The organism is Sinomonas atrocyanea, from assembly GCF_001577305.1.
Lineage (GTDB): Bacteria > Actinomycetota > Actinomycetes > Actinomycetales > Micrococcaceae > Sinomonas > Sinomonas atrocyanea.
On record NZ_CP014518.1, the window covers coordinates 2,436,507 to 2,491,472 of the forward strand.

55 protein-coding genes and 2 pseudogenes (2 of these 57 running past the window's edge) are annotated in these 54,966 nt (G+C 70.9%); 20 read left to right on the forward strand and 37 right to left on the reverse strand.

The annotated features are described in order from the left end of the window. A protein-coding gene (locus SA2016_RS11185) for an NAD-dependent succinate-semialdehyde dehydrogenase (protein WP_084249461.1) crosses the window boundary here: on the forward strand, positions 1-828 show its 3' portion. The gene continues 612 nt to the left of window position 1, outside the view; only the last 828 of its 1,440 coding nucleotides appear in the window; its start codon lies beyond the left edge, outside the window; the stop codon is at positions 826-828. Positions 829-1,574: 746 nt separating this feature from the next. Here SA2016_RS11185 and SA2016_RS20920 read toward each other — a convergent pair. The 5 genes from SA2016_RS20920 to SA2016_RS11205 are packed head-to-tail and all read right to left on the reverse strand — an operon-like array spanning position 1,575 to position 4,006. Beyond that, positions 1,575-2,381 (reverse strand): chromate transporter, encoded by an 807-nt coding sequence (locus tag SA2016_RS20920; RefSeq protein WP_229711006.1) that lies wholly within the window; start codon positions 2,379-2,381, stop codon positions 1,575-1,577. Beyond that, entirely contained in the window at positions 2,267-2,632 is a 366-nt protein-coding gene (locus SA2016_RS22245; RefSeq protein ID WP_229711005.1) for a chromate transporter, read from the reverse strand. Before SA2016_RS22245 ends, SA2016_RS20920 begins: the two co-directional genes overlap by 115 nt. Further along, positions 2,629-3,306 carry a YncE family protein gene (locus SA2016_RS11195; protein WP_066498069.1) on the reverse strand — a complete coding sequence of 226 codons (678 nt, stop codon included), beginning with the start codon at positions 3,304-3,306 and terminating at the stop codon, positions 2,629-2,631. The genes SA2016_RS22245 and SA2016_RS11195 overlap by 4 nt, the downstream gene beginning before the upstream one ends. Beyond that, entirely contained in the window at positions 3,297-3,656 is a 360-nt protein-coding gene (locus SA2016_RS11200) for a YncE family protein (protein ID WP_066498072.1), read from the reverse strand. Before SA2016_RS11200 ends, SA2016_RS11195 begins: the two co-directional genes overlap by 10 nt. Positions 3,657-3,673: 17 nt before the next feature. Beyond that, positions 3,674-4,006 (reverse strand): hypothetical protein, encoded by a 333-nt coding sequence (locus SA2016_RS11205; RefSeq protein WP_066498074.1) that lies wholly within the window; start codon positions 4,004-4,006, stop codon positions 3,674-3,676. A gap of 94 nt (positions 4,007-4,100) precedes the next feature. Here SA2016_RS11205 and SA2016_RS11210 point away from each other — a divergent pair, with 94 nt between their 5' ends. Together SA2016_RS11210 and SA2016_RS22650 are read left to right on the forward strand one after the other, a co-directional pair. Next, the gene (locus SA2016_RS11210; RefSeq protein WP_218030642.1) at positions 4,101-4,616 is read left to right on the forward strand and encodes a Chromate resistance protein ChrB; all 516 of its coding nucleotides are present in this window, start codon (positions 4,101-4,103) and stop codon (positions 4,614-4,616) included. Positions 4,617-4,636: 20 nt separating this feature from the next. Next, positions 4,637-4,848, forward strand: a pseudogene (locus SA2016_RS22650) (chromate resistance protein ChrB domain-containing protein); the annotation flags it as partial. Positions 4,849-5,092: 244 nt separating this feature from the next. Here the strand turns inward: SA2016_RS22650 and SA2016_RS11215 are convergent. The 10 genes and pseudogenes from SA2016_RS11215 to SA2016_RS22490 form a co-directional block, all read right to left on the reverse strand. Then, positions 5,093-6,091 carry an aldo/keto reductase family protein gene (locus tag SA2016_RS11215; RefSeq protein ID WP_066498075.1) on the reverse strand — a complete coding sequence of 333 codons (999 nt, stop codon included), beginning with the start codon at positions 6,089-6,091 and terminating at the stop codon, positions 5,093-5,095. Between the two features lie 32 nt (positions 6,092-6,123). Beyond that, positions 6,124-7,149 (reverse strand): LacI family DNA-binding transcriptional regulator, encoded by a 1,026-nt coding sequence (locus tag SA2016_RS11220; protein ID WP_084249463.1) that lies wholly within the window; start codon positions 7,147-7,149, stop codon positions 6,124-6,126. After that, on the reverse strand, positions 7,053-7,886 hold the full coding sequence (locus tag SA2016_RS22250; RefSeq protein WP_306505431.1) for a Rieske 2Fe-2S domain-containing protein: 834 nt from the start codon (positions 7,884-7,886) through the stop codon (positions 7,053-7,055). The genes SA2016_RS11220 and SA2016_RS22250 overlap by 97 nt, the downstream gene beginning before the upstream one ends. After that, positions 7,802-8,866, reverse strand: a pseudogene (locus SA2016_RS22255) (NAD(P)/FAD-dependent oxidoreductase); the annotation flags it as partial. The pseudogene SA2016_RS22255 and the gene SA2016_RS22250, both read right to left, overlap by 85 nt. Before the next feature lie 46 nt (positions 8,867-8,912). Next, positions 8,913-9,491, reverse strand: coding sequence for a COG4315 family predicted lipoprotein (locus SA2016_RS21785; RefSeq protein WP_084249464.1), 579 nt, complete (start codon positions 9,489-9,491; stop codon positions 8,913-8,915). Between the two features lie 451 nt (positions 9,492-9,942). After that, a complete protein-coding gene (locus tag SA2016_RS11235) occupies positions 9,943-10,263 on the reverse strand; it encodes a hypothetical protein (RefSeq protein ID WP_141305756.1) in 321 nt (106 codons plus the stop codon). A gap of 93 nt (positions 10,264-10,356) precedes the next feature. Next, positions 10,357-11,244 (reverse strand): diacylglycerol/lipid kinase family protein, encoded by an 888-nt coding sequence (locus SA2016_RS11240; protein ID WP_066498080.1) that lies wholly within the window; start codon positions 11,242-11,244, stop codon positions 10,357-10,359. Beyond that, entirely contained in the window at positions 11,241-11,363 is a 123-nt protein-coding gene (locus SA2016_RS22260; RefSeq protein ID WP_257125752.1) for a hypothetical protein, read from the reverse strand. Before SA2016_RS22260 ends, SA2016_RS11240 begins: the two co-directional genes overlap by 4 nt. 10 nt (positions 11,364-11,373) lie before the next feature. Then, complete coding sequence (locus SA2016_RS11245) at positions 11,374-11,847, reverse strand: hypothetical protein (protein WP_066498082.1); 474 nt, start codon at positions 11,845-11,847, stop codon at positions 11,374-11,376. Positions 11,848-11,887: 40 nt separating this feature from the next. Continuing rightward, positions 11,888-12,130: a LapA family protein gene (locus SA2016_RS22490; RefSeq protein WP_066494095.1), complete on the reverse strand. Its 243-nt coding sequence runs from the start codon at positions 12,128-12,130 to the stop codon at positions 11,888-11,890. A gap of 399 nt (positions 12,131-12,529) precedes the next feature. Here SA2016_RS22490 and SA2016_RS11255 point away from each other — a divergent pair, with 399 nt between their 5' ends. The 4 genes from SA2016_RS11255 (at position 12,530) to SA2016_RS11270 (ending at position 16,007) form a co-directional block, all read left to right on the forward strand. After that, positions 12,530-13,609: a fatty acid desaturase family protein gene (locus SA2016_RS11255; protein ID WP_066498083.1), complete on the forward strand. Its 1,080-nt coding sequence runs from the start codon at positions 12,530-12,532 to the stop codon at positions 13,607-13,609. A 126-nt stretch (positions 13,610-13,735) separates the two neighbouring features. After that, positions 13,736-14,644, forward strand: a complete 909-nt coding sequence (locus tag SA2016_RS11260; RefSeq protein ID WP_141305661.1) for a DMT family transporter — start codon at positions 13,736-13,738, stop codon at positions 14,642-14,644. 495 nt (positions 14,645-15,139) lie between these two features. Further along, positions 15,140-15,619: a hypothetical protein gene (locus SA2016_RS11265; protein WP_066498086.1), complete on the forward strand. Its 480-nt coding sequence runs from the start codon at positions 15,140-15,142 to the stop codon at positions 15,617-15,619. A 157-nt stretch (positions 15,620-15,776) separates the two neighbouring features. Continuing rightward, complete coding sequence (locus tag SA2016_RS11270; RefSeq protein WP_066498088.1) at positions 15,777-16,007, forward strand: hypothetical protein; 231 nt, start codon at positions 15,777-15,779, stop codon at positions 16,005-16,007. A gap of 463 nt (positions 16,008-16,470) precedes the next feature. Here the strand turns inward: SA2016_RS11270 and SA2016_RS11275 are convergent, their stop codons facing one another. Together SA2016_RS11275 and SA2016_RS11280 are read right to left on the reverse strand one after the other, a co-directional pair. Further along, positions 16,471-17,130, reverse strand: a complete 660-nt coding sequence (locus tag SA2016_RS11275) for a DUF1648 domain-containing protein (protein ID WP_141305662.1) — start codon at positions 17,128-17,130, stop codon at positions 16,471-16,473. A gap of 305 nt (positions 17,131-17,435) precedes the next feature. Continuing rightward, positions 17,436-18,296, reverse strand: a complete 861-nt coding sequence (locus SA2016_RS11280) for a GntR family transcriptional regulator (RefSeq protein ID WP_229710938.1) — start codon at positions 18,294-18,296, stop codon at positions 17,436-17,438. A 268-nt stretch (positions 18,297-18,564) separates the two neighbouring features. On the opposite strand from SA2016_RS11280, the gene SA2016_RS11285 reads away from it, so the two are divergent. The 5 genes from SA2016_RS11285 (at position 18,565) to SA2016_RS21450 (ending at position 23,755) form a co-directional block, all read left to right on the forward strand. Continuing rightward, the gene (locus SA2016_RS11285; protein WP_066498091.1) at positions 18,565-19,830 is read left to right on the forward strand and encodes a RuBisCO large subunit C-terminal-like domain-containing protein; all 1,266 of its coding nucleotides are present in this window, start codon (positions 18,565-18,567) and stop codon (positions 19,828-19,830) included. A 1-nt stretch (position 19,831) separates the two neighbouring features. After that, positions 19,832-21,130, forward strand: coding sequence for a four-carbon acid sugar kinase family protein (locus SA2016_RS11290; protein WP_066498094.1), 1,299 nt, complete (start codon positions 19,832-19,834; stop codon positions 21,128-21,130). 47 nt (positions 21,131-21,177) lie between these two features. Then, positions 21,178-22,221: a zinc-dependent alcohol dehydrogenase gene (locus tag SA2016_RS11295; protein ID WP_066498096.1), complete on the forward strand. Its 1,044-nt coding sequence runs from the start codon at positions 21,178-21,180 to the stop codon at positions 22,219-22,221. 99 nt (positions 22,222-22,320) lie between these two features. Continuing rightward, positions 22,321-23,349 (forward strand): 2-keto-3-deoxygluconate permease, encoded by a 1,029-nt coding sequence (locus SA2016_RS11300; protein WP_066498098.1) that lies wholly within the window; start codon positions 22,321-22,323, stop codon positions 23,347-23,349. A gap of 235 nt (positions 23,350-23,584) precedes the next feature. Next, a complete protein-coding gene (locus SA2016_RS21450) occupies positions 23,585-23,755 on the forward strand; it encodes a hypothetical protein (RefSeq protein ID WP_157089127.1) in 171 nt (56 codons plus the stop codon). Positions 23,756-23,937: 182 nt separating this feature from the next. On the opposite strand, the gene SA2016_RS11305 is transcribed toward SA2016_RS21450, so the two are convergent. After that, positions 23,938-25,386 (reverse strand): MFS transporter, encoded by a 1,449-nt coding sequence (locus SA2016_RS11305; protein WP_218918319.1) that lies wholly within the window; start codon positions 25,384-25,386, stop codon positions 23,938-23,940. A 95-nt stretch (positions 25,387-25,481) separates the two neighbouring features. On the opposite strand from SA2016_RS11305, the gene SA2016_RS11310 reads away from it, so the two are divergent. The 3 genes from SA2016_RS11310 (at position 25,482) to SA2016_RS11320 (ending at position 28,322) form a co-directional block, all read left to right on the forward strand. Then, the gene (locus tag SA2016_RS11310) at positions 25,482-25,976 is read left to right on the forward strand and encodes a winged helix-turn-helix transcriptional regulator (protein WP_066498102.1); all 495 of its coding nucleotides are present in this window, start codon (positions 25,482-25,484) and stop codon (positions 25,974-25,976) included. A gap of 514 nt (positions 25,977-26,490) precedes the next feature. Further along, positions 26,491-27,102: a TetR/AcrR family transcriptional regulator gene (locus SA2016_RS11315; RefSeq protein ID WP_084249466.1), complete on the forward strand. Its 612-nt coding sequence runs from the start codon at positions 26,491-26,493 to the stop codon at positions 27,100-27,102. Continuing rightward, positions 27,099-28,322 (forward strand): glycosyltransferase, encoded by a 1,224-nt coding sequence (locus tag SA2016_RS11320; protein WP_218030619.1) that lies wholly within the window; start codon positions 27,099-27,101, stop codon positions 28,320-28,322. Before SA2016_RS11315 ends, SA2016_RS11320 begins: the two co-directional genes overlap by 4 nt. Before the next feature lie 221 nt (positions 28,323-28,543). On the opposite strand, the gene SA2016_RS11325 is transcribed toward SA2016_RS11320, so the two are convergent. The 5 genes from SA2016_RS11325 to nrdH all read right to left on the reverse strand — a co-directional run bounded on the left by SA2016_RS11325 (position 28,544) and on the right by nrdH (position 34,142). Further along, the gene (locus SA2016_RS11325; RefSeq protein WP_066498105.1) at positions 28,544-28,975 is read right to left on the reverse strand and encodes a sortase domain-containing protein; all 432 of its coding nucleotides are present in this window, start codon (positions 28,973-28,975) and stop codon (positions 28,544-28,546) included. Between the two features lie 1,212 nt (positions 28,976-30,187). Next, positions 30,188-31,165: a class 1b ribonucleoside-diphosphate reductase subunit beta gene (gene nrdF, locus SA2016_RS11330; protein ID WP_066498106.1), complete on the reverse strand. Its 978-nt coding sequence runs from the start codon at positions 31,163-31,165 to the stop codon at positions 30,188-30,190. A 43-nt stretch (positions 31,166-31,208) separates the two neighbouring features. Next, positions 31,209-33,329 (reverse strand): class 1b ribonucleoside-diphosphate reductase subunit alpha, encoded by a 2,121-nt coding sequence (gene nrdE / locus SA2016_RS11335; protein WP_066502373.1) that lies wholly within the window; start codon positions 33,327-33,329, stop codon positions 31,209-31,211. 17 nt (positions 33,330-33,346) lie between these two features. After that, on the reverse strand, positions 33,347-33,838 hold the full coding sequence (nrdI, locus tag SA2016_RS11340; RefSeq protein WP_066498108.1) for a class Ib ribonucleoside-diphosphate reductase assembly flavoprotein NrdI: 492 nt from the start codon (positions 33,836-33,838) through the stop codon (positions 33,347-33,349). 55 nt (positions 33,839-33,893) lie between these two features. Then, a complete protein-coding gene (nrdH, locus tag SA2016_RS11345; protein ID WP_066498111.1) occupies positions 33,894-34,142 on the reverse strand; it encodes a glutaredoxin-like protein NrdH in 249 nt (82 codons plus the stop codon). A 367-nt stretch (positions 34,143-34,509) separates the two neighbouring features. On the opposite strand from nrdH, the gene SA2016_RS11350 reads away from it, so the two are divergent. Together SA2016_RS11350 and SA2016_RS11355 are read left to right on the forward strand one after the other, a co-directional pair. Continuing rightward, entirely contained in the window at positions 34,510-35,454 is a 945-nt protein-coding gene (locus SA2016_RS11350; protein WP_066498113.1) for a LysR family transcriptional regulator, read from the forward strand. Positions 35,455-35,464: 10 nt separating this feature from the next. Continuing rightward, on the forward strand, positions 35,465-36,280 hold the full coding sequence (locus SA2016_RS11355; RefSeq protein WP_066502383.1) for a DUF72 domain-containing protein: 816 nt from the start codon (positions 35,465-35,467) through the stop codon (positions 36,278-36,280). Here the strand turns inward: SA2016_RS11355 and SA2016_RS11360 are convergent. Then, positions 36,277-37,272 (reverse strand): IS481 family transposase, encoded by a 996-nt coding sequence (locus SA2016_RS11360; RefSeq protein WP_066498115.1) that lies wholly within the window; start codon positions 37,270-37,272, stop codon positions 36,277-36,279. The two genes, SA2016_RS11355 and SA2016_RS11360, sit on opposite strands and share 4 nt — an antisense overlap. 148 nt (positions 37,273-37,420) lie before the next feature. Here SA2016_RS11360 and SA2016_RS11365 point away from each other — a divergent pair, with 148 nt between their 5' ends. Beyond that, positions 37,421-37,924, forward strand: a complete 504-nt coding sequence (locus tag SA2016_RS11365; RefSeq protein WP_066498117.1) for a DUF2004 domain-containing protein — start codon at positions 37,421-37,423, stop codon at positions 37,922-37,924. A 63-nt stretch (positions 37,925-37,987) separates the two neighbouring features. Here the strand turns inward: SA2016_RS11365 and metE are convergent, their stop codons facing one another. From metE to SA2016_RS11410, 9 genes are all read right to left on the reverse strand, one after another. Beyond that, positions 37,988-40,396 (reverse strand): 5-methyltetrahydropteroyltriglutamate--homocysteine S-methyltransferase, encoded by a 2,409-nt coding sequence (gene metE, locus SA2016_RS11370; RefSeq protein ID WP_066498119.1) that lies wholly within the window; start codon positions 40,394-40,396, stop codon positions 37,988-37,990. A 31-nt stretch (positions 40,397-40,427) separates the two neighbouring features. Then, positions 40,428-41,381: a methylenetetrahydrofolate reductase gene (locus SA2016_RS11375; RefSeq protein ID WP_066498121.1), complete on the reverse strand. Its 954-nt coding sequence runs from the start codon at positions 41,379-41,381 to the stop codon at positions 40,428-40,430. A gap of 305 nt (positions 41,382-41,686) precedes the next feature. Beyond that, positions 41,687-42,517 (reverse strand): hypothetical protein, encoded by an 831-nt coding sequence (locus SA2016_RS11380; RefSeq protein ID WP_066498122.1) that lies wholly within the window; start codon positions 42,515-42,517, stop codon positions 41,687-41,689. Further along, on the reverse strand, positions 42,514-43,509 hold the full coding sequence (locus SA2016_RS11385) for a vWA domain-containing protein (protein WP_066498127.1): 996 nt from the start codon (positions 43,507-43,509) through the stop codon (positions 42,514-42,516). Before SA2016_RS11385 ends, SA2016_RS11380 begins: the two co-directional genes overlap by 4 nt. Then, positions 43,506-44,486, reverse strand: a complete 981-nt coding sequence (locus tag SA2016_RS11390) for a vWA domain-containing protein (RefSeq protein WP_066498128.1) — start codon at positions 44,484-44,486, stop codon at positions 43,506-43,508. The genes SA2016_RS11385 and SA2016_RS11390 overlap by 4 nt, the downstream gene beginning before the upstream one ends. Next, positions 44,477-44,944, reverse strand: a complete 468-nt coding sequence (locus SA2016_RS11395) for a hypothetical protein (RefSeq protein ID WP_066498129.1) — start codon at positions 44,942-44,944, stop codon at positions 44,477-44,479. The genes SA2016_RS11390 and SA2016_RS11395 overlap by 10 nt, the downstream gene beginning before the upstream one ends. Next, positions 44,934-45,818 carry a DUF58 domain-containing protein gene (locus SA2016_RS11400; protein ID WP_229710990.1) on the reverse strand — a complete coding sequence of 295 codons (885 nt, stop codon included), beginning with the start codon at positions 45,816-45,818 and terminating at the stop codon, positions 44,934-44,936. The genes SA2016_RS11395 and SA2016_RS11400 overlap by 11 nt, the downstream gene beginning before the upstream one ends. 7 nt (positions 45,819-45,825) lie before the next feature. Next, on the reverse strand, positions 45,826-46,845 hold the full coding sequence (locus tag SA2016_RS11405; RefSeq protein WP_066498133.1) for an AAA family ATPase: 1,020 nt from the start codon (positions 46,843-46,845) through the stop codon (positions 45,826-45,828). 60 nt (positions 46,846-46,905) lie between these two features. Continuing rightward, positions 46,906-48,114 carry an ROK family transcriptional regulator gene (locus SA2016_RS11410; RefSeq protein ID WP_066498135.1) on the reverse strand — a complete coding sequence of 403 codons (1,209 nt, stop codon included), beginning with the start codon at positions 48,112-48,114 and terminating at the stop codon, positions 46,906-46,908. Between the two features lie 257 nt (positions 48,115-48,371). Between SA2016_RS11410 and SA2016_RS11415 the strand changes: the two genes are divergently transcribed. Next, positions 48,372-49,430: a sodium:calcium antiporter gene (locus SA2016_RS11415; protein ID WP_066498137.1), complete on the forward strand. Its 1,059-nt coding sequence runs from the start codon at positions 48,372-48,374 to the stop codon at positions 49,428-49,430. Between the two features lie 28 nt (positions 49,431-49,458). Here the strand turns inward: SA2016_RS11415 and SA2016_RS11420 are convergent, their stop codons facing one another. Genes SA2016_RS11420 through SA2016_RS11430 form a run of 3 tightly spaced genes read right to left on the reverse strand, consistent with a single transcriptional unit; the run spans position 49,459 to position 52,727 of the window. After that, positions 49,459-50,067, reverse strand: a complete 609-nt coding sequence (locus SA2016_RS11420; protein WP_066498139.1) for an SOUL family heme-binding protein — start codon at positions 50,065-50,067, stop codon at positions 49,459-49,461. Positions 50,068-50,111: 44 nt separating this feature from the next. After that, positions 50,112-51,299 (reverse strand): class I SAM-dependent methyltransferase, encoded by a 1,188-nt coding sequence (locus SA2016_RS11425; RefSeq protein WP_066498140.1) that lies wholly within the window; start codon positions 51,297-51,299, stop codon positions 50,112-50,114. Between the two features lie 9 nt (positions 51,300-51,308). Beyond that, a complete protein-coding gene (locus SA2016_RS11430) occupies positions 51,309-52,727 on the reverse strand; it encodes a phytoene desaturase family protein (protein ID WP_066498141.1) in 1,419 nt (472 codons plus the stop codon). Between the two features lie 106 nt (positions 52,728-52,833). Between SA2016_RS11430 and SA2016_RS11435 the strand changes: the two genes are divergently transcribed. Continuing rightward, complete coding sequence (locus SA2016_RS11435) at positions 52,834-54,558, forward strand: SulP family inorganic anion transporter (RefSeq protein WP_244932803.1); 1,725 nt, start codon at positions 52,834-52,836, stop codon at positions 54,556-54,558. Between the two features lie 7 nt (positions 54,559-54,565). Here SA2016_RS11435 and SA2016_RS11440 read toward each other — a convergent pair whose 3' ends face one another. Continuing rightward, positions 54,566-54,966, reverse strand: the 3' portion of a protein-coding gene (locus SA2016_RS11440) for an alpha/beta hydrolase family protein (protein WP_066498144.1). The gene runs 268 nt beyond the window's last position; only the last 401 of its 669 coding nucleotides appear in the window; its start codon lies off the right edge, out of view; the stop codon is at positions 54,566-54,568.

Here is a 54,966-nt window from a genome sequence, read left to right on the forward strand (position 1 = left end):
TCCCTCACCGGCTCTGAGAAGGCTGGAACCGCCGTTGCCGAGATCGCAGGGCGCCACCTGAAGAAGCACGTCCTCGAACTCGGCGGGGCCGATCCCTTCATCGTCCTTGACGACCGCAATCTGGACCGCACCGTCCGGCTGGCAGTACTCGGCCGCATCAACAACGGCGGACAGGCGTGCGCCGCCTCCAAACGGTTCATCGTCCTGGACGAAGCCTACGAGTCCTTCGTGACCGCCTTCGCCGCCGCTATGGCCGGCATCAAGCCCGGCGACCCCACCGACCCCGACACCCTGCTGGGGCCGCTGTCCTCCGAAGCCGCCGTCGAAGAACTCCTCGACCAGATACGGGACGCGACCGACCAGGGCGCCGTCATCCTCGCCGGCGGACGACGAGCGGACCGGCCCGGAGCCTTCCTCGAAGCCACCGTCCTCACCGACGTCACGCCCCAGATGCGCGCCTACCACGAAGAGCTCTTCGGGCCCGTCGCCGTCGTCCACCGCGCAGCGTCGGTCGACGAGGCAGTCGAGATCGCGAATGACTCCCCCTTCGGCCTCGGAGCGGCCGTCTTCACCGCCGACGAAGCCCTGGGCCATGACGTCGCCGACCGGCTCGAAGCCGGCATGGTCACCGTGAACGGCGTGACCCAGACACAGCCCGACCTTCCCTTCGGCGGAGTCAAAGGCTCAGGAATCGGCCGAGAACTCGGACGCTACGGGCTCGAGGAATTCGTCAACAAGAAGCTCATCCGCGTTCCCCACATGGCCGGCAGGCAAATCGGATCGGCCGAAAACAACCCGAAAGCCCCAGCGGCCGCTCCCCAGTCGTAACGGGAATCTGCAAGAGGCGGGGAATTCTGCTGAACCCCCTTATCACTCCTCGACGTCACGTGCACGCCACAAGCTGAGGACCTAGACCGGAGGCGTCCAACGGCAGGCCATGCCCTCGGCCATCGGACCCCTCCGGTTCCCTCGGCCACACCTCACAAATGCCGTCCCATAAACCGTTCCTTTGACGGGACAGCCGCAAGACCGGCCAAGCGTCCCCAGCGCGCTGGGGACTCCCTTGGGAAGCCAGCGGCTCCTACTGCCACGTTCATCTTTGCAAGGTGTCTCACTCGCTCTTTCCGAGTAATGCAGAGGAAGGAGCTTTGACGGGACAGAGATCGCGGAAGAGTGGCGGCTTGGTGATGGCGCCTACGGCTTCACCTAGCCCGGTAGCATTCCTCCTCACACTGCTTCCCTCGCGGGGACCGGCCATCAGGATGACTCGATCATCGGCACACTCAGTCCTCTCACGACTCGTCGGCGGCGCTGGGAGGTGTGGGCGCCGCCTGGCGCGCAGGGCTCGGGCGTCGATGACGAGGCGGTGGTTGGTGCGCCAGAGCTTGTCGGCGATCTCGGTGCCTCCCAGGCGGGCGCCGTCCGCTCGAGGTCGGCCACCGGGCCGGAGCGCAGTGGAGGCACGGGCCACGCCCCGGGGCGACAGCCCGAGCAGCGAAGACCGGGGCCAGGGCGGCGCTCTGGCCGCCCCTCCGGCCCGGGTCGGTCTCGCGGCCGGAGCCGGGCGGGCGTGGTCAGTGTGGGAGGTGGAGGGCGAGTCCGAGGATGCCGGCGGCGAAGACGATCCAGGGCTCGGCGATCTTGAACCGCCAGAGCAGTCCTAGGCTGACGAGGCCGATGGCGGCGGTGGCCCAGTCTATGACGGCTTCGCGGGTGAGGACGACGACGGCCCCCGAGAGTGCCCCGGCTGCGGCGGCGGTGGCGCCGGCGACGAAGGCCTTCACGCGCCTGTTGTCGCGGTGGCGGACGAACCAGCGGCCCAGGAGCACGACGGCGAGGTAGATCGGGGTGAAGATGCCCACGGTGGCCACGATCGCGCCGGGGAGTCCGGCGGTGAGGTAGCCGATGAACCCGGCGGTGATGACGACGGGGCCCGGGGTGATCAGGCCTATGGCGACGGCGTCGAGGAACTGGGACTGGTCGAGCCAGTGGTGCTGGGTGACGACGCCGTCGCGCAGGAGAGGCACGATCGCCAGACCTGAGCCGAAGACCAGGGCGCCGGTCTGGAGGAAGAACAGGCCAAGGGGCAGCAGGGCGGCGGTGCCGCCGGTCCCGAGGGCTGCACCAGGCGCCGCGAGGAAGGCCGGGACCAGCGCGTGGCCGGGCGCCTTGGGCGGTCGGTGCGGTGCCTTGGGTGCTCGGTTCTTCCGGCGTCGCCGTGTGGGCGGGGCGTCGAGAAAGAGGATGAGGAGCCCGGCGGCGAGGATCAGGGGGATGGGCTCGGAGCCGGTGAGGGCGGTGACGGCGAAGACGGCGGCGCTGATCGCCCAGAGCCGCCAGTCGGTCCGGTCGGTGAGCTTGAGGAGCTTGTAGGCGGCGATGACGATGATGCCATGACGGCGGGGCCGATGCCGTAGAAGAGGGCCTGGACGATGCCGGTGCCGGAATAGGCGGAGTAGAGCGCCCCGGCGGCGACGACCATGAGGAAGGAGGGCCCGATGAACGCTCCTGCGACGGCGATCGCGCCGAGGCGGAGGAAGTAGAGCAGGATCTTCCCGAAGGGGACCTCGTCTGGTCCTTCGGGCGTGGTCCCCGCGCCCGGGGCCGGCCCGTCGGTACCGCCGTGCTTCATTTGGCGGGTTCCATGATGCGCAGGACGGGGTGGCCGCCGATGTCCTGGAGGGGGAAGTAGACCCGGTGGGTGGCCTGGTCGACGGCGACGGTGTGGGCGTGGTCGGCGAGCTTGGCCGAGGCCACCGGGGCCAGGGAGCGGTCCTTCTCGTCGAAGACGCTGACCGTGCCGTCCTCGGCGGCGACGTAGAGGCGGTGCAGGCCCTGGTCGTAGGCGAGCACGTCGGGGGTGGCGCCGGTGTCGAACCGGGCGGTCACCTGCCTGGACTTCAGGTCCAGGACGAGGAGCCTGGCGTTGTCCTCGCAGGCGATGAAGGCCAGCTGCTCGGCCCCGTCGATGTAGAGCCCGTGGTTGCCCTCGCACCCGTCGCCGACCTTGGTCCGGTCCGTGACCGTGTCGGTGACGGGGTCGATGGTGACGAGCTCGCCGTGGCTCTGCTCGTTGACGAAGACCTTCCCTGAGGACGCGTCGTCGACGACGTTGCCGGCCTCCCCGCCGATCTCCACGGGTGCGAGGGCCTTGGAGCCAGCCAGGTCCACCACCGTGACCGTGTGGTCGTGCTCGTTGGAGACGTAGGCCTTGCCCAGGGCGGGGTCGTACGCGATCCCGTCCGGGGTGTCGCCCGACTTCGCCCGGCCGATCTCCTTCAGGGTGGCCGTGTCGATCAGGGCCACCTCGTCCGTCCCCGTGGAGGCGGCCAGGAGCGTGTGCCGGTCGGGGCGACCATTACCCCGTGCACTGACGGGGTGCCTGTCACGGTGCCGGCGACAGCGGGCTTGTCGAGGTCGATCGCCTCGACCGTGCCGTCGCCGAGGTGGGCGATGTAGAGCCGGCGGGCGCCAGGGTCGATGGCTTGGTAGTCCAGCCGCGTCGGCGCGCCTGGCAGTGCCAGGTCCTGCACCTGCCGCAGCGGCAGGGCAGACGCCGGGGCCGCGGCGGACCCCGAGCAGGCGGTCAGGGCGACGGCGGCCGCTCCCGCGAGCACGGCGGCGGCCAGGCGGCGCGGAACTGGACGGAACGGCACGGCAGGCCTCCTGCGTCTCAGAGGACGACGACGTTGACGAGGAAGGCGACGACCGTTCCCGCCGCGACCACCAGGGACGTCCGGGCCAGCGGCCTCATCGCCGCTGCGACGAGAGCGGGGGGAAGCCCTCCGGCGATCAGGCAGATGACATCGCCGACGCTGACGGCAGGCATGAAGTCCTCGTTCAGCAACCACACATTGGCCAGCAGCCGCCACCCCACCACGGCGGCGAACACCCCGGCCGCGGACACCGCCAGGGGTGACGCGGGCCAGCGCGCGAGGAGCGCGGCGACGGCCACCGCCGCTGCCGAGAGCAGCGCGGCGAGCAGGATCAGCACGGGATCGATCATCAGGGGCTCCTCACGGTCGGTTCCATCGGCCTAGATGCGGGTGCGTCGCCTCGACTAGCTTACGCAACCATGGTTACACGCCTACGATGGGCGGGTGAACACCGCGTCCTTCGCCCCTGGCTCGTGGGTGCTGCTGAACTACCGGATGCCCCGGGTGCCCTCCAGCCCGCGGGTCGCCGTCTGGCGGCGGCTGCAGTCCCTCGGGGTGGCCCAGCTCGGCGACGGCCTCGTGGCCCTGCCCGCCGACGCGCGCACCAAGGAGCACCTCGAATGGATCGCGGCCGAGGTCATCGCCAACGCGGGCACCGCCACCGTCTGGACCGGACAGCCGGCGGCCCCTTCCGAGGGACGCAGGATCGCCTCCGCGATGCAGGAGGAGCGCCGGCAGGAGTACCTCGCCCTGACCCTGGAGGCCGCCGACGCCGCTGCGCTCGGCGGCGCGGCCCGGGCCCGGGCCGGAAGGCGGCTCCAGGGCCAGCACCGCAGGATCACGCGCCGGGACTACTTCCCTCCCGCCGAACGCGACATCGCCCGGGCCGCCGTCCGCGCCCTCCTCGCCGACCAGCCCACCGCCCGCCAGACGGCCCTGGCCGAGGAGGCCGGCCGGTGAAATGGGCCACCCGCCCCGGCGTGCACGTCGACCGGGCCGCCTGCGCCTGGCTCATCCGGCGGGCCATCGACCCCGACGCCGAATTCGTCTACACCCACGACCCCGCCGCCCTCCCGCCGACGCGACCCCCTTCGACATGCCCGGGGTCGACCTCGGCCACCACGGCCCCGACTGCTCCTTCGAGACCATCCTGCGCAGGTACGAGATCCACGACCCCGTCCTGAGCGCGATCGCCGAGCTCGTCCACGAGGCCAACATCGAGGACGACCGCTTCGACGCCCCGGCCCGCCCCCAGGCCTGGACGTCATCATCCGCGGCCTCTCCATCACCCTCGACGACGACGCCGTCCTCGCCGCCACCGCCCCGATCTTCGACGGCCTCTACGAGTACTACAAGCGCGGCCTCATCCTCGGCCGGGACCCGGCCTGAGGGCCGGGGGGCCGCTCGGGGGGCGGCCGGCCCGGCTGGTGCGGACCTCAGGGGCGCTCGAGGAAGGATTCGACCTTGGCCGGGTCCCGCTCGACGACATCGCCCAGGACGGCATCGGCCCTGGCGAGGACCTCGGGGGGCAGGACGACCCCCGCTGCGGTCGCGTTGTCCTTGAGCTGCTCGGGGCGGGAGGCGCCGACGATGGCTGCGGAGACGTTCTCGTTCTGCAGGACCCACGCGACCGCGAAGGCGGCCATGGACAGCCCAGCCTCCTCGGCGAGCGGCCTGAGCGCTTGGACACGTTCGAGCACTGCCGGCTGCATGTAGCGGTGGTCCGCCTTCACGGCGCCCTCCGCGGTCGAGAAGCGCGAGGCAGCGGGTGCGCTCCGTCCCGGCAGGTACTTGCCCGTCAGGACGCCCTGGGCGATCGGCGACCACACGACCTGCCCGATCCCCAGCTCCTGGGAGAGCGGCACGATCTCCGGCTCGATCACCCGCCACAGCATGTTGTACTGCGGCTGGTTGGACACGAGCTGGATCCCGAGCTCCCGCGCGAGGTCCGCCGCGGCCCGGATCTCGTCCACGGTCCACTCGGAGACCCCGATGTAGTGCGCCTTGCCCGCGTGCACGATGTCCGCGAACGCCTGCATGGTCTCCTCCAGCGGCGTCTCGTAGTCGTAGCGGTGGGCCTGGTAGAGGTCCACATACTCCATCCGGAGCCGGCGGAGGGAGCCGTCGATCGACTCCATGACGTGCTTGCGCGAGAGGCCGCGGTCGTTCTTGCCTTCCCCGGTGGGGAAGTAGACCTTGGTGAAGACCTCGACGCTCTCGCGCCGCACGCCCTCGAGCGCCTCCCCGAGCGCGCTCTCGGCGCGGGTTCCGGCGTAGGCGTCCGCCGTGTCGAAGGTCGTGATGCCCAGGTCGAGGGCCGCGCGCACGCACGCCGTGGCGGCGTCCTGGTCGATCTGCTCGCCGTGCGTGACCCAGTTGCCGTACGCGATCTCGCTCACGTACATCCCGGAGCTGCCGAGCCTGCGGTATTCCATTTGGGGTTTCCTCACATTGGTCGGGGATATGGTCAGCGGGCGCCCGCGCGCAGCCGGCGGGGCGGGGCCGTCGATCCGCGCACCACGAGCCTGGCCTCGATGCGGCTGGTGCGCGCCGGCTCGCCGGAGAGCGCTCCGATGAGCGCTTCGGCTGCGAGGCGCCCCTGCTCCGCGACGCCATGGTCCATGGTCGTGAGGCCGACGGCGCCGGAGAGTTCGTGGTTGTCGTAGCCGACCACCGAGAAGTCCCGCGGCACCTCGAGGCCGGCGTGCCGGAGGGCGGAGAGCGCCCCGAAGGCGAGCTCGTCCGATGCCGCGAAGACGGCCGTCGGGGGCTGTACCCGGGTGAGCAGGGAAGCCATTCCCGCTGCGCCGTCCTCGACTGTGTTCTCCACCCCGAGCTCGAGCGAGGGATCCGACGGCGCCCCTGCCTCGAGGAGGGCGTCGCGGTAGCCGAGAAGGCGCTCGGCCGGAGGCACCCCGCCCAGGGGCGAGCCGGGCGCCTCCCGGATGCCGAGGAAGGCGATGCGCTCGTGGCCGAGGTTGAGCAGATGCCGCACCGCCGCGCGTCCTCCGTCCCTGTCCTGGACCTGCACCGACGCCGCACCGGGGCGCTCCGAGCCGACCAGGGCCACGGACTGGCCCTGGGACTCCAGGGCGGCGAGCTCCTCGCCCGTGAGCTGGAGGGCCACGACCAGGGCTCCGTCGGAGCGCCCGTGCAGCCGAGGGCTCGCGAAGAACTCGGAGCGGAGCCTGGGCGTGGAGACCTCGGCCAGGAGCACGTCGTAGCCCTCGCCGCTGAGCACCCGCCCGGCCGCCGCGATGACCTCGGCGAAGAACCACTTCGACAGGAGCGGGACGACGACCGCGACCGTGCGCGTGCGCCCGGTCGCAAGCCGGGACGCGCTCGGAGAGGCCGCATAGCCGAGCTCGTCCGCCGCCTTCTGCACGCGCTTGCGGGTCATCTCTGAAATGCCTGGGATGCCGCGGAGTGCCCGCGATACCGTCGAAACCGACACCTCTGCGCGTTCGGCAACCGACTGGACGGAAACGGCCATGGACTGACAGTACCGGGCGCGGGAAGAGGAACGCAAGCGCTTGCGAAGATCCCACCGCTGGGGACCCGCGCGGCGCGCGGCAGCTGGCGCGTCTCCGGGCCGGTCTGGGTGCGGACTGCCACTACGCCTCGGGACGCCTCCCCGCTGCACGCTGCCCGTGGCCTCCCACGGATCTCAGCCCGCCTCGGGGCGGGCCGGGCTTCGGGGAGGGTGCGCTGTCGGAGGGGGGTGGTCGCGGGCCCCCGGATGGGGGATCCTTCGAGGGAGAACCTGGATCCGTGGCAGGGGCAGTCCCAGGTCGCCTGGTCAGGATTGAATTCGACGGTGCAGCCCAGATGTGTGCAGGCCGCGGAGAGCGCGTGGAGGGCCCCGGCCGGGTCTGCGTAGACGGCGGCCGGCTCCCCGTCGAGGTCGAGGACGGCGCCCTGGCCCGGCCCCAGCTGGGGCGCCCCTGCCGCGGAGGGCCCGCGGCCGCGGGGGCCGCCTCCGCCGCGCGGTCCTCTGCCGCACCGTCCTCGCGGCGGGGCACGGGAGGCGCGTCGCGGGTGCTGTCGAAGAGTCCTGCCCAGGGGCTCCTGAGCCCCGAGACGGCGTCGGCGACCACGAGCGCGGCGGCGGTGCCGTTCGTCAGGCCCCATTTCCGCAGCCCGGTGATGACATGGATGTGGCGTGCGCCGGGGGCGATCGGGCCGGCGTAGGGCAGCCCGTCGGAGGGCATGCAGTCCTGGGTGGACCATTGGTAGGCCGGCTCGCCGGCCCCGAGCCGTTCCCGGGCGTACGTGGCCAGGCGCCCGAACCGCTCCCCCGGCGCCCCGCCGCCGGGGACCGGGTGCCCCTCCCCGCCCACGAGGATGTAGTCGGTGCCGTCGATGCGGGTGCCGAGGATGGAGCGCATGGGCTCGTCGGCGCTGATGAAGGTCGCATCGCCGCCCAGCGCTGCCGTGGGGCTGGCGACGACGTAGGAGCGGTGCAGCCGGCAGAGCCGGGCGAACCGGCCGTGGTCGCCGATCGGGAGGTTCGTGGCGACGACGACATCGCGGGCGCGGACCCTCCCGCCCTCCGTCTCCACCAGCACGGGCGCGCCATCCCGGATGGCGCGGACACGGCTCTGCTCGAACACTGCGCCGCCGGCCCCGTCGAGGGCGCGGGCGAGGCCCTGGAGGTACCGGACCGCGTGGACCTGGGCCTGGCGGTCGAAGCGGACCGCGCCCTTGGCCGGGAAGGGCAGGGGGACCTCGGTGGTGTAGGAGGCGGGAAGGCCGAGTTCCTGTGCGAGCTCGGCCTCGGCCCGGACCCGGGCCAGGGCCTCCTCGCCCTCGGCCCAGGTGTAGTTGGCCACCCGGCGGAAGCCGCAGTCGATGCCCTCCGCCTGCACCGTCGCGGCGATGTGCTCGATCGCTGCCTCGTTCGCCTCCCCGTACGCCCGCGCGGCGTCGAGGCCGTGGGCGGCGGCGAGCCCGGTGTACGCCAGACGGTGCAGCGAGGTGACCTTCCCCGTGGTGTTCCCGCTGACCCCGGTCCCGACCCTGGCGGCCTCGAGCAGGACGACCGCCAATCCCCTGCGCCTGAGCTCCAGCGCGGCCGTGAGCCCCGCGATGCCTCCCCCGACCACGGCGACATCGGCCTCCACGTCCCCGGCCAGGGCCGGATACCCCGTCGCGGGGGCGCTCGCCAGCCACAGGGAGGCGGCGGCCTGCGCCTCTTGTGCATGTCCCATTCCAGGGCCTCCCTGCCCGTGGAGCCGAGGCCGCCCGGGTGCCGGTCTAGTACCCGGAGGTACCCGAGCTGGCGGAGGAGCCGGACATGCCCGGGGTGCCCGAGGCAGCTGTGAGCGGGGTCTGGATCATGGACCCGTCGGAGCCCACGACGTACCACACACCCGCTACACCCTGCCCATGTGCCTGTCCGGGACCGGTGTCCTTGGCGTAGTAGTAGATGGGCATCCCGTTGATCGTGACCTGCTGCCTGCCGTCAGCACTGGCGACGGTGCCTGTCTTGCCCGTGACGCCCTGCAGCTTCGGAGCCGTGTCGCTCGTGACAGCCGGCCAGAGCGAAGCGCATCCGCCCGTGCACGCGCTCTTCGTCTCCCCAGGCTTGTCGAGCGTATAGAAGTAGACCGTCACCCCCCTTCCGTCGACGACGATCCTCTGGCCCCCGACAGTCGACGTCTGCAGGCTCAGCGCTCCTGACCCGGACGCGGAGGACGTCGTTGTGGAGGCGCTCGACGCCGTCCCGCCTGCCCCGTAGCCGCTTCCGCTTCCACCGCTGCCCATACAGCCGGCCAGGGCAAGGGCGCAAGCTGCTGAGGCAGTCGCGAAGAGGAGAGCTGCTCGCTTGTTCATGATGTGCCCTTCCGATCCGGGTACGGCTCACCGCCGCTGACCTGAAGACGACGCTGCGCGCCATTCGGTTCAAGCGCGGCTCGGATTGGGGCCAACGTCGCGTGTGGATCGTGGCGGACTACGGCGCGCAGCAGCGGGCCGCGAGCTCGAGCCCGACGGGGTCCGCGAAGCGCAGCCGGCACTTGGGCTCTCTCGTCAAAGGTTCCTTTGACAGGACCGCGCGTCGGGCTTGCCCGATCCCCTGCCCTCCCGAGACTTCCTCGGAAATTGACAGCCGGGGAGTAGACCGGCCACGCCTGCTCCTCTTCGCACAAGAGCAAAGGGAGAAGCGCTGCTGGTTCTCTGAGGCCTGAAGAGCACGTGCTCGCTGGGCCTTCCGGCTTGGTCCCGAGTCCCAGCACGTTCACTGGTCAGCGCGCTGGCCTGCCCCGAGCCGGAGCGTGTCGCCCTGTCAGGCCAGAGCCACAGCGCATGTGAACCCGGCGAGCTCCTCCGGGCGGACGGGGACAGGATCGGCCGGCACGGCGCCGATCCCGGAGAGCCACACGATGAGCTCCTGCCGCTCGTCGAAGGTCAGGTGCGTCCCGTCGATCGTGTCCCCCCTCATGAGGGCCTCGACGTCCTGCGGGCGGCAGATGACCGCCTCCCACCAGCCGTTCTCCGTCCAGCCGCCCAGGCGCAGTACCGTCAGGCGCAGCTCGGCTCCGGGCGGCAGGCCCGAGGCGGCGTCCCGGATCATGTTCCGGTACATACTCCGGTCGTTCTCTTCCATCTCCACCATTTCCTTCGCGTGGTCCCAGGGATCGGCGCCGAGGCCGGCGGCGTCATCCTCTTCAGAGGGGGCGGGTGTGATCCGCGGCATGCGCTAGCCGAGGGTTGCGAGTGTCTGGCGCCGGGACTCGACGAGCACGGGTGTGCCGGCTCCGACTGTCATGACCTCGCCGTCGATCTGGAGCGGGATCGGGTCGGTGCTGGTGAACCTGTAGCTTGGCACGCTGGTCTGGACCCCGAGTCCGACGGTGACGGCCCGCAGGGCCATGAGCGCGATGCGCCACTTGGCCCCGTGGGGCAGGATGACGACTTCGAACATCCCGTCGTCCGGGAAGCCTGCCTCGCTGATGCGGCCGTACTTGGCGATCCGGGTGATGTTGGCCAGGATCAGGCTGTCCAGCACGGCCCGCGCGCCGTCCGCGCGGGTGATCTCCAGGGGTGTGAGGCCGCGCAGGGCGCGGGCCACGGAGAGCAGTTCGGTGAAGCGTCCCTTGACGCCCGCTTCGATGCCGATGGCCATCAGGGGCGTGAGCCCGAACCCCACATAGGAATGGGCGTAGCGGGACCACTGGTCCGGCCCTTCCCCTACGGTGAGTCGGAGGAGGTCGATGCGGCGGACGTCGCCGCGGACGATCGCGTCGATGATGGGCAGCGTGCGGGTGCTTCGCCGGTGGTCGTTGGCGTTGCCGGCACCCATGACAGCGCAGACGGCCTGGCCGCCGGCGTCCATGGCGCCATTGACGACGTCGTTGTACCCGCCGTCGCCGCTGATGGAGACCAGCAGCGGGCGTCCGCCCTCGGCAGCCGCCAGGGCACGTCCATGGCCGGGGAAGGCTGTGGGGCGCAGGCTCAGCGGCGTGTCGGGCAGGCGGGCGCCCAGCTCGGTCCGGAGCTCCTCGGCCAGGAGTGCCGGGGCCCGGCCGGACGGGTTGTAGATCAGGAGGATCCTGTCGAAGGGTGCCCCTTCACCCCGAGCCCTCATCGCGCTCCGAGGTGGCCGCCGTCGTCGTCCCAGACCTCGTTCTCGGCTTCTTCCTCGGCCTCTGCGCTGGGGACCCGAGCGGCCGGCGGGTCGTGGCGGGTCCTGTAGATGTCACTCACTGTGGCCTCCTCACGGGCCGAAGTCGATGGCGGCCGCTGTCTCGGCGACGCGCAGGAAGCGTTCGTGCTCTGCCTCGTCGAGGTCGGCGCGGGCCTGGCGCGCGAGGTCCTTCTGCGCCAGCGCCTTGAGGGTGGCAGTGCGCACGATGGTGCCCACGACCTGCGCGAGGCCGTCCCTCAGCTCTTCGAGGCTGGTGCTGAAGATCAGGAGCCGCCGGTCCGCGATCTGCAGGCCCGCGTGGCCGAAGCCGGCCTCTTCCAGCTTCCTGCGGGTGGATTCCGCGTGGACGGCCTCGATCTCCAGCGGGTCCGGGCGCCGCGAGAGGGATGCTGTGACGGTGTACCGCTGCGGCCCCTCGGACGTGAGGGTCTCGGCGGGCAGCGAGCTGAGGACGATCCCGGTCACCCGGAGGGGATCCTCCGGCCCGGTGAGGTCGCTTGGCCTGGCGAAGAGGTCCTCGGTGCGTTCTGGAGTGCTGTTCATGGCGTCTCCTCGGGCGTGGTTCCGGGCTGCGGCAGGATGATCACGCCCTGGCGCCGGCCTTGCGGGACCTGCGGGCATTGGATCGGAGCTGGACGATGCGCGCAGCGCCTGCGGCCGCGACGAGGATGCCGCCGCCGACTGCCGCGATGAGAAGCGCCATGCCCAGGGTGACGGTGCCTTCCAGCCCGAGGAACAGCACGCTGGCGGGCTGCTGATTCTGCAGGATGAAGACGATCAGCAGCACCAGGGCCAGCAGTGCCACCACGACGGCGGCCCACACCATCCCGACCCTGGTGGTCCTGGGCTTCCTGCCGGTCGCGGAGGGGGCCTGGACAGCCCCGGAATCCGGGCCGTTCCGTCCCGTAGCATCTGGGTGGGGCTCTTCTCGTCCTGCGGGGCTCTGGGGGTTGACCGGTAGAGAGGTCATGGTATTCAGCCCTTCTGAGGGGCCGGGACCCGGGCCGGTCTGCGGCTCCTGGGGTCCCGATCCACTGTCTTTCAGGCTACGCCCGCAGCGCGGCGGCCGGCAGGGTAGAAAGGACCGGGTCCGTCAGGGCTGCATGAGGCCGTGACACGGGTGCTGGGCCCGCCGTACCCTCAGAGGAGGGCAGGTGTCCGGTGCAGCAGGTGTCCGGTGCAGGAGTCTCGATCGGGGCGGTGCCCCCAGCGGATCCGAGGAACCATGGCCCAGAACAGCGAACCAGACGCCCGGGCCATTCGCCCGAACCGCGTGGTCAACAGCTATGTGGCCCTCCAGAGGCAGGTGCGGGACGCGGGCCTGCTCGACCGGAGGCGCGGCTACTACATTGTGCTCTTCGCGATCCTGGCCATCGCCTGGGCCGGCAGCTGGACCGGCTTCGCGCTCATCGGACCCTCGTGGTACCAGCTGCTGATCGCGGCTGGACTCGGGATCCTGATGACCCAGTTCGGATTCCTCGCCCATGAGGCCGCGCACAGCCAGGTCTTCGCCTCCTGGGCGGCCAACGAATGGTCCGCCCGCCTCATCGGCAACGGGCTCACGGGAATCAGCTATGCCATGTGGCAGCAGAAGCACTCGCGTCACCACTCCAACCCGAACGTGATCGGCAAGGATCCGGACATCAAGCCCGGGACCATCGCCTTCCACGACGCGGCTGCCGCCGCGCGGCCCCGCTGGCTCCGATTCGTCACCCGCCACCAGGGCTACCTGCTCTTCCCGCTCCTGCCGTTCCTCGGCTTCGCCCTGCAGGTCGACTCGTTCAGGTTCCTGCTCCGACGGGCCCCCGTGCAGCGCAGGGCGGTAGAGCTGGCGATCCTCACCGGCCGGGTACTGGCGGTGCCTGCCCTGGCATTCTGGCTCCTCCCCCCGGGCATCGCCGCCGCGTTCATCGGAGTGCAGCAGGGCGTCTTCGGCTTCTACATGGGCGCCACCTTCGCCCCCAACCACAAGGGCATGAAGATCTTCTCAGCGTCCGCACAGGCGGACTTCCTCACCCGCCAGGTCATGTCCTCGCGCAACATCCGGGGCGGGCGCATCATGGACGTCCTCATGGGCGGCCTCAACCACCAGATCGAGCACCACCTCTTCCCGACCATGCCCCGGCCGGCCCTGGCCCACGCCGAGAGCCTGATCCGGGCCCAGTGCGCCCAGCAGGGCATCCCCTACACCGCGACGAGCCTCGTGGCCTCCTACGGGATCATCATCAGATACCTCAACGCCGTCGGCCACGGCCTCGGCACCGTCTTCGAATGCCCCCTCGCCACCCAGCACCGCCCCAACTGAGCGCCCCGCGCCAGCTGACCGCCCCGCGCCGGCCGTCGAGACAAACCCGATCCGGCCACGGGCAGGACGCGAGGGAGCCGGGGCTGCCTGCTGGCTCGGCAGAAGCGCCTGGACTATGGTCAGGCAATGGTGGCAGCCGCCGCGGAACGCGCCCTCACGTCGTACCACTGGTTGGGCATCCCGATCGCCCTATTGGGAGCAGTCCTGCTGTCCCTGGGGACGCTCTTCCAGCACCGCGGCGTCGATGACAGCGCCGGGCCTCCCGGCCGGGGCCGCGGCGGCATGGGAGGGGGCCGGCTGCAGCGGCTCGTGCGCCGGCCGGCATGGCTGGCCGGAACCGGGATGCTCGCAGCAGCGGTCGTCCTGCAGCTGACGAGCCTCCGCTTCTCACCCCTGATCGTCGTCCAGCCACTCGGGGCCTTCGCCCTGGTGGTCACCACCCTGGCCACCGCACGGATGACCCGGGCCGTCCCCGGGCGGCGGACCGTGGTCTCGGTCCTGCTGTGCGTGGCCGGCGTCGCCGGGTTTGTGACCGTGGCCGCCCTCTCGGCCCAGGACGCGCCGATCAGCGACCACCACCTGGTGACCATCCTGATCCTGCTCGGGATCGTCCTTGCCCTCCTCGGCGCAGGCTTCGCCCTCTTCCACCGCAGATGGAACGCCATCGCCTACACGGTCGGTGCCGGGGTGCAGTTCGGCTTCGTCGCGGCCCTGGCCAAGACCGTCATCGCCAGAATCCTCCAAGGCGACTTCGAATGGCTCTCCCTGACCTGCCTCGCCGGCCTCGCGGCCGCGGCCGGATTCGGCGCCTACCTCGTCCAGAACGCCCACACGAGGGGGAGCTCCGAACTCGTCGTCGCCGGGCTGACCGTGGTCGACCCACTGGTCGCCGTCACCATCGGCATCACCGTCCTCGGCGAGGCGGACACCGCACCACCGGCGGCATTCGCCGGGTTCATCCTCGCCGGTGCGGTCGCGGTCGCCGGAGTGGCCTCCCTAGCCACCGTGCACGTCAGAGGGGTCCATGGGCGATAGTCGCGAGGATGAACATTATGGCCTCTGCACACGTCGTCCCCGAGAATCCCCACGGGCAGAACCTGAAGGCCCGAACAGCCCCGGGAAACTCTCCCCGCGGGAAGCCCCCGAACGGCCAGGGCCAGCATGGGGCGGGCCACGGCCGTCCTCGGGACGACAGGGTTACCTCGGGCGTGGCGCTGTTCGCTGCGGCTGCCGGCGGGAGGCGTCCAGGGTGTCGCAGCCGGTGCCTCTGCCCCACGGGTCATCCGGCTCAGGACCCATGCCCCGGAGAATCCGGAAGGCCGTCACCGCAGCGTAGCCCCAACGGTACCGCCCGGCGGCGCGCCCCTTTCATCGCCACTCACGAGCCAGGGACGTGGCGGAGCTCTGTGCCCAGCCCAGCGCGGGCCAGTACGCCCGGTTGATCAAGGCGTCCACCAGCAGCGTCGGGGCAGAAACAGGTCTAGTGTGGGGAGGGTCGGCAATCGCCGTCGGTACCCTCCAGGAGGGTTGATGAATTCCATCCAGTCCAGCTCCGAACAATTCGCACAGCACCTCAAGAGCGTCGGCGGATCGGAGGCCGACGTCAGCGGCTCCCCCTACGCGGTCGGCGAGGAGGACACCGTCGAGAATGTGGCGTCCGGCCTTCGGATCGGACAGCAGCAGCGGAGCGAACCAGCGGGCAGGCTCGCTGTCCTCCATGCCGCCGCCGAGGTCCTGATCAGTCGGCGCGACGAACACCGCCGGGACGATCACCCCGGAACCTCCCTGTCGGGGCAGTACCAGCTCGACATCCACCTCAGCGCCAGCCGCATCTTCCGGGTGCCCATCCCCGAGACCGACCTGGAGGCGGCCAAGGCCTGGGCCCTGGGACGGATCGAAGCCGAGGGCTCAGACTTCGGCGCCATCTACTTCCCCTCCGGAGGAGGCGACGCACCCGGCACCGGGGCGCTCGAATGCCGTTACGACCGTGCCGTGGGTTGGTACCGGTAGACCCGGCCACCGCGCAGCCAACCGCCGAGGCCCTACGGCAGGGCACTGCCCACCATGTGCCGCACTCGGCGTCCAGCACGGCTGCGCACTCTACGACAGGGCGGACACCGAGAATTGCCGGGTCTGCCGACCGAGCACACAGGCAGGAGGCACGACCATGAGGACCGCGGACGAACACGGCCCGCAGGCGCCCCGCTACAACGCCGAGCAACGGATGAAGACGCTGGCGGAACAGAAGGGACTCCGTCTGGAGCGGTCCGGGACCGCCGACGGGCAGCCGACATACTGGCTCATCGACCCCCGCACAGACGCGGTAATAGCAGGGGAACCGACCACGCGCTTCGGACTGACCCTCGACGAGGTCGCCCAAGTCCTCCGAGACCGCTAGCAGAGCCCGTCCTCGTCGTCCCGCGCGCACCTGGGCGGCGAAACGTGTCAAAACCCGCATCCGTAGGGTTGGGCAGCCCTTGCTTCTACCGCGGACCCGCGCGGCCTGAACCTTGGAGCAGGCACATGTCCTCCACACGCATCATCCCGAGCCCCGGGCGCGTCGATTCTCGCCATGCGGTAAGGGATGTCAGTCAAGCTCCGGACCGGGCACGGAGAAGTCCGGGGAGCCAGCCGACGTTCCGCTGCGCCCACGCAGCCCCCGTGTGGGATCCAAGACACGCTATGGGGAGAGAAGAAGGGTGTGAAGACCGAGGTGCCGAGCTGACCGGATGCGGGTAGAACCGTCCGATGTCCAGCCCGTCGACGACGTCCCATCAGCGGTTCATTTGACGAGACGAGGATGCTCCACGCTGTTCGCCGATACCGACGGCGTTCGACCGCCGTCGATGTGCCGGTGGATTTCAGCTGTCGAAACGGAGAGTAATCACCAAGCCGATCAGCGCAACCACGCCTGCCAGGAGCATTGCCGCCCTGGGATTGCCGAAGTTGAGCGTCCATCCCAGACCGAACCGGCGCGGAACCAGAAGCGAGCGGTCCTCACGGTTGACGTAGAACAGTCCGCGGCGCCAGTACCTGTCGTCGTCCCAGTGGGTCAGACCGGTGTCCTCCTCGCCGTCACCGGGCTCACGGTTGTTCCGCGCCAAGACGCCGACGGCCACGACGACGCCGGCCAGGATCGGGAGCACGACCACCAGCTGCGCCCACTGCGTGACCGTTCCGGTCCACATCAGCAGCGATGACCCCAGCATCCCCACATCGATCATCGCCGCCAGCCCAAGCAGGGCCTTGGCTCCCACCGCCATGTAGTGGCGGTGCCAGCGCGCGGAGCCAGCCGGGTGCGCCGGATCGATATCGGGCCGGCTGCGGAAGAAGACGGAAACAGCGATGCCCATGAGCAGCGCAGTCACGCCGATCTGCACGAACACCAGAGAGAACGCTGTGCCCACCGACTTGACGGCAAGCCGGTTGGGCACTCCCTTCGCGTGGTGCACAGCGAGCACCTCGGGCATCGAGGGGTAGCTGAGTACTCCGACCACCCCCGTGGCGGCGGTGACGATCAAGGGGACCTGGAGCGACGGGGCAGTCGACCCTAGGGCGTAGTTCCCTGCGTGTGGCCATCGGATGAGGCGCTTGGGCCCCTCCGCGATCCAAAGGCCCAAGGGCAGCGAGCCTATGTGCCCAGGAGCGTTCGCAAGCTCTCCGAGCGAGGACCCAAAGACCGTCTCGAGAGGAAGTGTCGCCTCCGTTGCAGCTCCCCGCCGCCCCGGCCTAACGCGCAGAGGCTTCGTGCGCCCGCTCTCATCCCTCCCTCTCCTTTGGAGGGCAGCCGCCACCTCACGGCGTCCCCCCGTGTTGGGGGCAGCGGCTATCGGGCTCTTTGGTCGAGCGCTGCGAGCTCGGATTCGAGCTGCTGTGTGAGGGTGCGCAGGCGCCGGAGGTGCTCCTGGGAGATGGACGCTGGCTGGGACGTGACCTGTGCGTCGACGTCGAAGACGGTGTTCGGGGCGTGCCAGACGTTGAACCATTCGAGGCCGTGGCCGAGGGCGTCGCGGGTGACGCCCTCGAGCAGGAGGAGTGGCTGGCCGGGGTGCGTGTTCAGCTTCTGGGCCAGGCCGGGATCTGCGGTCACGGCCTGGACCTGTCTGGGGCCTCCTGCCGGGTGGTAGCCGTGCTCGCGCATGAGGGCCAGCAGGGAGGCGTTCTCAAGCAGCGCGGGGGTGAGGTGCGGGAAGAGCTCGCGCGGGACCCAGGTGCGCATGAAGGCCACCGGCACCTGTTCCAGGTAGCGGGTCCGTTCGATCTCCCACGTGTTCTGCGTGTTCAGCGCCTCCGCGCCCGCGGCGGGTGGGGCCGCGGCCTCGAGGCGGAGGACGTGGGTCCGCAGCCGCTGGCCGTGGGCGGCGGCCTGCTCATCCAGACCGCCGGCGCGCTGGAGCTGGCGCCGGAGGACTGGCGCGGCTGCCACGACACTGCCCCGGCCGCGCTGGCGTCGGATGAGTCCGAGGTCGGCCAGGCCGGAGAGGGCCTGGCGCACGACGCTGCGGGAGACGCCGAACTGCCGCTGCAGTTCTTCCTCGGTGGGCAGGGCAGAGCCGGGGTGGAGCGGGAGGTCAAGGATCTGCCGGTGCAGGATGTCCCGGATCTGGGCATGCAGTGGCGTGCCGCTGTCCCGATTCAGCAGCGGGGCGCGCTCTGCGGGCTCCGCAGCTGATGGCCCTGCGCTCATGATGACTCCTCTGCTCTCCTTGCACATCCTATCCGGGCGCCTTGTGCCGGTGCCGCTTGACCGGTGACGCAGGTCACCGGTAATGTACGTACCAATTGTACGGACTAGTTCCGTCGAGTGACAGCCAATGGGGTGCACCAACGCTCGTGGGCGACCGATGGTGAAGACGCCAACGGCGCCCGGCCTCCACGGGGCCACGCTGCTGGTTCCCGCCGCGGAGCCGGCGGCTGCATCCTTGTACATCCCCTTTGTTCGAAACGGAGAGTCCATGCGCGATCCCCGCGCGGTGCGCTGCACCTACTACCTTGAGTCCGAGATCGATCCGGAGAAGGCCGCGGCCATCCTGGCCGGGGAGCAGTCCAGCGGAACCTTCCTGCCGGTGCCGGGCGAGTCGGCCCGGATCCGCGAGCGGCACGCCGCGCACGTCGTGGAAGTCCGCCAGCTCGGACCCCGCCGGCCCTCCCTGCCCTCGCGCAGGACCCCGGAGAAGGTCCAGGCGGCCCTGGTCACGGTCGAGTTCCCGATGGAGAACATCGGCACGGACCTGGCAACCCTCCAGACCACGATCGCCGGGAACCTGTTCGAACTGGGAGAGCTGTATGCCTGCCGGCTGCAGGATCTGGCCCTGCCCGAGGACTTCATCGCCGCCCACCCCGGGCCGGCCTACGGCATCGAGGGAACCCGCAGACTCCTCGGCAACGCCGAGGGCGTGATGGTCGGCACGATCGTCAAGCCCAATGTCGGGCTCTCGGAGGACGAATACCGGCAGGTGATCCGAGAGCTTGCCCTGGCTTCGATCGACCTGATCAAGGACGACGAACTGATGACCGACCCGGCCTACCTTCCCCTGGAGCGCCGCGTCGCGATCGCCACGGAGGAGATCCGCGCCGCCGAGCAGGTGACCGGCCACCCCACCATGTACGCCTTCAACATCACCGGTGACCTCGCCGGCCTGAGGAAGCGCCACGACCTGGTCGTCGAGGCAGGCGGCCGGTGCGTGATGCTCAACATCCCGATCATGGGTCTGCCCGCCTTGGCGTGGCTGCGCAGCTTCGCCGAGGTGCCGATCCACGGCCACCGCGCCGGTCTCGCGGCGACCATGCGGTCCAAGGCCCTCGGCGTCGACTACCGCGTCTGGCAGCAGCTCGCCCGTCTGGCCGGCGCCGACCAGCTGCACGCCAGCGGACTGGGCAGCAAGTTCTACGAGCCCGACGCGGAAGTCGCCGCCAACATCCGCAGACTGCTCGAGCCCCTGGGGCAGACGGCCACGCCGCTGCCGGTCCTGTCCTCGGGACAGAACGTCACCACCCCGGGACCCACCTTCGACGCTGTCGGGTCGACCGACCTGATGATGCTGGCCGGCGGCGGGGTGGCAGCACACCCCGGAGGACCCGGTGCCGGGGTACGGAGCCTGCGCCTGGCCTGGGCGGCCGCCGTCGCCGGCGTCCCGCTGGGCGCGGCCGCACACGAGAAGGCCCAGGTCGGGGACGAGTCGCTGCTGCTCGCCGTCCAGGCCTTCGGAAAGGGCGCCTAGGATGAACGCCTTCGGCTTCGTCGCAGACGATCTCACCGGTGCCGCCGACGTCCTGGCCCAGTCCCACCGCTACGGCCTGGAAGCCGCGCTGGTCATCGGCGACGCGCCGCTGCCGGAGGGCGTCGACGTCGTCGGATACGCCGGACCGGCGCGGTCCCTCGCTGGGGCGGCATTCGACACCCTGGTCCGCAGGGACCTGGCGGGCGTGGCCGCGCTGAACCCCCAGGTGCTGCTCTACAAGGTCTGCTCGACGTTCGACAGCTCGGCTGAGGTCGGCAGCATCGGGCGCGGGATCCAGCTCCTGCACGAGCGGTTCGGCCTGCACGGGGCCATCCCCGTCGTGCCCGCCCAGCCCGCCTTCGGCCGGTACACGGCCTTCAGCAACCACTACGCGGCCCACGCCGGCCAGATCCACCGGCTGGACCGCCACCCGATCATGTCGCGCCACCCCTCGACCCCCATGGCCGAAGCCGACCTGCGCCTGGTCCTGGCCGACCAGCTCGGCACCGGGCCGGTCCCCGGGGCGATCCACCTGCCCGCCTACGAGGACGGCACGTTCAAGGACGCCTGGGCGCAGCAGCGGCGGGAAGCGGGGGCGCAGGCGTTCGTCGTCGACGCCGTATCCGAGGCCCACATGGACGCGGTGGCCCAGGCGCTGCTGAATCAGGAACGCGGCCACGGACCGTCGCTCGTAGTCGGGTCAGGCGGGATCATGGCGGCCCTGGCCCGATCGGTATCGGAGGCAGCTCCGCGCACCCCCGGACCCCAGCAGCCCTCAGGCCCGGTCCTGGCCGTGAGCGCCTCGGCATCCAGCACCACCGCCGAGCAGATCGAGGACGCGCTCGCCCACGGCTGGGAGGACGTGCCCGTGCCCGCGGCGCTGCTGCAGCACCGTGACGGCGCAGCCGTCGCCGCGCTCGACCGGCAGGTCGCCCAGGCCCTGAGCGGGGGCCGCAACGTCGTCGTCCACACCACCCGCGGCCCCGGCGATCCACGCTACGGCGCGGCCAGGCCAGCCGGGGCAGGACACGTCGGTGCCCTGATCGGCGGCATCGCCGCCCGCGCCGCCGAGGCAGGCCTCACCCGCGACATCGCCATCTGCGGCGGCGACACCTCCAGCCACGGCCTGATCGCCATGGGCGTGCGCCAGCTGCGCGTCCGGGACCAGTTCGTCACCGCAGGCCCCATCCTGCGCGCCGAGGGCCCCTCCGCCGTCGCCGGATGCCGCCTGCTGCTCAAGGGCGGTCAGGTCGGCCCCCCGGACATCCTCCGCCGCTTCGCAGCCCAGCTGCCCGGCTGACCCCACCAACACACAGCACCCCACCAGACCAGCGAAAGGCGGCCCCCATGCGGGCAGTAGTGAAGAATGCGCCCGAACGAGGCGCCCAGTACGTCACCGACGCCGGAGACCCCAAAGCCGCAGAGGGCTCCGTCGTCATCGAGGTCGGCGCAGCGTCCCTGTGCGGCACCGACCGCGAACTCTACGAATGGACCCCCTCGGCCCAGGCCTTCAACCTCAACCTCCCCGTCATCCTCGGCCACGAGGGAGCCGGCACCGTCGTCGAGGTCGGCCCCGGCGTCACCGGCCTGCGCGTCGGCGACCAGGTCGCCCTCGAGAGCCACCTGACCTGCGGGCAGTGCTTCCCCTGCCGCACGGGCGACGCCCACACCTGCGAACGCACCGGCATCGTGGGCATGCACATCGACGGCGTCTTCGCCCAGTACACCGCGGCCCCGCAGGAGATCTGCGTCAAGCTCCCCACCGGCCTGCCGCTGGAATCCGGGGCCCTCCTCGAGGCCGCCGGAGTCGCCGTCCACGCCATCCAGCGCGCCGACTACGCCGTCGCAGGACGAGCCGTGCTCGTCAGCGGCGCGGGACCCGTCGGCCTGGTCGTCACCCACCTCGCACTGCTCATGGGAGCAGCCCACGTCATCGCCGTCGACCCCAACCCCTACCGCCGCGCACAGGCCGAGAAGCTCGGCGCGACCGCCCTGCACCCGGACGACGGCATCATCGAACGCTGTCGCGAGCTGACCGGCCGCCGAGGAGGCTTCGACGTCGCCTTCGAATGCTCCGGCGCCCCCGGCACCCTCACGACCCTCTTCGAGGCAGTCCGCCGCGAAGCCACCGTGATCACCGTCGGCCACCCCAGCCGGCCCGCGGAAGTCGACATCGCCGCCTACATCAACAAGAAGGGCATCACCCTCCGCGGGATCTTCGGACGCCGCCTCTGGGAGACCTGGGAACAGTCTCTGCTGCTGCTCGACTCCGGCCGCCTCCAGCTCGACTGGCTCATCACCCACCGCATGAAGCTCAGCCAGATCGACGAAGCCATCGACCTGCTCACCGGCGACGCCTGCAAGGTACTGCTCCTGCCCGGCCTCGGCTGACCCGAAGCCCGCGACCGCTCACCCCCCGACCCAACGGGCACAGCCCCCGTCCTCACACCCATGCACACCACAGCCCCACCAGTCCATCAGGAGAAATCAATGACGATTCCCATCAGGAGATTCCTGGAGAAAGTCCCCGGCGGAATGATGCTGGTGCCCCTGGGCATCGGCGCCGTCATCCACACCGTCGCCCCCAAAGCCGGCGACTTCTTCGGCTCCTTCACCGGGGCCTTCTTCACAGGCCTGGTCCCGATCCTCGCCGTCTTCTACTTCTGCCTCGGGTCAACCCTCGAGGTCACGGCCACTCCCTACATGCTCAAGAAGGGCGGGGCGCTCCTAGGGGCCAAGATCGGCTTCGCCGTCCTCGTCGGCCTCATCGCCGGCCACTTCCTCCACGAGGCCCCCATCGGCTCCGGCATCTTCGCGGGCCTCTCGGCCCTCGCCCTCGTCGCCGCCCTCAACGACACCAACGGCGGCCTCTACATGTCCCTCATGGGACAGTTCGGCCGCAAGCGCGACGCCGGGGCCTACTCGATCCTCTCCTTCGAATCCGGCCCCTTCCTGACCATGGTCACCCTCGGAATCGCCGGCCTGTCCGCGTTCCCCTGGCAGGCGCTGGTCGGTGCCATCCTCCCGCTCGCGCTCGGCATGCTGGTCGGCAACCTGGACAAGAGCATGCGGGCCCTGCTCGCCCCCCTCGTGCCGGCGATGATTCCGTTCCTCGGCCTCGCCCTCGGCCTGACCATCAACCTCACCGCAGTCCTCGACGCAGGGCTGCTCGGCATCGCCCTGGGCCTGTTCGTCGTCTTCGTCGGCGGCGCAGTGCTGCTCCTGGCCGACAAGGTCACCGGCGGCGACGGGATCGCCGGGCTCGCCGCCGCCACCACAGCCGGGAACGCCGCCATCGTCCCCGCCGTCGTGGCCGCCGCCAACCCCGTCTACGCCCCCGCCGCACAGCACGCCACCGTGCTGGTCGCAGCCTCGGTCGTCGTCTCAGCCGTGCTCTGCCCGATCGTCACCGTCGCATGGGCCCGCCGGGTACAGAAGAAGGAGCAGTCCACCGGCAAGGGAGACGCCACCGCCAAGGGCTTCCTGGAACCCGAACAGGCCGCAGAACCCCAGAGCTGACCGCACCTCGCGGCCCCTGAACCGGTCGCCACGGAATGACCGGGCCCAGGCACATCACCGCCTGGACCCGGTCAGCCCCGCTCCAAACCGCAGCCCCCGGCCAAGACCCCGGTGCCCGAGGAGCAGCAATGCCCACAGGCACCCCGCGCTGTGTCCACGAGCATCGAACCCGAAAGGAAGAAGAATGCCCGTCCACGGCGATACGGTTAAACGCATTCATCGGACCCAAGGATGGATGCCCCTCAAAGGCGACACCATCGAACTTCGCCAATGGGGCCAGACCCCACGCCTGGGCATTGCCGAGATGACCATGCCCGACGGATCCGGCTTCTGGCTCGAACCCAACGGCACCGAGACCAGGCTCTTCGTCCACCTCAGCTCCACAGACGTCCAGATCTGGGCCTGACCCACCGCTGCGACCGAGTGGCTTCCCGATGCGCCGCCTGCTCATAGGACGGGTGCCACTCACTGATGCCTCTGCTATGCGGCCGCCGAGAATGCCCAGGTAGCCGGGCCGCCACATAGCGATCCCAGAACCGTGTCACTTAGCGCTGCGATTCACAGCGGCCCCCGCCACCAGCGTCGCCCTCATTCGGCCATCAGCTCGGTTGCGGCCTTCTCGGCCGTCTTCAGCGCCCCACGACTGGTCGTCACGACCCCGAGAACGACGATGAGCGCACCGATGCTGGCGAGGATCAACCATCCGGTATGCGTTGCCTCGGCGTATGCGGGGCCGGTGAGTCCGGTGGCGTTGATGCCGAGGGTGGCTCCGAGGATGGCGACGCCGAGGGAGGCTCCGATCTGGTTCGCCGCGGCGGTGATGCCGCCTGCGACGCCGGCCTGTGCGGCGGGCATGCCGGACATGGCGGTGGCGCTGATGGGTGGGTTGGCCAGTCCCATTCCGGCACCGTTGAGCGCGAACGCGAGCACGATCAGGCCCGGCGGGGTATGCAGGGTCAGCCCAATCAGGAGCAGCCCAGCGGCAATACGTGCGAGGCCGGCGGCGATGAACAACCATCGGGACCCGTGCTTGCCGGCGATCCTGCCGGCCACCGGGGACAGGACGAGCGTCATCACCGCGGCGGGGAGTGAGTATAGGCCGGCTTCCAGCGCGGAGTAGCCGCGAGCGGATTGCAGGTACAGGGTGGACAGGAACAGCGACCCGGCGGTGCCTGCGAAGACGCAGGCGGCCATGACTGCGGCTCCCGAGAACGGGATGCTGCGGAAGACCCGGACGTCCAGCAACGGTTCGACGCGTCGTCGTTCGTAGAGGACGAGCGCGGTCACCGCCGCCACGGTGACGGCAAAGCATCCGATGACCGCGGGTGAGGACCACCCCAGCCGTGCCCCTTCGATGATTCCGTAGACCAGCGTCACAAGCAGGACGATCACGAGGACCTGCCCCACTGCGTCGAATCGGCGGGGACGCGCAGCCCGGCCCTCCGGAATGACTCGGGCTGCGAGGATGATCGCCGCGATGCCGATCGGTGCGTTGACCAGGAAGATGTACCGCCATCCGGGACCATCGACGAGGAGTCCTCCGACGATGGGCCCGAGGGCGATGCTGATTCCGATGACGCCGGCCCAGATGCCGATAGCGCGGGAGCGCGCTTTGGGGTCGTGGAAGGTGTTGCGGAGGATCGAGACCGCCACCGGGTTCAGCATCGCCCCGCCCAAGGCCTGGATGACCCGTGCTGCGATCAGGAAGCCGAGCGATGGTGCGACTGCGCAGAGCACCGAGCCGAGGGTGAAGACCGCGATGCCGAGGAGGAAGATGCGGCGGCGGCCGAAGCGGTCGGCCATGGAGCCGGCCATCAGGAGCAGAGCCGCCATCACCAGGGTGTAGGCGTCGAGGATCCACTGCAACCCGTTCACGGTCGCATCCAGGCCCTGCTGGATCGATGGCAGTGCGACGTTGACGATCGTCACGTCCAAGGATACCAGCAGCACGCTCATGCAGCAGACCACGAGCACCCACCGTTGCGTCCGCCGCTCGGGCGCGCTGACCGTCGTGGCCGTTTCCAGTGAGGCGCTCACCGCTGGCCGCCCCGGGTTGCGGCCGAACTTTCCCTCTGACTTTGCGTAGGCATAGCCACGAGCGTAGCTCACTATGGGGAGATATAGTAAGCAGCATGTCGGATACCGCCGTGCCCACCGTCGCACTCACCGGTCGGTTCGCGGACCGGGACAGTTGGGCGGCCGAGGGCTGCCCGATCGATGCCACGATCAGCCTCGTCGGGGCGCGCGCGGTGATACTGCTCCTGCGGGAAGCGTTCTACGGCGCTCATTGCTTCAAGGATTTCGTGGCGCGTGCCGGGTTCACTGAAGCCGTCACTGCCGCCCGCCTGAAGGAACTGTTGAACGCGGGAATCCTTGAGCTGCGTCCCTACCAGGAACCAGGGCAGCGCCGTCGTGAGGCCTACTACCTCACCGAGAAGGGCCTCGACCTCTTCCCGGTCCTCGTCGCTCTCGCCGCCTGGGGCGAACGATGGAAACCAGACGGCACAGCGGCCGCCTCACTCGTGCACGAGGACTGCGGAGCCGAACTGAAAGCCGACGTGCAGTGCGCGAACGGCCATCACGTCAACGTCAGTCAAGCAAGCCTCCGCCCCGTCGAAGGCGAATGAGCGTCGGCAGCGCCTCCCTCCGCTTCCTGCTCTCCCGGCACGCAACCGTTGGTAGACGGACCTGATTGTCAGGCTTTCCGTGCGTGCTCGGTGGTAGGTCAGGCCGGCCCGACGCAGCGTCGGCTAGGGACGACGATCGCGTCCATGGTCTTCACTCATGCCGTGCTTCCTCCCCGCTCGTGGGGATCTGACATCCGGGCACCGGCCGGCTTCCGGGCGAGGCGCCGGGGGGCTTTGGCCAGGGCGAGCTCGAACGGGCCGGCCAGCGTCCGGGACCCCGGCGAAGGCATGTCTCAAGGTAAAACGATCCCGCTCCCGCAACCCAGCTTCCTGGTGCGGGATCCTCGGCCACGTGGCCCTTGCTGCGCACCGATGCCGCCCCCGGTTCTGCATAAACGGCACAGGCCCTGCGTCGCCGCCAGCGGTCGACGGACCGCGGCGACATCGCGTTGCAGTGAATCGCGGACCGCCGTGGGCTTGCGCAATCTAGGCGCCAGTCAGAATTGGAGTTAGCATGATTGACATGAAATCCGGGGCGCCCGCCCGCAGCTATGTGATGACGAAGCGGGCTCAGTCCGCAGCGGCCACCGCAGAGCGCATCCTCGACGCGGCAGCGGGCGAGTTCGAGGACGGCACCCCCATCGCCGGCATCACACTCGAGGCCGTTGCCGCCCGCGCCGGCGTGAGCGTGCAGACCGTCCTGCGCCGCTTCGGCGACAAGGACGGCCTCTTCGCCGCCTCCGCGGAGCGGCAGGCGGCCCGGGTGGCAGCGGAGCGGGACCCGGCCGTGGCGGGCGACCTGGCCGGCGCCGTCGTCAATCTGGCGGGGCACTACGAGCGGGACGGCCGCCTGGCCCTGCGCCTGCTGGCCGAGGAGTCCTCCTCGCCGTTCATGGCAGCGGTCACGGGCGCCGGCCGGGCCTTCCACCGGTCCTGGTGCGAGCGGGTGTTCGCGCCCTTCCTCGACGGGCTGGAGGGTGCCGGCCGCCGGCGCCGCCTGGCCCAGATCGTCGCCGTGTGCGACGTCTACGTCTGGAAGCTGCTCCGGCTGGACGCCGGACTGAGCTCGCAGGCGTATCGCGAGGCGCTCCTCGAGCTCCTCGAGCCCCTCACCCGGAGGCCATGATGTCCCGCATCCTCGCCTACACCTCTCCCGCCATCGGCCACCTCTTCCCCATGGTGCGGCTGCTCCTCGAGCTCAAGCGGCGCGGGCACGAGGTGCATGTGCGCACCCTCGCTGACCAGGTCGACCTCATGCGCGGCCTCGGGCTCGCCGCCGCACCGATCGACGCCCGGATCGAGGCGATCGGCCACCACGACTTCGGCGCCTGGAACACCTTGGAGGCCTTGTCGGCATCCGTTGACGTCTTCGTCCGCCGGGCCGCGGTCGACGGCGGCGACCTCGCCACGGCGGCCGCCTCGATCCGCCCGGACCTGACGATTGTCGATTTCAACTCCTGGGGCGCCCGCGCAGCCGCCCAGGCCCGGGGCGGGCCGTGGGCCGTGTTCTGTCCCTACACCCCGCCGGTCGCCTCGAGCGGGACACCGCCGTTCGGCCCAGGGCTCCCTCCCCTCGCCGGCCCAGTGGGATTGCTCCGGGACCGCCTGCTGCGCCCTCTCATCATGGGCCAGCTCGAGAAGCGGTTCCTCCCCGGCATCAACGCAGTCCTCGCCGCCAACGGAGTCCCGACCGTCACGAGCGCCGACCAGTTCTTCCGGTCCGCACCCCTGACCCTGGTCGCGACCTCCGAGCCCTTCGAGTACCCCCACCCCGACTGGGCGCCCGACCTACGCCTCATCGGAGCCCTCCCGTGGGAGCCCCCAGCGGAGGCACCGGAATGGGTCGAGGAGCCGGGTGCCCCCTTCGTCCTCGTCACCACCTCCTCCGAGTACCAGGCCGACGAAGCCCTGGCCCGGGCCGCAGTCGAGGGCCTGGCCGGCGAACCCTACCGGGTCGTCGCGACGATGCCCGCCGGCGTGCCGGACCTCGGCCCGCTGCCGCCCAACATCCGGGTCGAACGATTCATCCCGCACGGGCCCGTCCTCGCCCGCTCCGCCGTGGCAGTGACCCACGGCGGAATGGGCGCGACCCAGAAGGCACTTGCCGCCGGCGTCCCCTGCGTCGTCGTGCCCTTCGGACGGGACCAACTCGAGGTCGCCGCCCGCGTCAGACACGCCGAGGCGGGGATCCGCCTCCCCAAGGGCAAGCTGACCCCATCCCGGCTTCGCGAGGCCGTGCACCGCGCAGCCGGAATGGCCGAGGGCGCCCGCCGCACCGCCGCAGGCTACCGGGCAGCAGGCGGAGCAGCAGCCGGGGCACGGGCAGTCGAAGCGCTCATCGCTTAGGAACCCGACATCCCGCAGGCCGAGTCAGCCCCCAAGAGCCGGGACCGGCCCTGCCTCCCGCTGATGTACGCACAGCGAAGGATCACGGCGGCCGTGAACTCAGAGAGGCCCAATGCGGGCCTGCATTCTGATGGACCTCGGGAGTGCTCCATGTTCAAGCAGACTGCTCCGAGGCAACACCGCATCGACGAGGTCGCCCCGAGCCGGACATCACACGGTCCTCAGACGAGGAGCTTCGCGTAGACCACGAGGTTGTCGTCGAACTCACCGGTCGCCGCGTTGTAGCCGTCGCAGGTGATCAGGCGCAACTCTGACCCTGCTGTGTTGCCGTAGACGGTGGTCGTGGGGAAGGCGGCCTTGGCATACTTCTCGCTCCTGTAGACAGCGAAGACGGCCTGGCTGCCGCCGTCCCGCCGGACCTCGACCCGATCTCCGGGCTTGAGATCGTGCAGGCGGGCGAAGACACCGGGGCCGCCGCCGTAGGCGTTCACATGACCCAAGAGGACCGATGGCCCCGGTTCGCCCGGGGTGGGCGATTCGTCGTACCAGCCGGCCGGGGCGCCGGGGCCTGCCGGAGGAACCTCCAGCGAACCATCACCCTGCAGCCCGAGCCGGAGCAGTTCCGAGCTGGCACCGATCGAGGGGATGGCCAGATAGACCGCCGCGACCGTGCCAGCAGAGGCAGCACCGAGGCCTTTGCCGTCCCCCTATCGAGGTTGCCGGACGCCTGCGTCCGCGGTTGTGTGTGAGGAAGCGGTGGCGTGGAGGCCGTCACGGCGGCGGCGATAGGTGCTGCACCGCTCGGCGCGGATGCCGAGCCGGAACAGCCGCTGAGCAACAGGAGGGTGGCCACCGCAGCTGCGAGGCAGCTGCGGTGGCTCTGTGTCCTAAGAATCACAGATGGTGCGGTTTCGACGGACTAGGACTTGCTGGCGGCGTTCCGCCGGACCAGGTAGGTCCCACCGAGGGCTGCGGCGAGGGCGAGGCCACCGCCGAGGGCAATGGTGCCGACCGGGTCGGAGCTTTCCTAGGCAACGCCGGTTGCGGCTCCGCCCAAGCTTCAACGGACCGATACAACTCCACTCCGACATCTGAACGCACTGGAGACCGCCAAGAAGTCAGCTCTTCCTGCACGGGGCAAGTCACGCGTGGAGGTAGGCCATCTCCGCCGGAGCGGCGAAGGATGGAACGGACCCCCGAAAGCTTTCGAAGACTAAAAAGCGGATATGCTGCGAACAAGAGCCGACAATGCCGATTGGCAGATGAACCAGCGGCCCACTTGGAAGACATCCAAGAAGGCCGCCGATTTCACGCACATAGGATCCGATTCTGTCAACTAGACCTATTTCTCACACCAACGCGGGAATCCAGATTCACGTCCTCGGTGTTTAGGAGCTTGCCAATAGCCTAGTGCGATCCAACTTCCGAGAAGTGGTCACCGAACGGTGCTGGGTGGACCAGGGCGACCCTTGGCCACCTACGTGCAAGTCTTCCAAGCAGGTGCCTCACCACATCCAACATGACCGGCGTACATCTAACTGGTCGACGCCGGGCAAATGGATGGCCTATCTGCGAGAACTTGCAGATAGGCCATCCATTTCCGACAAATAGGTGCCTAGACTTGCAACTAGACCTCTATCTCACAATCCATCCCGCAAGTCAGACTGTCGTCGTCGGTAGCGACGATGTCGACGGTCGCTTACCTCGAGCCTGAACCTGAGAAGAAGTCGCGGTTCATTGGGCCAAAGGAAGGCGTTCTGGTCCGGCTGGTCCTGTGACAGCCAAAGGACGAAAGGACCAAGTTTGCTGTCACAGGACCAACTAGCTTGGCAAAAGGACCAAGTTGCCTGGCAATTTACAACGACTCAGAACTCCCAGTCCTCGTCCTCCGTGTTGACGGCCTTGCCGATCACATAGCTCGAGCCGGACCCGGAGAAGAAGTCATGGTTCTCGTCCGCGTTCGGGGAGAGCGCCGAGAGGATCGCCGGGTTCACGTCCGTGACCGAGGACGGGAACATGGCCTCGTAGCCGAGGTTCATGAGCGCCTTGTTGGCGTTGTAGTGCAGGAACTTCTTCACGTCCTCGGCCAGGCCCACCGGGTCGTAGAGGTCGTGCGTGTACTGCACCTCGTTCTCGTACAGCTCGAAGAGCAGCTCGAACGTGTAGTCCTTGATCTCCTGGCGCTTCGCCTCGGAGACCTTCTCGAGGCCCTTCTGGAACTTGTAGCCGATGTAGTAGCCGTGCACGGCCTCGTCGCGGATGATGAGGCGGATGAGGTCGGCCGTGTTGGTCAGCTTGGCGCGCGAGGACCAGTACATGGGCAGGTAGAAGCCCGAGTAGAACAGGAAGCTCTCGAGCAGGGTCGAGGCGACCTTGCGCTTGAGCGGCTCGTCGCCCCGGTAGTAGTCCATGACGATGTGCGCCTTGCGCTGGAGGTTCTCGTTCTCGAGGCTCCAGCGGAACGCGTCGTCGATCTCCTTGGTCGAGCACAGGGTCGAGAAGATCGACGAGTAGCTCTTTGCGTGGACGGACTCCATGAACGCGATGTTCGTGTAGACGGCCTCCTCGTGCGGGGTGACCGCATCCGGGATGAGCGAGACCGCGCCGACCGTGCCCTGGATCGTGTCGAGGAGCGTGAGGCCCGTGAACACGCGCATCGTGAGCTGCTGCTCCTGCGGAGTCAGGGTCGCCCACGACGGCACGTCGTTGGACAGCGGCACCTTCTCGGGCAGCCAGAAGTTGTTCACGAGGCGGTTCCACACCTCGACGTCCTTCTCGTCCTGGATGCGGTTCCAGTTGATCGCCTGGACGTGGTCGAGGAGCTTGAGCTTCTCGGGAGTCATCGCTGGTCCTTTCGAGCGGATCCGAACAGAGGGGGTGCCACCACTAGAGCATGCAGCTGACGCAACCCTCCACCTCCGTGCCCTCGAGCGCGAGCTGGCGGATGCGGATGTAGTAGAGCGTCTTGATCCCCTTGCGCCACGCGTAGATCTGGGCCTTGTTGATGTCCCGCGTCGTCGCCGTGTCCTTGAAGAACAGCGTGAGCGAGAGGCCCTGGTCCACGTGCTGCGTCGCGGCCGCGTAGGTGTCGATGATCTTCTCGTAGCCGATCTCGTACGCGTCCTGGTAGTAGTCGAGGTTCTCGTTCGTCAGGTAGGGGGCCGGGTAGTAGACGCGGCCGATCTTGCCTTCCTTGCGGATCTCGATCTTGGAGGCCACCGGGTGGATCGACGAGGTCGAGTTGTTGATGTAGCTGATCGAACCGGTCGGCGGGACGGCCTGGAGGTTCTGGTTGTAGATCCCGTGCTCCATGACCTGCGCCTTGAGCTCACGCCAGTCGTCCTGGGTGGGGATGTGCACCGTGGCGAACAGCTCCTTGACCTTCTCGGTCTGGGGCGCCCACTCCTGCTCGGTGTACTTGTCGAAGAACTCGCCGGAGGCGTACTTGGAGTTCTCGAACCCGCCGAAGGCCTGCCCGTGCTCCTTCGCGAGCAAGTTCGAGGCCCGCAGCGCGTGGAACAGCACCGTGTAGAAGTAGATGTTCGTGAAGTCCAGGCCCTCCTCGGAGCCGTAGTGGACCCGCTCCCGGGCGAGGTAGCCGTGCAGGTTCATCTGCCCGAGCCCGATCGCGTGGGACTTCGCGTTGCCCTCGGCCACCGAGGGGACCGACTGGATGTAGCTCATGTCGGACACGGCCGAGAGCGCGCGGATGGCCGTCTCGATGGAGCGCCCGAAGTCCTCGGAGTCCATCGTCTTGGCGATGTTCATCGAGCCGAGGTTGCAGGAGATGTCCTTGCCCACTGCGGCGTAGGTGAGGTCCTCGTTGTACTCGCTCGGCGTGGACACCTGCAGGATCTCCGAGCACAGGTTGCTCATGGTGACCTTGCCGGCGACCGGGTTGGCCCGGTTCACCGTGTCCTCGAACATGATGTAGGGGTAGCCCGACTCGAACTGGATCTCGGCGAGGGTCTGGAAGAACTCGCGGGCGTTGATCTTGGTCTTCTTGATCCGCGCGTCGTCGACCATCTCGTAGTACTTCTCCGTGACGGAGATGTCCGAGAACGGCTTGCCGTACACGCGCTGGACGTCGTACGGCGAGAACAGGTACATGTCCTCGTTCTTCTTGGCCAGCTCGAACGTGATGTCCGGGATCACGACGCCGAGGGAGAGGGTCTTGATGCGGATCTTCTCGTCCGCGTTCTCGCGCTTGGTGTCGAGGAACCGGTAGATGTCCGGGTGGTGCGCGTGCAGGTACACCGCGCCGGCGCCCTGGCGCGCGCCGAGCTGGTTGGCGTACGAGAAGGAGTCCTCGAGCAGCTTCATGACCGGGATGACGCCGGAGGACTGGTTCTCGATCTGCTTGATCGGCGCCCCGTGCTCGCGGATGTTGGTCAGCGAGAGGGCGACGCCGCCGCCGCGCTTGGAGAGCTGGAGGGCCGAGTTGATGCCCCGCGCGATCGACTCCATGTTGTCCTCGATGCGCAGCAGGAAGCAGGAGACGAGCTCGCCGCGCTGCTTCTTGCCCGCGTTGAGGAACGTCGGCGTCGCCGGCTGGAACCGCCCGGCGATGATCTCGTCGACGAGCTGGGTCGCGAGCTGCTCGTCGCCGCGGGCGAGGTGGAGCGCCACCATGCACACGCGGTCCTCGTAGCGCTCGAGGTAGCGCTTGCCGTCGAAGGTCTTGAGTGTGTAGGAGGTGTAGAACTTGAACGCGCCGAGGAACGTCTCGAACCGGAACTTCTTCTTGTACGCGCGGCCGAACAGCTCGCGGACGAAGTTCATCGTGTACTGGTCGAGGGTCTCGCGCTCGTAGTAGTCCTTCTTGATGAGGTACTCGAGCTTCTCGTCCAGGTCGTGGAAGAAGACCGTGTTGGTGTTGACGTGGTCGAGGAAGTACTGGCGCGCCGCGTACCGGTCGGCCTCGAACTGGATCCTGCCGTCCTCGCCGTACAGGTTCAGCATCGCGTTGAGCTCGTGGTAGCCCAGGCCCTTGTATTTGGCGGGCAGCTCCTTGGGGTCTGCCGTCACGGCGACTGCGGGCTCTGCGAGAGTCGTGTCCAAAATGCGTCCAATCCTTCGGTGACCCGGGCCACGTCGTCGGGCGTGCCCATGAGTTCGAATCGGTAGAGGTGGGGGACGTGGCACTTGGCGGCGACGATGTCGCCCGCTGCGCAGTAGTTGTCCCCGAAGTTCGTATTGCCGGCGCTGATGACGCCCCGGATGAGCGCCCTGTTGTGCGGATCATTCAGGAACCTGATGACCTGCTTGGGCACCGACCCCGCTCCCCCGGTCCCGCCGTAGGTCGGGACCACCAGCACGAACGGCGCCGTGGCCCTGAGGGCGGCCTCGCCCTGGTGGAGCGGGATCCGCGCGGCGTCCACGCCGAGCTTGTCGATGAACCGGCGCGTGTTCCCCGAGACGGAGGAGAAGTAGATGAGCCGTGCCGCCGTGGGGCGGGGTCCGGAATCCGAACCCGTGGCCCCGGCGTCGGCCGCGGCGAGGACCTGGGAGGTCATCTCAGCGCACTCCCTCGTTGGGATGGCGGAGTCGGGGCGTGCCCGACGCCGGGGATCAGGCCACCGAGGCTGCCGAGCTGCCCTCGGCGATCGCCGCGATCTTGTCCGGCCGGAAGCCGGACCAGTGGTCGGCGTCCGTGACGACGACCGGCGCCTGCATGTACCCCATGGACTTGAGGCGCTCGAGGGCCTCCGGGTCCTGGGTGACATCGACGCTCTGGTAGGCGATGCCCTTCTTGTCGAGGGCACGGTAGGTCGCGTTGCACTGCACGCAGGCCGGCTTCGTGTAGACCGTCACGTTCATGAATCCTTACCCCATTCTCCAAAGCTTCCCCAGCCGAGGCGTTCGCCGCTGCCGCACCGACGGCCGCCCTGACAGCCCTGTGATTCAGTCCTGCGCACCTCGGTGCCCTCGATACTACATGTAGTGCACGTCGCCGCCGAGGACCCCAAGATGTTGTCTTACAAGTATGTCATTCCTCACGCCGCGAGTCCACACGCAGCCCACATTTAATGCACCGCAGAAAGCCCGGATTCACGCCGTTCACGGCCCTGCGTCCACAGCCTGTGGATGCCCGGTTCCCACACCCGCGCCCAAGTGCGTGTCGCCCATCTCACGGCGTGTCGCGGCGTGTCGTAGGCTGGGCGGGTCGAGGCCGGAAGGAGCCGAGATGGTCAACCCTGTGCACCTGACGACCCTCATCGAGGTGGTCCGCCTCGGCTCGTTCGCGTCGGCGGCCGCCCATCTGGGGTACACGCCGTCGGCCGTGTCGCAGCAGATGGCGGCACTCGAGCGCGAGACCGGCGTCGAGCTCTTCCGCCGCACGCCGCGCAGCATCGTCCCCACCGAGGCGGCACTGGTGATGATCCGCCACGCCGAGAAGGTCCTCACGGACATCGACGCCCTGAAGGCGGCGACGGCCCGCGCCGCGGACGCGGCGGGCCGGGAGCTCCGCCTCGGCATCTTCCCGAGCCTCGCGACGTACGTGCTCCCCCGGGTCCTCAGCGGGGAGCGGTGGCGCCGGCTCGGCCTGGACCTGCACGTGTCCGTGGCCGAGCCCGGGGACACCATCCGGCGGCTCGCCTCGGGGGGAGGGCTCGATGTGGTCCTCGTCTACCAGGTGGGCCAGAGCGGCCTGGCCTGGCCGCACACCGCGGAGCGCCTCTGGATCGGCGACGACACGTTCCATGTGGTGCTGCCGAAGTCCTGGGGCATCGCCGACGGCGCGCGGGTCACCGCGGACCAGCTGGGCGGCATGCCGTGGATCGTCCACCACCCGGGGACCTCCGACGCGACGGTGATCGACCGACTCTTCGCCGCCTGCGGCCTCGCCCCGCGCGTGGTGGCCTACAGCGACGACTTCAACGCGAGCCTGGGCCTCGCCTCGGCCGGCCTGGGCGCGGCCCTCGTCCCCGAGCTCGCGCTCCAGGCGACGCCCGAGGGGGTCGTGCTCGTCGACGTGCCCGAGATCCGGCTCGCCCGGAACATCTTCGCCCTGCGTCCGCACGCCGCCGCGGACTCCGCCACGCGCCTCTTCCTCGACCTCATCGCCGAGGCGCTCGCAGCGCTGCCCGTCCGGGCCGCGCGGGCAGAGCGCGGAACGTCCCCGGGGTAGCGTGTCCGGCATGGCCCGCGCATTCATCGGCACCTCCGGCTGGCGCTACGCCAGCTGGCGCGGTGACTTCTACCCGCAGGGGCTGCGGCAGGCGGACGAGCTCGCCTACCTCGCCCAGCGCATGACCTCCGCCGAGCTCAACGGTTCGTTCTACTCCCTCCAGCGACCCTCCTCCTACGAAGCGTGGAAGGCCGCCGTCCCCGAGGGGTTCGTCTTCGCGGTCAAGGGCAGCCGCTACATCACCCACATGCTGCAGCTGCGCGGCATCGAGACGGCGCTGGCGAACTTCCTCGCCTCCGGTGTCCTCGCCCTCGGCGACACCCTCGGCCCCGTCCTGTGGCAGCTTCCGGCACGGATGGCGTTCGACGCCGGTCGGCTGGCCGAGTTCTTCGACCTCCTTCCGCGCACCACGGCCGACGCCGCGGCCCTCGCCGCGCGGCACGACGCCAAGGTCCCCGACGACAGGGCCCTGGTCAGCGCGGCGGCGGACCATCCGATCCTGCACGCTGTCGAGCCCCGGCATGCGAGCTTCGCCACCGGCCAGGCGCGGGAGCTCTTCGCACGGGAGGGCATCTGCATGGTCACCTCCGACAGCGCCGGGACCTGGCCGGAGGTCGATGCGGACACGTCCGGAATCCGCTACGCGCGGCTGCACGGCGAGGCGAGGCTCTACGGGGGCGGGTACTCCGAGGCGTCGCTGGACCGCTGGGCGGAGCGCGTGCGGAGCTGGCTCGGCGCCGGGCGCGATGCGTACGTCTACTTCGACAACGACGCCGACGGGCGGGCTCCGCACGACGCGGCGGCGCTGCTCGCACGGCTCGCCTAGGTGTAGTGCCCGGGCAGGTTGTTTGAGATTCGGCTGATGGGCGGGAGCTTGCCGATGGCGGTGTGGGGCCTGTGGTGATTGTAGAAGTGGAGCCATGCCGGCAGTGCTGCTCGGCGGGCTGATTCGGTGTTGTAGTGCTTCGCGTAGGCCCAGCCGTCGGCCATGGTGCGGTGGAACCGTTCGATCTTGCCGTTGGTCTGGGGCCGGCGGGGCCGGGTGAACTTGGGCTTGACGGCGAGGTCGGCGCAGGCGTGCTTCCAGGCGTGAGACCGGTAGGCGGAGCCGTTGTCGGAGAGGACCCGCTCGACGCGGACGCCGCGGTCGGCGAACCAGGAGACGGCGCGTTGGAGGACGCCGATCGCGGTGTCGGCGCGTTCGTCGTCGTGGATCTCGGCGTAGGCGACGCGGGAGTGGTCGTCGATGACGGTGTGGACGAACGCGTGCCGCAGCAGCGGGTTGCGGTAGGCGTTGCGTTCCTTGCCCGGTGTCGAGGCCCGGTTGCGGCGTCCTTGGGCGCGGCCGACGTAGCGCCAGCCGCCGCCGTCGGGGATGTTGCCGAGCTTCTTCACGTCGACGTGGATCAGCGCCCCGGGGGTCTGGTGTTCGTAGCGGCGGGCTGGTTCGCCGGTCTTGACGTCGATGTGCGAGAGGCGGTTGAGGCGGCAGCGGGTCAGGACGGCGTGGACCGTCGAGGACGGCATGCCCAGCCGTGCGGCGATCTGGACGAGGCCGAGCCGCTTCCTGAGGCGCAGGTGGACGATCTTCTTCACCAGCGGCTGCGGGGTCCTGTTCGGGTGCGAGTGCGGGCGGGAGGAGCGGTCGGCCATGCCGTCCCTGCCGAGCTCGAGATAGCGGTGGGCCCATTTCTGCGCGGTCGGCCACGAGACGCGGAAGTAGTCCGCGGCCGCCGCAATCGACCACCCCTCCTCGACGACCTTGCGGGCGAGGCGCAGCCGTTGGCGCGGCGTCAATGCCGCGTTAGCGTGAGACAAGAGAACCTCCTGGCCAGAGCGAAGTGGTAGCAGCTCCACTCTGCCGGGAGGTTCTCCTCACGTCACGAGGACCAGATCAAACAACGTCCATGGGCACTACACCTAGGGATGCTGGCCTGCCGCGCCCGCGCGGGCTTATCGTTCTGTCATGGAGACGGCAGTGAGCCAGCACTTCGGTGAGATCGCCCTCGCGCCCGGCGGCGGGAGGGCTGTGGCCGGCAGGTTCACCCTCGACGGCGTCCCCGTCGAGCTCGACCTCAACATCACGGCCCAGGACCGGCTGGACGAGGCCGCGCTGCACAAGGTGGACTACCGGCTCCGCTTCCTCCCCGAGCTCGTCGAGTCCGTCCGGGAGCTCATCGGCCAGCAGCTCGAGGACGCGGACAGCGCCGCGGAGCAGTACCGGCGCTTCCACTGCCAAAACGTCGACGACGGCGAAGTCCGGTCCGTCTTCGGCGTGGACCGCGCCCAGGACATCACGGACGAGGTGTTCCTCAAGGCCCTCCGGCTCGCCCATGTGGGCATCTTCCCCGCCCAGCCTGAGCGGTACTTCGTGCTCGACTTCACCCTCGGCGAGCACTTCACGGACGAGGTGCTCGTGGCCGCGGCGGACGCCGACGGCGTGGTCGACGACGAGGTGCTCTGGGACTGAGTCCCGCCGGACACCGCTGCGGGGCCCCTGGCATACCAGGGGCCCCGCAGTAAGCGACCTCACTCAGACGGCCGAGGACACGTCCGCGAGCGCGGCGCGGGCCACCTTCGCCGCCTCCACGAGGTTCCGCAGCGAGGCCTCGGTCTCCTCGTAGCCGCGGGTCTTGAGACCGCAGTCCGGGTTGACCCACAGCTGACGGGCGGGCACGTGCTCCACGGCACGGGCCAGCAGCTCCTCGATCTCCTGCTGGCTGGGCACCCGGGGCGAGTGGATGTCGTAGACGCCCGGGCCCACGCCGCGGCCGAACCCGTGCGCCTCGAGGTCCGTGACGACCTCCATGCGGGAGCGGGCGGCCTCGATCGAGGTCACGTCGGCGTCGAGGCCGTCGATCGCGTCGATGATGACCCCGAACTCCGAGTAGCACAGGTGGGTGTGGACCTGGGTCGCGTCCGCGGCGCCGGCCGTGGCCAGCCGGAACGCGTTCACCGACCAGTCGAGGTAGGCCGGACGGTCGGCAGCCCGCAGGGGCAGGAGCTCGCGGAGGGCGGGCTCGTCGACCTGGATGATGCCGATCCCGGCGTCCTCGAGGTCGGCGATCTCGTCGCGCAGCGCGAGGGCCACCTGGTTGGCGGTCTCGGCCAGCGGCTGGTCGTCGCGCACGAAGGACCACGCGAGGATCGTGACCGGGCCGGTGAGCATGCCCTTGACCGGCTTCTCGGTCAGGGACTGGGCGTAGGCGGCCCACGGGACCGTGATGGGCGCGGCGCTCGTGGCGTCGCCCCAGAGGATGGAGGCGCCGGCCTGCCGGGACACGTCGCCCCACAGGATCGACGGGCGCGTGCACCGCGAGCCGTAGGACTGCACCCAGCCGTGCACCGTGACGTCGAACCCGTCGAGGTGCTCGGCGAAGTACTGGACCATGTCGTTGCGCTCCGGCTCGCCGTGGACGAGGACGTCGAAGCCCAGCTCCTCCTGCAGGTCGATGACCCGGGCGATCTCGTCCTTCATGAGCCGCTCGTACTCGGCCTCGTCGATCGCGCCCTTGTTCAGGCGGGCGCGCGCACTGCGGACCTCGGCCGTCTGCGGGAAGGAGCCGATGGTCGTGGTGGGCAGCGGGGGCAGGTCGAGCACGGCCTCCTGGGCCTGGGCGCGGACACCGTACTCGGAGCGGGAGAAGTCGGCTGCCGTGAGCGCGGCCGTGCGCTCGCGGACCTCCGGCCGGCGCACGCCCGGCGCCTCGGCGCGCGTGGCGATGATCCGCGAGGACTCGGCCAGGGCCGCGTCCTGGGACCCCGGTGCGGCGAGATGGCCGGCGAGGGTCACGACTTCGCGCACCTTCTGGTCGGCGAAGGCCAGCCAGCTGCGCAGCTGCGGGTCCAGCTGGGTCTCCTCCTCCGCGTCGTGCGGGACGTGGAAGGTGGAGGTGGAGGTCGCGACGGCGACCGCGAAGCCGTGGCGGGCGCCGGCCTCGCGGAGGGCGTCGAGCGTGGCCGCGGAGGCTGCGAGGTCGTTGCGCCAGATGTTGTGGCCGTCCACGAGCCCGGCCACGACGGTCTTGCCGGCGAACTGCGCGAGGTCGGCGGGCAGCTGGCCCTTGAACAGGTCCAGGGCCACGGCCTCGGCACCCGTCGCCGCCACGGCGGCGGTCTGCTCGCCGAGGCCGCCGTACGGGGTGGAGAGGAGGATCGCGGGCCGGCCCGCCCCGACGGCCGGCGCCGTGAGGGCGGCGTAGGCGCGCTCGACGGCGGCGCCCAGCTCGGCGGCCGAGGTGCCGCCGGGCAGGTCGAGGTCGGCCACCAGGGCCGGCTCGTCGAGCTGGACCCACGGGGCGCCGGCGGCGGCGAGCTTCCCGAGGAGCTCGGCGTAGACCGGGAGGACGTCCTCGAGGCGGGACAGCGGCGCGAAGCCGGCCGGCGCGCCGTCGGACGCCTTCGACAGCGCGAGGAGGGTGACGGGCCCGACGAGGTAGGGGCGGGTGACCGTGCCGTGCGCCTTGGCGAGGGAGAACTCCTCCACGATCCGCTCCGAGGAGAGCGAGAAGACCGTCTCGGGGCCGATCTCCGGCACGAGGTAGTGGTAGTTCGTGTCGAACCACTTGGTCATCTCGAGCGGCTGCTGCTCGGCGTTCCCGCGGGCGAGCGTGAAGTAGGCGTCGAGGCCGAGGCGGCCGGCGTCGTCGTGCAGGGTCCCGAAACGGGCCGGGACGGCGCCGAGCGCCACGAGGGTGTCGAGGACCTGGTCGTAGAAGGAGAAGGTGCCGGGGACGGCGGCCTCGTCGGTGAGGCCGAGCTCGGTGAGGCGGGCCGCCGTGGCGAGCTGGAGCGCCTCGGCCGAGGCCTCGAGCTCCGCGAGGGAGCTGGCGCCGCTCCAGTAGGCCTCGACGGCCTTCTTGAGCTCGCGCCGGCGGCCGATGCGGGGGTAGCCGAGGACGGTGGCGGAGGGGAACTGGGCAGGGGTGTGCTGGGTAGCCATGGTGGAGTCCTTGGTGGTGGAGGTCAGTGGGTCAGACGGCGGCGACGCGGTGGCGCGCCGCAAGCAGCGGCCGGCTGGGCCGCGGGAGGTCGAGCCGGGCGAGGACATCGAGGGCCGCGCCGTGCTCGTTGAAGGTGTAGAGGTGCAGGCCCGGGGCGCCGGCCCCGAGCGCGGCCTCGGCGAGCCGGACGCTCGCCTCGGTGCCGATGCGGCGGACTGCTGCCGCATCGTCCCCGGCGGAGCGGAGCCTGTCGACGAGCGCGGGGTCGGGCGCGACGCCGGAGAGCTGGGCGAGCTTCTCGACGCGCCGCAGGCTCGTGAAGGGCATGATCCCCGGGATGATCGGGATCGTGACCCCCGCCCGCCGGGCGCGGTGCACGAGCGAGGCGTACTGGTCGGCGTGGAAGAAGACCTGCGTGATGGCGAAGTCCGCACCCGAGCGCTGCTTCGCCAGGAGCACCTCGATGTCGTGGACCTCGCTGGGCGATTCCGGGTGGCGGGTGGGGTAGGCCGCCACCCCGATGGCGACCTTGCCCGCAGCGAACTGCGCGCACCGGCGGCCCTCGACCCGTCGGATGAGCTCGATGAGGTCCTGGGCGTAGCGCAGCGCACCGCGCGGGAGGGCCCCGTCGCGGGGAGCGTCCCCGCGAAGGGCGAGGATTCCGCGCACGCCGCGGTCGAGGAGCTCGTTGACGACGGCGGTCAGCTCCTCGGGCGTCCCGCCGACACAGGTGAGGTGCGCGAGCGGGCGCAGCGTGGTCTCGAGCTGGAGGCGGTCCACGAGCTCGAGGGCCGTGTCGTGGTTGGACCCGCTCGCCCCGTAGGTGACGGAGACATAGTCCGGATCGGTGGCCTCGAGCTCGCGGATGGTGGTCCACAGAGTCTGCGAGGCGGCCGCGCTCCGCGGGGGGAACAGCTCGTAGGAGAGGGCGATGGGCGCCGGCGCGGCCGCGCCGGGTACGTCGATGAAGGTCGGTGGTGACATCTGCATCCTTGGGTGTCCGGTCTGCTCAGGCGCGCCGGGGCACGGCGCATCGCAAGAGCAGTGTTCTTCAGGGATCGCAGGGGAGGTCCACTCCTGTGGCGCCGCCGCGGCTGGCGCTGCTGACCAGGACTGGTCCCTGCGGCAAATGTCAGGCCCACACGGGGGCACCCACATCCCCGCTGAGGGGGATCGCTGACACGTTGCACGAGCAACTTGCCTACGAGCCTAGAAAGGCAGGAGCGGGTCCATCAAGCCCCCGCCCGAATGTGTCCTGCAGTGACGGAATGTGACCGAAGGCCGTCCGGCTACCAGGGCCTGTCGACGGGGGCGGTCGGCGGGGAGTCGAGGTAGTCGTCGCGCTGCTGTCCGTCCGAGCGTTCCTGCTGGCCGGCCTGGGACTTGCGCTCGAGGTCGCGCAGGCGCTGGTCCTGGGGCGTGCCGCCCTGCCCCGGCGGGGGCGCGGCCGAGGGCGAGGGGGCGGGGCCCTGCTGCCCGGACTGGTCCTGCTGTCCTGGCTGGCCCTGCTGTCCCGAGGGGTCGGGGCTGCCCTGCTTGGTCTGCAGCCGGTCCTTGGCCTCGTCGAGCCTCTGGCCCTGCTGCTGCTGGTTCTGGGGGCTGTTCTGCTGGAAGCACCCCTGCGGCGCAGCCTCGGCCACCGCTTCCCCGTCGCGGTAGAGCGCCCCCGCCTTCGGGGCGTCGCCCGCCTCCCGCGCCGCGTCGCCGAGCTTCTCGATCGTGAGCACGAGGTTGACCCGCACGGTGCACTCGTCGTCGGGTCCGGTCCGGCGCAGTGCCTCCTCGAACTCGGCGCGTGCCCGCGGCCAGTCCCCCGCCAGGACCGCGGCGTCGCCCGCAGCGAAGTGGGACTTGTGCGTCTCGACGAGGTCCAGGAAGCCCATGCCCGCCGCAGCCGAGGCGACGCCGCCGGCATCCTTGCCGTCGAAGGCCACGATGGCCCCTTGGGCGAAGGCGCTCATGCCCACCAGCTTCGCCGCTGCCAGCAGGAAGGCCAGGACGAACGGCAGCCCGCCCAGCAGCAGCCTCGACCGGCGCCGCAGCCGCGCGGTGCGCTCGTCTGCGCTCTCCTCGGCGGGCCCGGGGCCAGCCGTGGGCCGGCGTCCTAGCAGCGCCGTCATCCTGGCCTCCGGACCGGCAGGATCTCCAGCAGGGCGCGGCCCGAACGCACGAGCTCCGCGAGGGTGAGCCCGAAGGCGGCCAGGGCGAAGACCCAGTACAGCTCGAACCGGCCGAACAGGCCGGACTCTGCCGTGGGCCGCAGGGTTCCCGGCTGCGCCTGGACGAGGGCGGCGTCCACGGCGTCGCCTGGTCCGCGGTGCACGTAGGGGACGCCGAGCTGGCCCGCGAGCCCGCGCAGGGCGTCCTCGTCGATCCGGCTCACGGCGTCGGCGCCGGTGGACGGGTCGAGCAGGTAGGGCTGCTCGCCCTTGGCGTCCGGGGCGTTCTCCCGCATGCGGCCGCCGGAGGCCGTGCCGTATCCGAGCACCGCTCCCCCGCTGACGAGCCCTCGGTCGATCCCCAGCGGCGCCGGTGCGGTCGCGCTCGTCTGCTCGCCGTCGCCGAGGTAGAAGACCACGCGCTGGCGCTCCGGGGCACCGTGGGCCGACGCCTCGAGCCGCTGCCTCAGGGCGTCCGCTCCGGCGGTGATGCTCGAGCCCTGCGAGTACACGTAGTAGGCGGGACGCAGGGTCTCGGCGGTCGCCTCGAGCGCGGAGGTGTCCGCACTGAGGGGCATCCTGACGCTGCCCCTGGTGTCGAACGTGATGACGGCGAACTTGGCCCCGCCGAGCCGCTCGGCGATGGCCTCCATGTCCGCGCGCATGCCGTCGAGGCGGGGTCGGCCGCCATAGTCCTCGGCGGTCGAGCTCGTGGTGAGGTCGACGACGAAGAACACGTTCACGTCGCTCGCGGCGCCCTGCGCCTCGGCGCCGGGGATGCCGGGCCGCCACACGGCCGCGACGAGGCACAGCGCCAGCAGGCCCCGGAGGATCCAGGGCGTGCGCGGCCGCCCCGCCGCCACGGCGCGCCACGCGGCCCAGCCCACCCCGCCGAGCATCAGGGCGCTGGCCGCGAGAGCGGCCCACCAGGGGATCACGGGCAGCACGGTCATGTCCGTACCCTCCACAGGCCCAGCGCGAGCACCAGGGCCGCCGCCAGGGCGATCACCAGGGGAACCTCCGGCGTGTCCGCGACGAGACCGCGGGCCGCGGCCTTGGTTGCGGTCGCCTCGCTCGCCTGGATCTGGGCGATGATGCTGCGGGCCGCGGTGGTGCTCCGCAGCGGGAAGTAGGTCCCGCCGGTCGACTCCGCCGCCGTGCGCAGGCCGACGGCCTCTTCGGTGGCGGTGGCACCGCCGAAGTCGGCGGGGTTGAGGGCGTAGACCTTGACCTGGTTCGATCTCGCGAGGTCGGCGGCCTGCTGCAGCGTGAAGATCGGCCGGCCGGCGAGGTAGTTGTCCGTCGAGAGGATGACGGACCGCGAGCGCTGCTCCGTGCCGAGCCGCGGGAAGTTCGTCACGCACGCGGCCAGCCCGTCGCCGATCAGGGACGTGCCGCGCCCCTGGGACGTCCCCTCGAAGAAGGACGGGTCGCCGCCGCGCTGGTCGAAGGCGGACTGCGCCCGGCCCAGCTGCTCCTCGATGTAGGAGTAGTCGTCGGTGAGGGGGAAGACCTGCACCCCGCTGCCGTCGAAGATGGTCAGGCCGATCCGCTCGCCCTGGAAGTCCCGCACCATGGAGGCCAAGACATCCACGATCGCCGAGTCGGCGCGGCTCATCGACCCGGAGGTGTCCAGGCACAGGATGATGTCACGGCTGCGCTGCTCGGGGCGCTGGGACGAGGCGAGGATGGGCCGGGCGGCCGCGACGAGGAGCGCGCCGGCGAGCACGAGCGCAGCGCCGACCACGACAGCGAGCCAGATCCGCTGCCGGCGTACCAGTCGCTGGTAGCTCGGCAGGGAGGCGAGGCGATCGCCGTGGGCGACCAGCACGGCGTCGTCCGTGCCCTTCTTCCTCCACAGCACAAGCGCCGCGGCGCCGACCAGGGCCAGCACCCCCGGCACGAGGAGCCAGGCGTAGTTCAGGTCCATGAGTCCACCACCGTCCGGGCGGCGGCGAGAGCGGCCTCGGCGTCAGGCTCTCCCGGGGCCGAGAACTCGCCGGGGTAGAAGCGCTCGACGGCGGTGGCCACCGCCGGGACCGGCTGCCGGCGCAGTTCCTCGAGGGTCATGCGGGACGCCCTGACGCCGGTGGCCTCCTGCACGAACCCGCGCACGATCTGCGACAGCTCCTGGGCGGCCGTGCGGGAGCCGATCTCCCCCGCCTCGAGCAGCGCGGCGATCTCCTCGATCCTGCCCAGGTACACCCGGCGGAGGCCGGGCGAGGCGTGGAAGCGCGGGATGGACGCCTCTGCCACGGCCCGGGGCGGCCGGGTGCTGACCACGGCGTAGCCGACCCAGCCGACGGCGGCGGCCGCGAGCGCCAGGCCCAGGAAGAGCCAGAATCCCGAGTAGGCCAAGGGGCCGTAGAACGGTGTGTCAGCGGGCACGGCGATGCCTCTCCAGGAGCCGGAAGAGGCCCGGAAGGACCTCGTCGACGGAGCCGAGGCGGCCTTCGACGATGCCGAGACGGTTCAGGATCCGCTCGCGGCGCTCGGTGCGCTCGGCCATGAGGCGCCCGTAGTCGCGCACCACCTCCTCCTCGGCTGCGAGCCGGCCCAGCAGCGGTGCCCCGCCGTCGACGTCGTAGCTGCGCCGGGGCGCGGCGGCGCCGACGAGCTCGGCGTCCAGGACCGTGATCCACAGGATCTCGTGCTGGACAGCGAGACGCGTCAGGAGCGCCTCGTCCTCCTCGTCCAGCGCTGCCTCGTCGGCGACGATGACGAGCAGGCCGCGACGCCGGACGGTCCGGGCCACGTGGGCGAGCTGGGCGGTGAGGTCGCTGCGGGCAGCAGAGGCGCCGGCGGAGGACTCGAGGCGGCGCAGGATCTGCTCGAGGTGGGCCTGGCCCGTGCGGGACGGGTGCGCGGCGGTGGCCGCGGAGTCCCCGGCGACGAGGGCCAGCTGGTCGCCGTGGCGGTGCGCCAGGTAGCCCATGACGCCGAGCGCCATGAGCATGATCTCGCGCTTGGGGTCCCCGCTCCGGGACACCGCGGCCATGCCCCGCCCGGTGTCGGCCACGAGGATGACCGTCTGCTTGCGGACGGCCGCGTAGCGCCGCACGAGGGGCGACCCGAGGCGGGCGGAGGCCTTCCAGTCGATGTCGCGGATCTCGTCGCCGGGGGTGTAGGCGCGCAGGTCGTCGAAGTCGAGGCTGCGGCCGCGGGACACCGCGCCGTACTCGCCGTCGAGCATCGTCCGCGCCCGGCGGTGGGCGAAGATGAACATCTTCGAGGCGACCCTCGCCACGAGGCTGGTCTGCACGGTGCGCCTAGGGGGTCTGCACGGCCGCGACCAGCGCGTCCACGACCGTCTCGACGGGCACCTGGTCCGCGGCGGCCTCGAAGCCCAGGATGACCCGGTGGCGCAGCACCCGGTGCGCGAGCGACTTGACGTCCTCGGGGACCACGTAGTCGCGCCCGGACAGGAGGGCCGCCGCCCTGGCTGCGGCGGCGAACGCGATGGACGCGCGCGGGCTCGCGCCGAATTCGATGTAGCCTGCCAGCCGCGGATCGATGTACTGCTCCGCGTGCCGTGTCACGTAGGTCAGCCCGACGATGTAGCGCACGATCGCCGGGTCGAGGTAGACCCGGCGGGCCGCGGCCTGGAGCCCCCTGATCTGGTCGAGGCCGGCCGCCGGTCCGGCGGAGGCATCATCGGCGTAGACCCCCCGGTCGATCCGGTGCAGGACCTCGGCCTCCTCCTCGGGCGTCGGGTAGTCGAGCACGTCCTTGAGCATGAACCGGTCCATCTGCGCCTCAGGCAGCTGGTAGGTGCCCTCCTGCTCGATCGGGTTCTGGGTCGCGAGCACGAGGAACGGCTCGGGCAGACGGTGGACCTCCCCGCCGATGCTGGTCTGGCGTTCCTGCATCGCCTCGAGCATGGCGCTCTGCGTCTTGGCGCTGGAGCGGTTGATCTCGTCGAGGAGCACGATGTTGGCGTGCACGGGGCCGAGCTGGGTCGTGAAGCTCGCATCGCGCGCGTCGTAGACCTGCGTGCCCACGATGTCGCTCGGCAGGAGGTCCGGCGTGCACTGGATGCGCCGGAAGGAGCCGCGGATCGAGTCCGCGAGCGTGGAGGCCGCGGTGGTCTTGGCGAGCCCGGGGACCGACTCGAGCAGGACGTGGCCGCCGGTGAGGAGGCCGATCAGCAGCGTCTGCCGCAGCCGGTCCTGGCCCACGACCTTCGATTCGAACTGCCGGGAGACTGCCGCGATGACGCGCGCCGCCTCGTCGAGTTCGCCGGCCGTCAGCGGCGGCGCCGGCGATCCCGTGTCGACGTGCTGGAGCATGGCGTCCCCCTCCTGTGCTCGCACCGCCCGGGCGCGTGCGCCGGCGGCTTGGTGCCCATGCTACCCGCCGAGCAGGAGCCGTTCTGCCCTCGGGGCGAGCGCGCGCTCGAGCACGAGGCACGCGGCCCCGACGGCCCCGACGTCGTCGCCCAGCACGGTCCCGGCGATCTCGACCCGGTGGATGCCGCGCGCGGCGAGGAGGTCGTTGACCATGTCGGGCAGCACGGCGAGGCAGAAGTCGGCCACCGGCGCCCAGAAGGGTCCTCCCAGGACGAGCCGGTCGACGTCGAGGAGGTTGCCGACCACGGCGGCCGCCCAGGCGAGCTTCCGCGCGGCCGCGCCGAGGATCGCGACGGCGCGCTCGTCGCCCTCCCCGACCAGTCGGCTCAGGTGCGCGAAGGCCTCCTGGAAGTCCCCGGCCGTGGGCTCCTCGCCGAGCGGCGAGAGAACGCCGGCCTGGATGGCCTCGCCGACGAGCCGCACGGGCTCGAGGACGGTGGCGATGGTCCCGCGCATCCCGCACCGGTCGAAGCATTCCGGACCGTCCGGGTCGACGATGATGTGCCCGATCTCGCCGACGTTGCCCGAGCTGCCCCGGTAGACCTCGCCGCCCAGGACGAGGCCGCAGCCGAGTCCGGTGCCCAGGTAGAAGAGGGCGAAGCTGTCCGCCCCGCCGGGAGCCCCGGCCCAGGTTTCCGCGACGGCGGCACCGGTGACGTCCTTGTCCATGGTGGTCGGCAGGCCCGTGGCCTCCTCGACCATCGCCCGCAGCGGGACGTCGACCCAGCCGCGCAGCAGCGGCGGTCCGACCACGGCGCCGCGGTCCAGGTCGATGGGTCCCGGGGCGGCCACACCGACGCCGGCCACGAGTTCGCGGGGGATCCCGGAGCGATCCAGGAGCCCCTCGATGGAGTCCGCGATGGCCGCGACGACCTCGTCGGGCTCCTGGCTGCGGGGGGTCACGAACATCTCCTTCACCACGATCTGGCCGACCAGGTCGAGGAGCACCACCGTGACGAGGCTCGGATCGAGGTGGACCCCGAGCGCGTACATGCCCTGCGGATTGAGCCGGAGGATGGTGCGCGGCTTGCCCGGCCCCGAGCCTTCCTTCCCGGCCTCGACGATGAGCTTCTGGTCCAGCAGGCGGCGCGAGATGTTGGAGATGGTCTGGGGCGACAGGCCCACGATCTGTGCGAGCTCGACGCGGCTGAGTCCCGACTCGGACCGGCGGATGGCGTCGAGGATGACGGTGAGGTTGAAGTCGCCCATGCGAGGCAGGTTGGTGCCACGTCGGGCGGCTGACTGGCGGGGCTCCGTCACTGGGTCCTCTCGGCAGAATCGCGGACGCGCTACTTCGGAGTACGTTACCGCGAAGGCAATTCTCCCACCGTCCGCGTGCCGCACCGCACTTCGGCCCAGCATTTGCACAAACGCAATTGTTTGCATGGCGCAAGCGGCGGGAAGGAGCGCACCAGCCGGCCGGGTGCGCCCCTGCTCCTGGCCGCGGAGTGATCGGAGGATTGCGGATGTCGTCTTGGCCGTTGTGGGCACTGCTGCTGCTCTTCGCTGTCGCCGCCGCGGTGATATGGGTCGCGGGCATCCAGCTCTCGAAGCAGACCGACGTCCTCGATGCGCGGCTGCACCTGGGCTCGGCGCTGGGCGGCCTGATCCTGCTCGCGGTCGCCACCAACCTGCCCGAGATCGCGATCACCGTGAGTGCGGCCCTCTCAGGCAATCTGGGCGTCGCCGTGGGCAACATCCTGGGAGGCATCGCGGTCCAGACCGTGGTCCTAGTGGCCCTGGACGCGATCGGCACCCGGAAGGGGGAACCGCTGATGTACCGCGCGTCCTCGCTGACGCTCGTGATCGAGGCGGTCACCGTCGTCGGGGTCCTGGGCGTCGTCGTGGCCGGCAGCCAGATGCCCTCGAGCCTCGTCGCCTTCCGCCTGACCCCTGCCGCCGTCCTGATCGCCGCCGTGTGGATCGTGGGCCTCCTCGCCGTCCAGCGCAGCCAGAAGGGCCTGCCCTGGCACGAGCAGGGCAATGCCCCCGGCTCCCAGTCCAAGCCCCAGGGACACAGCAAGGACTCCGGAGACGGCAGCAAGAAGGTCAGCACAGGCCGCGCGGCGCTGATCTTCTCCGTGGCAGCGATCGCCACCCTCGGCGCCGGCGTCGCGCTCGAACGCAGCGGGGACGCGATCGCCGGGCACATCGGCCTCTCCGGAGTCCTCTTCGGCGCCACCATCCTGGCGCTGGCGACCTCCCTGCCCGAGATCTCCACGGGCCTGGCCTCGGTCAAGCAGGGCGACTACCGGCTCGCGGTCAGCGACATCTTCGGCGGCAATGCCTTCCTGCCCGTCCTCTTCCTCGTCGCAGTGCTCATCTCGGGCCAGCCGGTGCTGCCCCAGGCGCACAACACCGACATCTACCTCACCGCGCTGGCGATACTGCTGACCCTCGTCTACGTCATGAGCCTGATCTTCCGACCCAAGCGCCGCATCGCGGGCATGGGCGTCGACTCGTTCATCGTGCTGGTCCTCTACCTGCTCGGCGTCGCGGGGCTCTTCGCCGTCGCCTCGGGGTAGGGCAGGTCCGGCACTCCTGCCGCCGCGGCTAGGGCCGCGCCACGTCCTGCACCACCTCGTTGCGGCGCAGGAAGAAGGGCTTGAAGGGCGGGTCGAAGCGGGCGAACCGGGGCGGCCCCGAGGGCTCGAGGCCGGCCGCGGCCATCGCGTCCCGCAGCTCCCGGCTGCGCTTGGCGAATGCCTCGCCGGAGCCGCGGCCGGAGAAGCGCAGCACGGCCGCCGTCGAACCCGGCACAGTGCGGATCCGCACCCGCGGATCGGCGGGCACCGGAGCCGACTCCTCGGTCATGCCGGCAGGGAGCACGAACGCCACCGCGTAGGCGCCCTCCCCCGCGGCGGCGCCGCCGGCACGGCTGGCATCCAGCGGCCCGCTCTGGAGCACGGGGGCGGTCATCGTCACCTTCTGGGACGGGGGCCGCCCCGGCGCCGCCCCCTGCACCACGGGTGCGGTCATGGCCAGCGACTGCCGGGCCGTGTTGTTCCCGCTGATGTAGTTGAAGAGGTGGCGGAAGGCGGCGTTGCCCGCCCGGTCGAAGGACGCGTCCACCTCCACCTCTGCCACGGTGTGGGCGGGGTAGCGCCGCAGCTCGAAGTCTGCGTAGCGCCGGAGGAGCTCGTAGGGCTGCTGTTCGGTCATGGTCCCTCCGACGGTACGCCGGGCGGCGGAGCACGAGAAGGGCCCTAGGCCCGCGGGTCCGTGGCGCGGACGTCCCGGGGGCGGTCCCGGCGCACCGAACGCGTCACGGTGAACTTCCGGTCGCGCCCTGCCACCTCGGTCCTGCCCACCGCGCTCTGGAGCACGGCCCGGTAGCCGAGGTGGCTGTTCGCCACGCACCACAGCTCGCCGCCGGGGGCCAGCAGCCGCCCGGCGGCGCGGATGAGCTTGAGGCCCGCTCCCGCGTGGACGCTCGCCCCCAGGTGGAACGGCGGGTTGAGGAGCACGACGTCGGCGGAGGCCTCGGGCAGCGAGCCGCCGGCATCGTCGTGCTCCACGGCGACCCGCCCGGCGACGCCGTTCGCCTCCATAGTGGCGCGCGCCGAGCGGACCGCCGCGGCCGAGCGGTCCGTGGCCACCACGCGCGCGCCGGGATGGCGCAGCGCGTAGGCGGCGGCGAGGGCGCCGGTGCCGCATCCGAGGTCGACGGCGGAGCTCCCGGGGCCTCCGGGCATGCGGTCGAGGAATCCGAGCAGGAAGCGCGTGCCGAGGTCGAGCCGCGGACCCGCGAAGGCGCCGCCGAACGCACACAGGGTCAGGCCCACGTCGTCGTGCGCCGTGCACACCGGGAACGGCGCCCGCTCCGGGACGGGGCGCGGGCGGGCCGCGGTCAGCAGCCGCGACTTCTGCACCGCGAGCCCGGCGCCGACCTCCGTGAAGCGGGAGCCGAGGACGGCATTCATGGCCAGCGTCATGTGCTTGACGCGCCCGCCGGCGACGAGCACGACGTCGCCGGCCGCCCAGCGGGCGACCGCGTCGGCGAGCTCCTCGAGCTCCGCGAGGCCGCGCGGGAGCTGCGCGAGGACCAGCCGGACACCGGAGAGCAGGCCGGCGTCCAGCTCGTGGGCCTCGTAGGTGCCCGCGAGGCCGAGGGCCGCGGCGTTGCCCGCGAGCGCCGCCCGGCCGGTCACGAGGTCCTGGTGGACCCGGACTCCGGTGAGTCCGGCGGCGGCGAGCTGGAGCGTCACCGCGCCGTAGGCGTCGCCGATCACCGCGATCTCCCGCCCCGCCAGTCCGCGCGCCGCCGCCTGGTCGATGCCGCGGGCACCGAGGAGCCTGTCGGTCGCGTCGAAGGCCAACAGGTTCGGCGCCTCGACATCGGGGTGGCGTCGGAGCTCGTCGAAGGGGAAGTCTGGCCTGCGTGGGTCGTGCACCCGTCCACCCTAGCGGCGCGCCAGCCACCCCAGTGCGGCCTGCGCGGCCCGGTATCCGGACATCCCGTGGCTCCCCGGTCCGGGCGGGGTCGCCGCGGAGCAGAGGTACACGCCCGGGACCCCGGTCGCGTAGGGGTTGACGGCCAGGCGGGGGCGTGCCAGGAGCTGGAGCCCGGAGGTGGCACCCGTGCCGATGTCGCCGCCCACGTAGTTGGCGTTGTGCGCCTCGAGGGCCGCCGGTCCCCGGACGGCGGTCGCCCGGATTCTGGCCCTGAAGCCGGGGGCGAACCGCTCGATCTGGGCCGTGAGCGCCTCGGTCGCATCCCCCGGGTAGCCGTGCGGGACGTGGGCGTAGGCCCAGATGGGGTTGATGCCCTCCCGCGACCGTGAGGGGTCGGCGAGGTACTGCTGGCCCACGAGGACGAACGGCCGTGCCGGCATCCGGCCTCGGGCCACGTCCGCCTCGGCCGCGGCGATCTCCTCGAGCGTGCCGCCGAGGTGCACGGTGCCGGCGCGGCGGGACTGCTCTGCCTGCCAGGGGATGTCCCCCTCGATCGCGAAGTCGACCTTGAAGGCGGCGGGGCCGTGGCGGTAGCGGGCGTAGGCCGCTGCTGTGCTCGCGGGGAGGCGCCGGGCGAGGAGCCGGGCGGCGGCACCGGGGGCGAGGTCCAGCAGGACGAGGTCCGCGCCGTCGAGCTCCCGGGCCGAGGTGACGGGGGCGGCGGTCTCGATGGTCCCCCCGAGGTCCGCGAGCCGGGCTGCGAGCGCGGCGGCGATGGTCCCCGATCCGCCCGCGGCGACCGGCCACCCGACCGCGTGCGCGGACGCGGCCAGGACCAGTCCCACGGAGGTGGTCAGGGGCGTGTGGAGGGGGGCGAACGCATGCGCGGCGATGCCGGCGAATAGGGCCCTCGCCTCCTGGCCCCGCCACCGGCGAGCCGTGACCGTCGCCGGGAGGACGGCGTCGGCCCCGAAGCGGGCGAGGGCCAGGGGGTGCCGGGGCACATGGAGCAGCGGGCCGAGGAACTCGCCGGCGATGGTGCCGAAATCGCGGGCGGCGCGGCCCACGAGCGCGTCCCACGCCGGGCCGTCCGCACCGAGTCCCGCCGTGGTGCGGGCCAGGTCCTGCCACAGGACCGCCTCCCGGCCGCCGTCGAGGGGATGCGAGAGCTGGACCTCGGGCCACAGCCAGCGCAGGCCGTGCTCCTCGAGCCCCAGCCCGGTCAGGAACGGCGACGCGGCGGCGAGGGGGTGGAATGCCGAGCAGTCGTCGGCGACCACCCCCGGCAGCGTCGGCTCGGACGAGCGGCATCCTCCACCGATCTCCGCCTGGGCCTCGAGCACCCGGACCCGGACGCCGTGGGCCGCCAGGTGCACGGCCGCAGAGAGGCCGTTGGGTCCGCTGCCGACGACGATGGCTGTGCTCACCCTCCCATCCTGCCACCGGCACTGGCGGCGGGGAGGGGCTGCGCCGCATCATCCCAGCATGGGCGTGGGCCGGAGGCAGACACGCGGCACGGAGGCTGGTGGCCGCGTGCTGCGCTGGATCCCCCTCGCGCCCTGGCTGCGGCACTATGAGCCGCGGTGGCTGCGCGACGACGCCGTGGCCGGAGCGGGGCTGTTCGCGCTCCTCATTCCGGCCGGGATGGCGTACGCGCAGGCCGCGGGGCTCCCGCCGGTCACGGGCCTCTATGCGACCGTGGTCCCGATGGCCGTCTACGCCCTCGTCGGGCCGAGCAGGGTCCTCGTGCTGGGGCCCGACTCCGCGCTCGCGCCCCTCATCGCGGCCTCCGTCCTGCCGCTCGCGGCGGGCAGCGCCGAGCGCGCCGTCGCGCTCGCGGGCCTCCTCGCCCTGCTCATGGGCGCCATCATGGTGATCGGCTCGATCCTGCGGCTCGGGGTCGTGACGCAGCTGCTGTCGCGGCCGATCCGGCTCGGATACCTCAGCGGGCTCGCGCTCGTGGTCTTCGCGTCCCAGCTGGCCACGCTGCTGGGACTCCATGCCGCGGGGGCCACGCCGTGGGAGGAGCTCGCGGCGCTGGCATCGGCACTCCGTGCGGCCAACCCGGTCTCGCTCGCGGTGGGCGCGGGCTCGCTGGCGGTCATGGCTGCGGCCGGGCTGCTCGGGTGGCGGCTCGTGGGCATGCTCGCGGCCGTCGTCGGGTCGGCGCTGGCCACCTGGGTCCTCGGGCTGGGCGCCCGGACCGCGGTGGCCGGCGCCCTCCCCTCCGGGCTGCCGCCCGCGCCGCTGGGCGGCCTCGGGTGGGGCGACGCGCTGGCGCTCGTGGTGCCGGCGGCCGGAATCGCACTCATGACGTTCGCGGACTCGGGCGTGCTCTCGAAGAGCCTCGCATCACGGTACGGCGGCGATGTCTCGGGCAACCGGGAGCTCGGCGCGATCGGGCTGGCGAACGCCGCGACCGGGCTCCTCGGCGGCCTCCCGGTCTCGGCCAGCGGGTCGCGGACCCCGGTGGCGCTGGCGGCGGGGGCGCGCAGCCAGCTCGCCGGGGTCGTGGCCGCCGTCCTCGTGCTCGCCTTCATGCTCCTCGCGCCGGGCGCCACCGCGTACCTGCCGACCGCGACGCTCGCGGCCGTGGTGATCGTGGCCGTGGCCGGCCTCGTGGACGTGCCCGAGATGGTCCGGCTCGTGCGGATGAGCCGGGCGGAGGCGGCAGTCATGGCGGCCACGTTCGTGGGCGTCACGACGCTCGGTGTGCTCCCGGGCATCCTCGTGGCGATCGGGCTGGCCCTGCTCGAGTTCGTCCGGCGGGCGTTCACGCCGTACCGCGCCGAGCTCGGCCACCTCGAGGAGGTGCCCGGCTACCACGACCTCTCCCGCCACCCCGAGGGCACCCGCATCCCGGGCCTCATCCTCGCGCGGTTCGATGCGCCCCTCTTCTTCGCCAACGGCTCGGTCCTCACGGACTTCCTCCGCTCGCTCGTCGAGTCCGCCAGCAGGCCCGTCACCCATCTGGTCCTCGCCGCCGAGCCGATCACCGGGATCGACACCACGGCGCTCGAGGAGCTCATCGAGCTCGACGAGTGGCTCGCGCAGCGCGGCATCCAGCTCGTGTTCGCCGAGCTGAAGGGCCCCATGAAGGACAGGCTCGTGCGGTTCGGCACCCGGGCGAGGTTCGGCGTCGACCATTTCTACCCGACGGTGAGCGCGGCCGTGCGGGCCCTCCGCGCCGACCGGGACGACCCGGGGACGCACGACGGCGGGGAGGAGCCTCCCGTGCCGGCCCCGCCCCCTGCATGAGGTGGGGCTAGAGCGCGGCGCTGCGCACGAAGTCGGCCGTCTGCCGCGCCAACGGGGCCACGACCTCCGCAGGGCTCCGCCTGGCGCCCTTGATGGCGAAGGAGTGGTCGCCGCCCTCCTGCCAGGTGAGGGTGGCCGTGGGGAGCTTCGCCACGACGCCCTCGAGCAGGTCTGCGCCGGCGAGGGTGTCGCGGGTGCCGGAGAGGAACAGCATCGGCAGCGTGATCCCGTACAGGTGCTCGTCGCGCAGCTTCTCGGGCTTTCCGGCCGGGTGCAGGGGGTAACCGAGGAACACGAGCCCGGCGGGCTCCATGGCGCCCTCGGCCACGGCCAGGGACGCCATGCGGCCGCCGAAGGACTTCCCCGCCGCCCACACCGGTTCCCCGGCGGAGCGGCGCCGCGCCTCCT

Excerpts from the sequence above, each read along its gene's own strand:
- SA2016_RS22245 (WP_229711005.1), bottom strand. The coding sequence starts at position 2,632 with ATGAAGCACGGCGGTACCGACGGGCCGGCCCCGGGCGCGGGGACCACG.
- SA2016_RS11205 (WP_066498074.1), bottom strand. The coding sequence starts at position 4,006 with ATGATCGATCCCGTGCTGATCCTGCTCGCCGCGCTGCTCTCGGCAGCG.
- SA2016_RS11215 (WP_066498075.1), bottom strand. The coding sequence starts at position 6,091 with ATGGAATACCGCAGGCTCGGCAGCTCCGGGATGTACGTGAGCGAGATC.
- SA2016_RS11220 (WP_084249463.1), bottom strand. The coding sequence starts at position 7,149 with ATGGCCGTTTCCGTCCAGTCGGTTGCCGAACGCGCAGAGGTGTCGGTT.
- SA2016_RS22250 (WP_306505431.1), bottom strand. The coding sequence starts at position 7,886 with ATGGTCCACCCAGGACTGCATGCCCTCCGACGGGCTGCCCTACGCCGG.
- SA2016_RS21785 (WP_084249464.1), bottom strand. The coding sequence starts at position 9,491 with ATGAACAAGCGAGCAGCTCTCCTCTTCGCGACTGCCTCAGCAGCTTGC.
- SA2016_RS11235 (WP_141305756.1), bottom strand. The coding sequence starts at position 10,263 with ATGGAAGAGAACGACCGGAGTATGTACCGGAACATGATCCGGGACGCC.
- SA2016_RS11240 (WP_066498080.1), bottom strand. The coding sequence starts at position 11,244 with ATGAGGGCTCGGGGTGAAGGGGCACCCTTCGACAGGATCCTCCTGATC.
- SA2016_RS11245 (WP_066498082.1), bottom strand. The coding sequence starts at position 11,847 with ATGAACAGCACTCCAGAACGCACCGAGGACCTCTTCGCCAGGCCAAGC.
- SA2016_RS22490 (WP_066494095.1), bottom strand. The coding sequence starts at position 12,130 with ATGGTGTGGGCCGCCGTCGTGGTGGCACTGCTGGCCCTGGTGCTGCTG.
- SA2016_RS11255 (WP_066498083.1), top strand. The coding sequence starts at position 12,530 with ATGGCCCAGAACAGCGAACCAGACGCCCGGGCCATTCGCCCGAACCGC.
- SA2016_RS11260 (WP_141305661.1), top strand. The coding sequence starts at position 13,736 with ATGGTGGCAGCCGCCGCGGAACGCGCCCTCACGTCGTACCACTGGTTG.
- SA2016_RS11265 (WP_066498086.1), top strand. The coding sequence starts at position 15,140 with ATGAATTCCATCCAGTCCAGCTCCGAACAATTCGCACAGCACCTCAAG.
- SA2016_RS11270 (WP_066498088.1), top strand. The coding sequence starts at position 15,777 with ATGAGGACCGCGGACGAACACGGCCCGCAGGCGCCCCGCTACAACGCC.
- SA2016_RS11280 (WP_229710938.1), bottom strand. The coding sequence starts at position 18,296 with ATGAGCGCAGGGCCATCAGCTGCGGAGCCCGCAGAGCGCGCCCCGCTG.
- SA2016_RS11285 (WP_066498091.1), top strand. The coding sequence starts at position 18,565 with ATGCGCGATCCCCGCGCGGTGCGCTGCACCTACTACCTTGAGTCCGAG.
- SA2016_RS11290 (WP_066498094.1), top strand. The coding sequence starts at position 19,832 with ATGAACGCCTTCGGCTTCGTCGCAGACGATCTCACCGGTGCCGCCGAC.
- SA2016_RS11295 (WP_066498096.1), top strand. The coding sequence starts at position 21,178 with ATGCGGGCAGTAGTGAAGAATGCGCCCGAACGAGGCGCCCAGTACGTC.
- SA2016_RS11300 (WP_066498098.1), top strand. The coding sequence starts at position 22,321 with ATGACGATTCCCATCAGGAGATTCCTGGAGAAAGTCCCCGGCGGAATG.
- SA2016_RS21450 (WP_157089127.1), top strand. The coding sequence starts at position 23,585 with ATGCCCCTCAAAGGCGACACCATCGAACTTCGCCAATGGGGCCAGACC.
- SA2016_RS11310 (WP_066498102.1), top strand. The coding sequence starts at position 25,482 with ATGTCGGATACCGCCGTGCCCACCGTCGCACTCACCGGTCGGTTCGCG.
- SA2016_RS11315 (WP_084249466.1), top strand. The coding sequence starts at position 26,491 with ATGATTGACATGAAATCCGGGGCGCCCGCCCGCAGCTATGTGATGACG.
- SA2016_RS11320 (WP_218030619.1), top strand. The coding sequence starts at position 27,099 with ATGATGTCCCGCATCCTCGCCTACACCTCTCCCGCCATCGGCCACCTC.
- nrdF (WP_066498106.1), bottom strand. The coding sequence starts at position 31,165 with ATGACTCCCGAGAAGCTCAAGCTCCTCGACCACGTCCAGGCGATCAAC.
- nrdI (WP_066498108.1), bottom strand. The coding sequence starts at position 33,838 with ATGACCTCCCAGGTCCTCGCCGCGGCCGACGCCGGGGCCACGGGTTCG.
- nrdH (WP_066498111.1), bottom strand. The coding sequence starts at position 34,142 with ATGAACGTGACGGTCTACACGAAGCCGGCCTGCGTGCAGTGCAACGCG.
- SA2016_RS11350 (WP_066498113.1), top strand. The coding sequence starts at position 34,510 with ATGGTCAACCCTGTGCACCTGACGACCCTCATCGAGGTGGTCCGCCTC.
- SA2016_RS11355 (WP_066502383.1), top strand. The coding sequence starts at position 35,465 with ATGGCCCGCGCATTCATCGGCACCTCCGGCTGGCGCTACGCCAGCTGG.
- SA2016_RS11365 (WP_066498117.1), top strand. The coding sequence starts at position 37,421 with ATGGAGACGGCAGTGAGCCAGCACTTCGGTGAGATCGCCCTCGCGCCC.
- metE (WP_066498119.1), bottom strand. The coding sequence starts at position 40,396 with ATGGCTACCCAGCACACCCCTGCCCAGTTCCCCTCCGCCACCGTCCTC.
- SA2016_RS11375 (WP_066498121.1), bottom strand. The coding sequence starts at position 41,381 with ATGTCACCACCGACCTTCATCGACGTACCCGGCGCGGCCGCGCCGGCG.
- SA2016_RS11380 (WP_066498122.1), bottom strand. The coding sequence starts at position 42,517 with ATGACGGCGCTGCTAGGACGCCGGCCCACGGCTGGCCCCGGGCCCGCC.
- SA2016_RS11385 (WP_066498127.1), bottom strand. The coding sequence starts at position 43,509 with ATGACCGTGCTGCCCGTGATCCCCTGGTGGGCCGCTCTCGCGGCCAGC.
- SA2016_RS11390 (WP_066498128.1), bottom strand. The coding sequence starts at position 44,486 with ATGGACCTGAACTACGCCTGGCTCCTCGTGCCGGGGGTGCTGGCCCTG.
- SA2016_RS11405 (WP_066498133.1), bottom strand. The coding sequence starts at position 46,845 with ATGCTCCAGCACGTCGACACGGGATCGCCGGCGCCGCCGCTGACGGCC.
- SA2016_RS11410 (WP_066498135.1), bottom strand. The coding sequence starts at position 48,114 with ATGGGCGACTTCAACCTCACCGTCATCCTCGACGCCATCCGCCGGTCC.
- SA2016_RS11415 (WP_066498137.1), top strand. The coding sequence starts at position 48,372 with ATGTCGTCTTGGCCGTTGTGGGCACTGCTGCTGCTCTTCGCTGTCGCC.
- SA2016_RS11420 (WP_066498139.1), bottom strand. The coding sequence starts at position 50,067 with ATGACCGAACAGCAGCCCTACGAGCTCCTCCGGCGCTACGCAGACTTC.